At 44.3% G+C, this 41961-nt stretch carries 31 protein-coding genes (1 of these 31 only partly in view); 22 read left to right on the forward strand and 9 right to left on the reverse strand.

All coding sequences use genetic code 11. The features are described 5' to 3' along the window. Window positions 1-1565 carry the 3' portion of a polyribonucleotide nucleotidyltransferase gene (gene pnp, locus QGN29_RS07255; RefSeq protein ID WP_310797186.1) on the forward strand. The gene continues 619 nt to the left of window position 1, outside the view, so only the last 1565 of its 2184 coding nucleotides appear in the window; the start codon falls outside the window, past its left edge; the stop codon is at window positions 1563-1565. 163 nt (window positions 1566-1728) lie between these two features. Next, window positions 1729-3120 carry an NAD(P)H-dependent flavin oxidoreductase gene (locus tag QGN29_RS07260; protein ID WP_310797187.1) on the forward strand — a complete coding sequence of 464 codons (1392 nt, stop codon included), beginning with the start codon at window positions 1729-1731 and terminating at the stop codon, window positions 3118-3120. Between the two features lie 80 nt (window positions 3121-3200). Here the strand turns inward: QGN29_RS07260 and QGN29_RS07265 are convergent, their stop codons facing one another. Genes QGN29_RS07265 through QGN29_RS07275 form a run of 3 tightly spaced genes read right to left on the reverse strand, consistent with a single transcriptional unit; the run spans window position 3201 to window position 4906 of the window. Next, window positions 3201-3428: a hypothetical protein gene (locus QGN29_RS07265; RefSeq protein WP_310797188.1), complete on the reverse strand. Its 228-nt coding sequence runs from the start codon at window positions 3426-3428 to the stop codon at window positions 3201-3203. 10 nt (window positions 3429-3438) lie between these two features. Continuing rightward, window positions 3439-4377 carry a GNAT family N-acetyltransferase gene (locus QGN29_RS07270; protein ID WP_310797189.1) on the reverse strand — a complete coding sequence of 313 codons (939 nt, stop codon included), beginning with the start codon at window positions 4375-4377 and terminating at the stop codon, window positions 3439-3441. Between the two features lie 7 nt (window positions 4378-4384). Further along, window positions 4385-4906, reverse strand: a complete 522-nt coding sequence (locus QGN29_RS07275) for an SH3 domain-containing protein (RefSeq protein WP_310797190.1) — start codon at window positions 4904-4906, stop codon at window positions 4385-4387. Window positions 4907-5106: 200 nt separating this feature from the next. Between QGN29_RS07275 and QGN29_RS07280 the strand changes: the two genes are divergently transcribed. The 3 genes from QGN29_RS07280 (at window position 5107) to QGN29_RS07290 (ending at window position 9310) form a co-directional block, all read left to right on the forward strand. Continuing rightward, complete coding sequence (locus tag QGN29_RS07280; RefSeq protein ID WP_310797191.1) at window positions 5107-6093, forward strand: 2-hydroxyacid dehydrogenase; 987 nt, start codon at window positions 5107-5109, stop codon at window positions 6091-6093. 62 nt (window positions 6094-6155) lie between these two features. Next, entirely contained in the window at window positions 6156-7961 is a 1806-nt protein-coding gene (gene lepA, locus QGN29_RS07285; protein WP_310797192.1) for a translation elongation factor 4, read from the forward strand. 38 nt (window positions 7962-7999) lie between these two features. Next, window positions 8000-9310, forward strand: coding sequence for a hypothetical protein (locus QGN29_RS07290; protein ID WP_310797193.1), 1311 nt, complete (start codon window positions 8000-8002; stop codon window positions 9308-9310). 10 nt (window positions 9311-9320) lie between these two features. Here QGN29_RS07290 and QGN29_RS07295 read toward each other — a convergent pair whose 3' ends face one another. After that, on the reverse strand, window positions 9321-10046 hold the full coding sequence (locus QGN29_RS07295; protein ID WP_310797194.1) for a PAS domain-containing protein: 726 nt from the start codon (window positions 10044-10046) through the stop codon (window positions 9321-9323). 359 nt (window positions 10047-10405) lie between these two features. Between QGN29_RS07295 and QGN29_RS07300 the strand changes: the two genes are divergently transcribed. Next, window positions 10406-11149 (forward strand): hypothetical protein, encoded by a 744-nt coding sequence (locus tag QGN29_RS07300; protein ID WP_310797195.1) that lies wholly within the window; start codon window positions 10406-10408, stop codon window positions 11147-11149. Window positions 11150-11179: 30 nt separating this feature from the next. On the opposite strand, the gene QGN29_RS07305 is transcribed toward QGN29_RS07300, so the two are convergent. Beyond that, the gene (locus tag QGN29_RS07305; protein WP_310797196.1) at window positions 11180-12040 is read right to left on the reverse strand and encodes a methyltransferase domain-containing protein; all 861 of its coding nucleotides are present in this window, start codon (window positions 12038-12040) and stop codon (window positions 11180-11182) included. Window positions 12041-12166: 126 nt separating this feature from the next. On the opposite strand from QGN29_RS07305, the gene QGN29_RS07310 reads away from it, so the two are divergent. From QGN29_RS07310 to QGN29_RS07325, 4 genes are all read left to right on the forward strand, one after another. After that, window positions 12167-12964: a ComF family protein gene (locus QGN29_RS07310; RefSeq protein ID WP_310797197.1), complete on the forward strand. Its 798-nt coding sequence runs from the start codon at window positions 12167-12169 to the stop codon at window positions 12962-12964. Window positions 12965-13131: 167 nt separating this feature from the next. Next, a complete protein-coding gene (grxC, locus tag QGN29_RS07315; RefSeq protein WP_310797198.1) occupies window positions 13132-13395 on the forward strand; it encodes a glutaredoxin 3 in 264 nt (87 codons plus the stop codon). 48 nt (window positions 13396-13443) lie between these two features. After that, complete coding sequence (locus QGN29_RS07320) at window positions 13444-14280, forward strand: carbon-nitrogen hydrolase family protein (protein ID WP_310797199.1); 837 nt, start codon at window positions 13444-13446, stop codon at window positions 14278-14280. 13 nt (window positions 14281-14293) lie between these two features. After that, window positions 14294-14911 (forward strand): DUF1178 family protein, encoded by a 618-nt coding sequence (locus QGN29_RS07325; RefSeq protein WP_310797200.1) that lies wholly within the window; start codon window positions 14294-14296, stop codon window positions 14909-14911. On the opposite strand, the gene ubiG is transcribed toward QGN29_RS07325, so the two are convergent. Further along, window positions 14908-15681, reverse strand: coding sequence for a bifunctional 2-polyprenyl-6-hydroxyphenol methylase/3-demethylubiquinol 3-O-methyltransferase UbiG (gene ubiG / locus QGN29_RS07330; protein ID WP_310797201.1), 774 nt, complete (start codon window positions 15679-15681; stop codon window positions 14908-14910). The two genes, QGN29_RS07325 and ubiG, sit on opposite strands and share 4 nt — an antisense overlap. Before the next feature lie 222 nt (window positions 15682-15903). On the opposite strand from ubiG, the gene QGN29_RS07335 reads away from it, so the two are divergent. The 12 genes from QGN29_RS07335 to QGN29_RS07390 all read left to right on the forward strand — a co-directional run bounded on the left by QGN29_RS07335 (window position 15904) and on the right by QGN29_RS07390 (window position 32657). Next, the gene (locus tag QGN29_RS07335) at window positions 15904-17139 is read left to right on the forward strand and encodes an aspartate kinase (protein WP_310797202.1); all 1236 of its coding nucleotides are present in this window, start codon (window positions 15904-15906) and stop codon (window positions 17137-17139) included. 25 nt (window positions 17140-17164) lie between these two features. Further along, window positions 17165-18169, forward strand: a complete 1005-nt coding sequence (locus QGN29_RS07340) for an NAD(P)H-dependent flavin oxidoreductase (protein ID WP_310797203.1) — start codon at window positions 17165-17167, stop codon at window positions 18167-18169. 141 nt (window positions 18170-18310) lie between these two features. Further along, complete coding sequence (gene ptsP / locus QGN29_RS07345) at window positions 18311-20575, forward strand: phosphoenolpyruvate--protein phosphotransferase (protein ID WP_310797204.1); 2265 nt, start codon at window positions 18311-18313, stop codon at window positions 20573-20575. 242 nt (window positions 20576-20817) lie between these two features. Continuing rightward, on the forward strand, window positions 20818-21672 hold the full coding sequence (locus tag QGN29_RS07350; protein ID WP_310797205.1) for a helix-turn-helix domain-containing protein: 855 nt from the start codon (window positions 20818-20820) through the stop codon (window positions 21670-21672). Window positions 21673-21834: 162 nt separating this feature from the next. Then, the gene (gene ispG, locus QGN29_RS07355; protein WP_310797206.1) at window positions 21835-22944 is read left to right on the forward strand and encodes a flavodoxin-dependent (E)-4-hydroxy-3-methylbut-2-enyl-diphosphate synthase; all 1110 of its coding nucleotides are present in this window, start codon (window positions 21835-21837) and stop codon (window positions 22942-22944) included. Between the two features lie 23 nt (window positions 22945-22967). Further along, window positions 22968-24215, forward strand: a complete 1248-nt coding sequence (gene hisS, locus QGN29_RS07360) for a histidine--tRNA ligase (protein WP_310797207.1) — start codon at window positions 22968-22970, stop codon at window positions 24213-24215. Then, window positions 24212-25294 (forward strand): peptide chain release factor 1, encoded by a 1083-nt coding sequence (gene prfA, locus QGN29_RS07365; protein ID WP_310797208.1) that lies wholly within the window; start codon window positions 24212-24214, stop codon window positions 25292-25294. The genes hisS and prfA overlap by 4 nt, the downstream gene beginning before the upstream one ends. Continuing rightward, complete coding sequence (gene prmC, locus QGN29_RS07370; protein WP_310797209.1) at window positions 25294-26157, forward strand: peptide chain release factor N(5)-glutamine methyltransferase; 864 nt, start codon at window positions 25294-25296, stop codon at window positions 26155-26157. Before prfA ends, prmC begins: the two co-directional genes overlap by 1 nt. A 173-nt stretch (window positions 26158-26330) precedes the next feature. Then, entirely contained in the window at window positions 26331-26993 is a 663-nt protein-coding gene (locus QGN29_RS07375) for a DUF4167 domain-containing protein (RefSeq protein WP_310797210.1), read from the forward strand. 172 nt (window positions 26994-27165) lie between these two features. Further along, window positions 27166-29751: an ATP-dependent chaperone ClpB gene (gene clpB, locus QGN29_RS07380; RefSeq protein WP_310797211.1), complete on the forward strand. Its 2586-nt coding sequence runs from the start codon at window positions 27166-27168 to the stop codon at window positions 29749-29751. A 111-nt stretch (window positions 29752-29862) separates the two neighbouring features. After that, window positions 29863-30891: a hypothetical protein gene (locus QGN29_RS07385; RefSeq protein ID WP_310797212.1), complete on the forward strand. Its 1029-nt coding sequence runs from the start codon at window positions 29863-29865 to the stop codon at window positions 30889-30891. Between the two features lie 53 nt (window positions 30892-30944). Continuing rightward, window positions 30945-32657 (forward strand): tetratricopeptide repeat protein, encoded by a 1713-nt coding sequence (locus QGN29_RS07390; RefSeq protein ID WP_310797213.1) that lies wholly within the window; start codon window positions 30945-30947, stop codon window positions 32655-32657. Window positions 32658-32790: 133 nt separating this feature from the next. On the opposite strand, the gene QGN29_RS07395 is transcribed toward QGN29_RS07390, so the two are convergent. From QGN29_RS07395 to QGN29_RS07405, 3 genes are all read right to left on the reverse strand, one after another. Beyond that, window positions 32791-35775 (reverse strand): TonB-dependent receptor domain-containing protein, encoded by a 2985-nt coding sequence (locus QGN29_RS07395; RefSeq protein ID WP_310797214.1) that lies wholly within the window; start codon window positions 35773-35775, stop codon window positions 32791-32793. Between the two features lie 777 nt (window positions 35776-36552). Next, on the reverse strand, window positions 36553-38442 hold the full coding sequence (locus QGN29_RS07400; protein ID WP_310797215.1) for an alpha/beta hydrolase family protein: 1890 nt from the start codon (window positions 38440-38442) through the stop codon (window positions 36553-36555). A gap of 88 nt (window positions 38443-38530) precedes the next feature. Then, window positions 38531-41722, reverse strand: coding sequence for a TonB-dependent receptor domain-containing protein (locus QGN29_RS07405; RefSeq protein ID WP_310797216.1), 3192 nt, complete (start codon window positions 41720-41722; stop codon window positions 38531-38533). Window positions 41723-41961 lie beyond the last annotated feature (239 nt).

Consider the following 41961-nt stretch of genomic DNA (forward strand, 5'->3'; position numbering starts at 1 on the left):
ATGGCCATGACCAGCAGCAAGCTGTCATCAATGGGATCATTAATCTTGCAGAAAAATGTGCCAAAGAACCTTGGGATCTTGCTGAGGCGCCAGAGTGGAAAGAAGAAAAAGCTGAGATTGCTAAAATCGGTGAAGCTGGCCTTCGTGATGCCTATGCTACTGTTGATAAAGTAGACCGTGTGGCTAAGATTTCTGCTGTTAAAGCCGATGTTGCCGCTGCCTTTGAAGCCCGTATCGCAGATGAGAACAGCCCAATGACAGGCGTGATCATGGGCGACTTGGTTAAGAAGCTTGAGAAAGATATTGTACGCGGTGATATCATTAAAACTGGTAAGCGTATTGATGGTCGTAAACTTGACGATGTGCGTGACATTGAAGCACAAGCTGGTGTCCTTCCTCGTGCCCATGGTTCTGCCTTGTTTACACGGGGTGAAACACAGGGTCTTGTTGTCGCGACACTTGGAACTTCCGATGACGTTCAATATGTTGATAGTTTAGATGGCACTAATAAAAATGGTTTCATGCTTCACTATAACTTCCCTCCTTACTCTGTAGGTGAGTGTGGTCGTCTTGGTGGCGCAGGCCGTCGCGAAATTGGCCATGGTAAATTGGCATGGCGTGCTGTTCATGCAGTAATGCCTGAAGATGATAGCTTCCCTTATACAATTCGCCTTGTTTCTGAAATCACAGAATCTAATGGGTCTTCTTCGATGGCATCTGTATGTGGTGCCTCCCTCGCTATGATGGATGCCGGTGTTCCAATTAAACGCCCTGTCTCTGGTATTGCAATGGGTCTGATCAAAGAAGGCGATGATTTTGCTGTTCTTTCTGATATCCTAGGTGACGAAGATCATCTTGGTGATATGGACTTTAAAGTTGCGGGCACCGAAAAGGGCCTGACAGCACTTCAGATGGATATTAAGATTACAGGTATTACACGAGAAATTATGGAAGTTGCTCTGGAGCAAGCTGGCCGTGGTCGCGGGTATATCCTTGATGAAATGAGCAAGGGCCTTTCCGGTACACGTACTGAAATGTCTGCTCATGCTCCTCGTATCGAAACCATGAAAATTCCTGTGGACAAAATTCGTGAAGTGATTGGTACTGGCGGTAAAGTGATCCGTGAAATCGTTGAGCAAACTGGTGCTAAAGTGAGCATTGAAGACGATGGTACAATCAACATTGCTTCTTCAAATGCTGAAGAAATTGATGCAGCTAAAGCTTGGATTACAGGCATTGTTGCTGAACCAGAAGTGGGCGTTATCTACAAAGGTAAAGTAGTTCGCTTGATGGATTTTGGTGCCTTTGTGAACTTCATGGGGTCTAAAGATGGTCTTGTGCACATCTCTGAGCTTAAAGAAGAGCGCGTAGAGAATGTGACAGACGTTGTCAAAGAAGGCGACGAAGTTTACGTCAAGTGTCTTGAAATTGATCCTCGCGGAAAAGTACGTCTTTCTATGCGTGTGGTTGACCAAGAAACTGGTGAAACTGATCCGAATGCAGCGCCTCCAAAAGAAGCGCCTAAAGGTGGTGGAAAACGCGGTCCGCGTCGTCCACGTGACTAAAAAGTTCGAAGAGCGGGGTGAGGCTTCAGCCCGCTCTTCACTTTAATATGTACTAGTAATTCTTAGGTGTTTTTTCTCTATTGATAACAGGTGAAACTGTTGCAAATCCTAAGAAATCGGGTTTATACATACAATGTATAATGGACCCATAAGGGAAGTGTAAATGTCAATTATTGATCCGATCCGCTTAGGCGGTAAAGAAGTCTATCCTCTTATCGAAGGTGGTAAAGGTGTCTCAATTTCTACTGGAGCGAGTTCTGGTGCTTGGGCTGCAGCCGGCGGCATAGGAACTATTTCTGCCGTTATCGCAGATTGTTATGATGAGAATGGTGAAGTTATACCACACGAATATAAAGGCCGCACACGCAGAGAGCGCCATGATGAGATGGTGCAATATTCGATTGATGGGACCATTGATCAAATTCGTAAAGCTTGGGAAATTTCCAAGGGTGAAGGCCTCATCAATATCAATATGTTATGGGAACTTGGTGGTGCTCAAAGAGCGCTTCATGGCATTTTAGAAAAAACTAAAGACATGGTGCACGGTGTTACATGCGGCGCCGGAATGCCTTTTAAACTTGGCGAGTTAGCGGCAAGTTATGGCGTGCATTATTACCCAATTATTTCTTCGGGTCGGGCATTTAAACTGCTGTGGATGCGTGCCTTTAAAAAATACGGCGACTTGCTTGGCGGCGTTGTGTATGAAGACCCATGGCGCGCTGGCGGTCATAATGGCTTGTCAAATGCAGAAGATCCCGAAGCGCCAGGTGATCCATATCCACGGGTGGTAGAGCTCAGAAAAATTATGGATAAATTTGGCCTACAGAATGTCCCCATTATTATGGCAGGCGGTGTATGGAAGCTTGATGAATGGAAGGATTGGATTAATAATCCTGAAGTTGGCAAGATTTCTTTCCAGTTTGGTACGCGACCTCTTCTAACAAAAGAAAGCCCTATTTCTGATAAATGGAAAGATCTTCTGCGTACCTTAAAAGAGGGCGATGTGTTGTTGCAAAATTTCTCTCCTACAGGCTTTTTCTCAAGTGCTGTGAAAAACAGTTTCCTTGGGGAACTTGTGGAGCGTGCTCAGCGTCAAATTTCTTTCGCGAAATCACAGTGTGAAGAACATAATTCTTTGCTTGAAGTCGCGCGCAAGAAATTCTGGGTTAAAGGCGATGATAAAGCCGATGCCGAAAAATGGATTGCTGCTGGACACGATACAGCGATGAAAACACCTGATGACACACTCATTTTTGTAGGTGATGAGAAATCTGCTGAAATTCGAAAAGATCAAGCGGATTGTGTTGGATGTCTCAGTCAGTGCCGCTTTTCAAGCTGGGCAGATAACGAGAAGAATTCCACAGGACGTCTTGCTGATCCTCGCTCTTTCTGTATTCAGAAAACGCTTGACGATATTGCCCACGATGGCTCGGTTGATCATAACCTTGCCTTTGCCGGACATAATGCTTTCCGCTTTGCAACGGATCCTTTTTATTCGAACGGGTATACACCGTCAGTGAAGGAATTGTTCGATCGCATTAAAGAAGGCTTATAGGATTAAACCTATCAATGATTTGAGCGGCCCGATTTTGAGGCCGCTCTTTTTTTGTCCTCTATCTTTTTGCTAAGATCTATTTACCTACGTCTCTTTTTTTTGCCTTTTGTCTTTTTTTCACCGCCCAGATCAATGCGGTTTAAAGGATATGTCACAAGCATGAGCAAAAGCCATACTCCAATAATCACAGAAAGCAATTCTCTTTGAGTGAGAGTGAAGACAAAAGCATGAATACCAACAGCTGTGGCAAATGCGATAACAAAGGATAGAATATATCTTAAAAAGCGTCTTTTTTGACCATTTGCCATAGTTACTTTCCTACAATTTTTTGCTCATATAGGTTACATCATCTTCCGGGTTTTCATTATAGGGATCACATTCCTTAAAGCCGAGAGACTGATAGAGCCTTACGGCAGGAGCAAGGCGCTTGAGACTGTCCAGGCGCATTGTATGATACCCGTAATTTTTTGCCCTGTTCATAATACAAATACTTAAAGCTTTTCCAATACCCGATTTTTGTACATTTGGTTTAACCCACAATCTCTTCATCTCACAAATGGTAGGATCATGATCAAGGAGGGCCACAGCCCCGACCGGTTTTTTGTTTTGATAAGCAAGCAGTAAACAGCGGTATTTTGATGGAAAGGTTGCCATTTCCTCTGAAAAGCCCTGAAATTCTAGAGAAAGACCCGTTTGACTTTCAAGCCAGAGAGCATAATCCCTGAAAAACCCTTTCACGAGTGCAATTTCTCCAGCTGTTTCTACAGGGCTAATGTTAACAGGCGTTGGTGAATCGTTTTCATATTCCATATACACATTTGCTCGTTCGAAGTGGCTGTCGAACGGGAAGGGTTTATGATGAAACCCATGCTTTTCATAAAGATAGATTGCTGCCCGTAAAATGTCATTGCTCTCAAGATAGAGAGTGCGGCCTTTTAATTCATGAAAGCGTTTTATCACATGCTTGATCATAAGAGCACCAGCCCCTAATCCTTGTGCGGCAGGTGTAACGCCCATCTTAGAGAGCTCATAGAGGCCATTTCCTTGGTGCTTAAGAGAGATTGCGCCAACGATAGACTGCTGATCGAGTTGGGCAAAATAAATCTCTCCACCCTTATCGAGAATATGCTGTTCAGGATCATTTAAGACAGTTTCATCAACTTCTTCAACACGAAAAAATTGAGTGAGCCATTCTAAATTGATCTGGGCAAAATCATTTCTATAGTCTGATGTGTAAGGGATAATTTCTATACGCATAACAAACCTAATCAATGACTTCGTTTGGATAGACGCCGTACAAAGTCGAAGTTTTGGCCCATGCTTTTACATTGTCAATCTCAAGACGGCACCAAGAAGTGGCACATGAGAGGATGCGACCGATAACGCCCTTATCGGCAATTATAGCTTTTTCGCTGCCTAGTATGGGTTCTTTGGTCAAGCTATGCCCATCTTTAGTGATCAATACTGTTCTTCTCCCTGACAAGACCTGTGTATGCATCCACCCAACGGTTCCGTCTAAGTCGCGAACTTTTCTCCATGGTCCATACTCGTCAATCACTTCGAGCGGGTAATATTTACGATGATAGACCCATTTGATTGGATAGTCCGTGCTAGGGCCCGTTCTCATATTGGCCACATTATGGGCTATGGAGACGAATCGAGGAAGAGGGTATCCAGAAGCGCCTCTTTCTTGTGCGTGACTTGGATTAGAAGCAATAAACAGACTGAAAAATGTAAAAATGACAGCGATATTTATTTGGAAGCAATTTTTTAAAGAAAAATCCATTTTATCCTCTTTATCCAGGGCTTGGGCGTGCAACAATGTTTGCACCATCAAGCACGATCTGCTAGAGACATCTAAACCAGTGGCTTAGAATGATCTTCTGTGAATAAGCATGTTATCATTGCGAATAAGGAAGAGAACATCAAGCCTTTTAATAGGATAATCGATAGGAATTTTTTCGGAATTCCTGAGGGTATGAGTAGATGAATTCTTCACTTCAAAGACCAAAAGTTATTGTAACAAGAAGACTGCCTGATGTTGTTGAAACGCGCATGGCGGAACTTTTTGATGTGACTTTGAATTTAACGGATACACCCTATACTCGAGAGCAGTTGATTGAGGCCGTTCAGACTGCGGATGTTCTAGTTCCGACAGTTACGGATAAAATCGATAGGCAGGTTATTGAGGCGGCAGGGCCGCAGCTTAAACTCATTGCTAATTTTGGGGCTGGTACCAATCATATTGATATGAAAGCAATTGGCGAAAAGAAAATTCCTGTGACGAATACTCCAGGGGTTTTGACAAATGATACGGCTGACTTGGCCCTATCGCTGCTGCTTGCTGTCCCGCGACGCATTCTTGAGGGTGAAAAAATCCTCCGTGAAGGCAAGTGGACAGGCTGGACTCCAACCTTTTTGATGGGCCAAAGATTACAAGGCAAGCGCCTGGGTATTGTGGGCATGGGGCGCATCGGGCAGGCAGTCGCGAAACGTGCCAAGGCATTTGATATCGCTGTTCATTATCATAATAGAAGCCGCCTCCCTCAGGAAATTGAAGCAGATTTAGAGGCTACATTCTGGGCAGATCTAGATCAAATGATTGGACGTATGGATTTCATCTCCATTAACTGTCCTCTCACGGAAGAGACACATCACCTTTTCAATCGTGAACGTCTCAAGAAGCTACAATCTCATGCGATTTTGATTAATACGGCACGCGGAGAGATTATTGATGAAGAAGCTCTTGCAGACATGCTTGAAATGAAGCGTATCGCAGGGGCAGGCCTTGATGTTTTTGAGCAAGAACCTGAGATCAACCCTAAGCTTTTGGAATTAGATAATGTTGTGCTCTTGCCGCATATGGGTAGTGCTACGATAGAAGGACGACAGGCAATGGGCGACAAAGTCTTGATCAACATCCAGAGCTTTATGGATGGGCATCGTTCTCCTGATCGTGTGATCCCTGAATAAATTGATTAAATAACCAATAAGAAAGTCAGGCGCGACACGTGCCTGTGACCGAGTATAAAAGAATGACAGAGTTAAAGAACATTCGTAACTTTTCGATCGTGGCTCATATTGACCATGGTAAATCCACCCTTGCGGATCGGTTGATTCAGTTTACAGGGGCACTTTCAGATCGCGAAATGACAAACCAAGTGCTTGATAATATGGATATTGAGCGCGAGCGTGGAATTACAATTAAAGCTCAGACTGTTCGCCTTGAATATAAAGGAAAAGACGGTGAAAACTACGTGATGAACCTGATGGACACCCCAGGCCACGTTGATTTTGCATATGAAGTTTCCCGCTGTCTCTCTGCTTGCGAAGGCTCTTTGCTAGTGGTTGATGCATCGCAAGGAGTTGAGGCTCAGACCTTGGCAAACGTCTATCAAGCGATTGAAAATGATCATGATATTGTTCCTGTCTTGAATAAGATTGACCTGCCCGCAGCAGAACCTGATCGCGTGCGTCAGCAAATCGAAGATGTCATTGGTATTGACGCAACAGAAGCCGTTGAAGCGTCTGCTAAATCTGGTATTGGTATTGAAGATGTGCTGGATGCAATTGTAGAGCGCTTGCCGGCGCCGGCACTTGGTGATCCTGATGCGCCGCTCAAAGCGATGTTGGTGGATAGCTGGTATGATAGTTATTTGGGCGTCATGGTTCTAGTTCGTGTGATTGATGGAAAGATCAAAAAGGGACAAACCGTCAAAATGATGGCTGCAGGCTCTGAACACAAAGTGGATCGTGTGGGCGTTTTCACACCTAATACTGAGACTGTTAAAGAGCTTGGTCCTGGTGAAGTCGGCTTTATCACAGCATCCATTAAAGAAGTTGCAGATACCCATGTAGGGGATACCATTACGGAATCAAAACGAGAATGCGATCAGGCTCTACCAGGTTTCCAACCAAGTCGTTCTGTTGTCTTTTGCGGCCTCTTTCCTGCGGATAGTAGCGAGTTTGAACGCCTTCGGGATGCCCTTGCAAAGTTACGGTTGAATGATGCTTCCTTTGAATTTGAGGCTGAAAGTTCGATGGCACTTGGCTATGGGTATCGTTGCGGCTTTCTCGGCATGCTCCATTTGGAAATCATTCAAGAGCGTCTATACCGTGAATTTGATCTAGAGTTGATCACGACAAGCCCTAGCGTTATCTATAGAATGCATATGAAGAATGGAGATGTCCTAGAACTTCATAACCCTGCTGATATGCCGGATGTTGTGAAAATTGACCTCATTGAGGAGCCATGGATTGAAGCAACAATTCTTGTGCCAGATGATTATTTAGGGGCAGTTCTCAAGCTCTGTGAAGACAAAAGGGGTATTCAGCAAGACCTATCTTATGCCGGATCACGTGCAATGCTAAAGTATAAATTGCCTTTGAATGAAGTTGTTTATGACTTTTATGATAAGTTAAAGTCTGTGTCGCGCGGTTATGCCTCTTTTGATTACGAGATGGCTGGCTATGACCAGTCAGATCTGGTGAAAATGTCAATTCTAGTAAATGCAGAACCGGTTGACGCGCTTTCAATGTTGGTTCACCGAAGTGCTGCTGAGAGCCGGGGACGTGCTCTGTGTGATCGTCTGAAAGATTTAATTCCCCGTCAGCTCTTTAAAATTCCAATTCAAGCAGCTATTGGCGGTAAAGTTATTGCCCGAGAAACAATCTCTGCTATGCGAAAAGATGTTACAGCTAAATGTTACGGCGGGGATATCACGCGGAAGAAGAAACTGCTAGAAAAACAGAAAAAAGGGAAAGCAAAAATGCGGACATACGGCAAAGTTGAAATTCCGCATTCAGCCTTTATTGATGCCTTGAAAATGAAAGATACATAATATCTTTGTGAGCTGTCTCTGACGAAGGAGAATTCCCCATGACTGATCAACAGGCTTTGAGCCCAGAGCAGCTTGTGCAGGCCGCCAAAGCAGGTGATGTTGATGCCATGTATCAAGTTGCTTCAATTCTTGGTGCCGAAGGGCATAAGGAACAATCTGTAACATGGTTAAAAAAGGCTGCAGGAAATGGGCATGGTGATGCGCGGTTTACACTGGCAAATTTTTACTTAAAAGGGATTAACCTCGAGCGCAATGTTGCCCAAGCCATTACGATCTTAGAAGCTGGCGTCAAGAGTTGGCACATGCCTTCTGTACAGCTATATACAGCCTTGGTTGCTCAAGGAGCTGGAACCGAGCGAAGTTGGACCAAAGCAGTTGATCTCTTGTTGTTGAGTGCTGTGCGAGGCCATAGTCCGGCTATGGTTGAGTTGGCTTTCTTATTGATTCTAGCTCAGGCCCAAACAGATCTAGCCACAGAATTAATGAGAGCCGCCGCTTGCCGGAAAAACCTTCATGCGGGGCTGTATATTGCCTCAACGCTCTCTGAAGATTCAGAAAAGGATGATCACGATATTGCTGCCTACTGGGTCGGGCGTGCTCTGGAGTTGGGTCACCCAAATGCCGAGAAATATAAGACACTCGCTGGTGCTGTAAAAGAACCAACAATGGACCAAGCGCCGCTACCAGCGTTTGACCCTGATATTGTCAAGACAAGCCTGCATAAGTTAACGGTCTGGACTCCAAAAGATGCCAAAACAATTATGGATCGACCGAACGTTAAAAAAATTGAGGCAGCAATCCCTCTTTCTATCTGTGCGTATATCAAAGCGTTGAGTGCACCAAGGCTTCAAGCAGCTACAGAATATGATATGGATAGCGGCGAATGGGTCGCCCATAGTCAGTGCAAAGGCTTCGTTGCATCCTATTGGCAAGAAGATCATAATATGGTGACTTTTGCCGTGGCAGATCGATTGGCCAAAGCAGCCGGAGCAGACCATCAGTTTGCTGAACAGTTTAATGTGTTGGCTTTCGAGGAAGAGGGTCAATATCTCCCCCGGATTGATTTTGTGGACCCTGATTTACCCGGTAGCAGCGAAAACCTTACACGGGCGGGACAATGTTCCCATACTGTAGAACTAATTCTACAAACGGCTGATGAAGGTGGGGAGCCAATCTATGGCCCTACAGCAGATTCTATTGACACAGCAGATGGTGATATTTTAATTTTAAGAAACCTTCTGTCTGATCAGGAGCCCGATGATCAAGCGATGAGTGCAATTCTCCCCGTTAAAAAAGGCCAGAAATGGTCAGCTCTCAGACTAATAAGAGAGAAAAAGCAAGACTTTTAAAGTGTTGTAATTATGCAAAGAGATGGGTGTCTTCAAAAGCTACAGCTGCGGGGGTTGATGTTGGGAGTTCTTCCGATATTTCTTCGGCTAGATCAGTGAAGTGATCAAAATTGATGGTCTCCACATTTAAATTCTTTGCTTCAAATGTAAGCTTGCTTCTTCGGGACATCATAGATGTCTTGAAATTGTCATAAAAATTCAAGTAACTCAAATTCAGCCATTTATCATTTGCGAGTTTTGTCGTGTTCTGCATTTCTAATCCAGAGGAGGAGGGTCTTGGATAGACGGAAAGACAAAGAAGTAAATTGCCGCCCAAAGAACGTGGATGCGACATCGGCAAACAGAGTTTCAACATGGGATAGCTTGAAGTATTTCCTATGAAGTGTTTTACAGAAATTTTGATCAGCCCGCAGCCCTGAATAATGGCCTGTGCGTAAATTTCATTCAAACATTCAGCTTCGCTCAGATCGTCATACAGGTCTGACATATAGGTGTTCGTTAAAGATCGCCCATATATTTTTTCGATCTCAGAACCGCAAAGTCTGAAGAAGATCCCACCAGCTTTATCCATCTCAAGAATTGAAGTGTGAGCTAATAGCTCTTTTAAAGACATAGGTGAAAAATTCAGATAGGGGGGGATAATATAGTGATCAGGATTGCTGTTCCATCCACGGATGAAATTCAGGAGATGTTGAGCAATATGTTGATTGCCCAAAAATACTTCAGATACTTGCATTGATTATCCCTAAATAATCACTTTTATTTCAACACTAGCTTATTCTATCACGAATACTTATAATCACTAACTTTTTGTAATGATAAGTTCGTGAATATTTATATGGATTCGATCCCTTTTTTATTCATCAATAATATTACATATGATTACTTTGCCAAAGTTTTTTTGACTTGAATTTCGCTTTTATTCTAAATTGCAGAGAAACTTGCAACTTTTAGGGCTTTACGATTATGATAAAGAGCGGCATTGTATTATTTGCGTTTGCTTAATTTGAATGGAAAAATGTTAGTGTTATGAAGCTACGTATAACGATGAGTCTCTTGGTGTTTCTATCTTTCTTTTTCATAAAGAAGGATGTTGTGGCACAAAATTCAGAACCAACAGCTCAAGAGATTGCTCTGAGTGTTTATACTTCGATCAGACAGGATGATCGTCCAGAGACAATCGCCATACAACTTGTCCAAGCAATTAAGCATTTTCGTTATAATTGCCCGCGGATCAATGAGTATCAGCTCTATCATCAACAGCCGAATATGGCTGTCTTGAAAGTGAGCTGTCTTGCGGCTCCTGTTTATGGAATTTCAGTTGCCTCAAATGGGTATATTTCTGTTTACGGCGGAAATGGAATGCTAGCCCCCGTCAAACGTGAAGATGGTCGCATCTACGCTTTCAAAGCAGATGGTTCTTTAGAGCCAGAAGTAACACCTGCCTTGCGTCATTATTTAGATCAGGGACTCGAGAAGGTTAGAATGGGGGATGACAACAATACTTTTTATATGTCAGTGGCCATCAGTATTCTAGGTTTTGTAGCCCTGGCTAGCAGCTTTATGTGGATCAGAAGTTGGCGTCGCATGAGTCAGGCTAAGGCTTATAATTCAACGATACCTTCTGCCATTAAAGATGAGTTACTTGAAGAAAGTACGATGATTAGAGAAAAGATCTTTAAACATCCAACGGGCATCTATATTGCTCAAGGTCGTCGCGGGAAAAGACGTCTCTTCCACTCTTTCCTCCCAGCCTGGCTCTATAAGAAATTCTCGATAAAGTTTCGAGAGATGGCAAATTTACCTAGACCGGATGATTTGGAAGAAGAAGACTATTAGCGGATTGATCTTGTAGTCTTTGGCGATCCCTTAAAATTTCTTCTCTTGGCTATTTAAAGCGTCAGCCAAACTCATTTTAGCACTGCCCGGCTTTAAGGGTTGCTGTTGACTTTCATGGGGTGCCCATCCAGTGAGATAGATGATTTGGAAAGTAGCTGGAATACGGCCATTAGGTAAACGATATCTTTCAAGGTATATTTCTGCAGCACGCATCAATATTCTTGGCGGTGTCGCGCCTTTTCTACGCTCTAGAATGGCATTACTTTCCCCCATGCCTTTCAAGTCTTGCATTAATTTTAAGGGGTTTTCATATTCAATAGTTATTGTATCTAGATCTGTGACAGGAAGAGCAAAGCCTGCTCGTTGTAATAAACTGCCCGCATCACGTACATCCACAAAAGGAGAAACCCGCGGGCTCACCCCTCCTGAAATTTCAGTTTCAGCCCGCAAAAGGCAATCCCTTAATTCTTTTAAACTTTCACCTCCAATAAGACTGGCGAGAAAGAGGCCATCTGGTTTTAATACTCTATTCATTTGAACAAGAGCGCCAGGCAAGTCATTAACCCAGTGGAGCAGCATATGGCTAACAAATAAATCATATCCCTTTTCATCAAGGTCTAAGAATTCTTCGTCCAGTGAAAGGACTAAGTCAGTGTCGATGGCTACTCGATCTGCGCGGGTCAGATTGGAATGGTTTCGAAGGCAAGGAAGAAGGCCCCCGAGAAGGCCCATTTGTAGGGGCGTTTCAAAGTCACGTTTGACTTCTTCAACGCGCTCAGAAAGTCTGTCGGCCACTTCACGGTGTAGAAAATCGAATTGATCCTGTTGCTGAAGTGCTTTCACACGCCGAGCTTTCAAGAGATCGCGGTCAAAAATAGTCATTTTATTCATGGATATTTGTCTATCCACATGAAGGCTTTATGGCAAGAAAAACATACAGACAATAGAAGGATTTCTTATGTTCAGTGTTTTGGGGTACGAGGGAAAAGCACTTTATAGTCCGAGTAAAGGACATGAATGCGAAACTTGATACAGACATTCCAGACAATATCAAAAGACTTTTTGGTCATGGTAGTTGATTATCTTCTACCGCCGCGATGTGGTCTCTGTTCGCAAAAGGTCATGACAGCAGGAAATATTTGTGGGGCGTGTTTTCAACAACTCTCTATGATCTCTAAGCCCTGCTGCTATTCTTGTTCCTTGCCCTTTGATGTACCAACGCCTGAAAGGTCGTCATGTGGGCAATGCCTTCAGACCCAGCCAGAATATGACCGCGCTTTTTCAGCTGTCGTTTATGGAGGCGCTGCCAAAAGATTAGTGCTTCAATTAAAACATGGTCAACAATATGCAGCCTCAAGCGTCATGATCAAACAGATGGTCTCTGTTGTTTTAAGTTCAGGCCTCTGTCTTCAATGCCACGAGACCACATTCGTCGTGCCTGTTCCTTTACATTGGAGTCGATTGGCGAAAAGAAAGTTTAACCAATCGGCCTTGTTGGCGCAAGGCATCGCGAAGGCATTAAAGTATCACTATCGCCCGGCCCTACTGCAAAGAAAAAAGGCGACGCAATCTCAGGGTGGCTTAGGGAAAGAGGATCGAAATAAGAATGTGAGAGGGGCTTTTACAGTCAATAAAAATTGGTCCTTTGATTCGGTTGCGAATGCGAGGGTTTTCCTAATAGATGATGTTTATACCACGGGGGCAACGGTTCAAGAATGTGCACGAGAATTAAAAAAATATGGGGTAAAAAAAGTTTATGTGGTGACTTATGCCCGGGTGGTTAAAGGGTGGATGTTTTCAGAATTATCCTTTTGAACATAATAAGTTACACGAAAGGTTTTGCTTGTGAAAAGTGTTTGAGACGTTAAATTGTGGGTAATACAATTAATTTAGGTACAAAATTTAAGTGTAAGTTTACACTCTGTTAAGCTGTAGCCAGTATAAAAATACATGGGTATCGAGTTAAGAGTAAGGGTAATAAAATGAAAGATGTTCTTATATATAGTTCAAGCCTCTGTCCGTATTGCTATCGCGCAAAGGCATTATTGAACTCGAAAAATGTCCCGTATAAAGAAATTAATGTGGATATGAATCCGACTGCGCGAGCAGAAATGCGATCAAAAGCAAGTGGTCGTAATACGGTCCCTCAGATATTTATTGGGGGTGAGCATATTGGTGGGTGTGACGATTTATATTCCCTTGAGAGTCAAGGTGATCTGACACCCATGTTGGCGATTGCAAGTTAATAGATTACTTTCTTATCTTTTCATTCACAGAGCAGTGAGTTTCAGGTAATGTCAGTTATGACTAAAATCGGTGTCGTACAATTTAATTCATCAATTGTGCCGGAAGATAATCTTTCGGCACTTTTTTCGTATGCACAAGAAGGTGTAAATCAAGGTGCAGATTTAATCGTCACTCCCGAGTGTACCAATATTCTTGATATGAATCGTCAGCGCATCTTGTCTAACACGACCTATGAAGAGCAGGATTTTTTTCTGAAGGCCTGTCAAGAATTTTGCAACACAAACAGTGTAAGTCTTTTGTTGGGGTCTCTGATTGTGAAAGTTCAAGAAGATCGGCTTGCAAATCGATCAATTTTGATAAACAAGCAGGGGCAGATTGTAGGACGCTACGATAAAATTCATTTATTCGATGTTGATTTGCCCGATGGAGAAAGTTACCGAGAAAGTGCTCTGTATGAAGCAGGGAATAGGGTTGTTTCTGCACGCCTGGATGGCCTTCATCTAGGTATGACAATTTGCTATGACTTGCGGTTTCCTTATCTTTACCGGGCTTTGGCTGATGAAGGTGTCGCGGTTATTTTTGTGCCTGCGGCTTTCACTGTGCCTACCGGCAAAGCACATTGGCATAGTTTGCTTCGGGCTCGAGCCATCGAAAATGGCTGTTATATCATAGCTCCAGCTCAAAGTGGGATGCACCAAACTGGCCGAGCAACATACGGTCATTCTCTTGTTGTTGATCCTTGGGGAGAGGTCCTCCTTGATGCAGGAGGAACGATAGATGAGGAGGCTACGGGAGTTTATATGGTTGATGTTGATTCATATCTTGTTGATAAAATACGGTCAAAAATTCCCTCCCTTCAGCACACTCGCTCCCTAGAAATTTAAAGAAGTTTAACTGATGATCGTCTTTGATTTAAAATGTAAAAACTCCCATCAATTCGAAGTTTGGTTTCGATCTTCTCAAGATTTTGATGGTCAAAGGCACTCTGGCTTTTTAGAATGCCCTTATTGCGGTGATAAAGACATATCAAAAGCAATTATGGCACCAAATATTGCAGTTAAATCTAATCAAAAAGATGATGCATATTCTGAAAAGTATTCGGAAGTTTCTAGCGCAAATGAGGTGAGCAGCGGGATTGGAAAGTCCGAGACTTTGACTGAAAGATCTCAGAAAAGGTCTTCTGCTGCAGGCAATGATACAGCCCGTGATAAGGCTCGGGATGCAACTGAGTCTAAGATATCGACTGAGGGTCGCTCAGCTGGTTTATTGGGCAAGGATATGCCTCAAGAAATGCAAGAGGCTTTTCAAGAGGCAGTCAAGGCTGTCAGCGACCATGTTGAAAAAACATTCGATCATGTTGGGAAAGAGTTTGCTGAGGAAGCTCGAAAGATACATTACGGGGAAAGCCAGAAACGACCAATTTACGGCGAAGCGACCCCTCAAGAGGCGGAAGATTTATTAGAAGAAGGTGTTGATATTCTTCCTCTACCTCTCTCGCCAAAACAGGATAGTTAAGGAATTGTTACAGAGACGGCATAATTAACGGCTGTATCTGTCTCGTCCAAGCGCCATTTGCCTTTCAGCATGTTATAACAGAATCCTGTGGCTCGGCTTGATAAAAAACCAGCGTCAGATAAATAATGTTGAAGCTCGTCTGGCGTGATGAATTTATTCCAATCATGGGCACCCACTGGCAGCCACCGCATAATATATTCTGCTCCAATCTTTGCAAAAAGCATGGACTTAGCTGTTCGACTAATGGTTGACACAAGCATAATACCTTCGGGTTTGAGTAGTTTTTTGCATGAAGTGAGATAAGCCTGCACATCAGCAACATGTTCTATGACTTCCATATTGATGATAATATCGAATTTTTCTCCGGCTTCTGCGAGGGCTTCGGAGGTTGTGTTGACATAGGTGATATCAAGGTCTGTCTGATGTGCATGTGCGAGAGCAGTTTTCACATTCTTTTCTGAGGCATCAACACCTGTGACAGTTGCACCAAGTCGGCACATGGGTTCTGAAATTAGCCCGCCGCCGCAGCCAATATCGAGAACAGTAAGCCCCTTAAGTGGTTGTAAGCCCTGGGGATCGAGGGAGAAATGGGCTTCACATTGTTGCCTGATATAGGTTAGCCGGGTCGGATTTAGTTGATGCAAAGGCTTAAAGGGACCTTTCGGATCCCACCAGGTATCGGCAATTTTTGCAAAAAAGGCGACTTCATCTGGATCAACGGTCTGTCCAGTGGCGATGCTATTGTCAGTGTGCTGTGTTGTATCTTTCATAAAATACCCTTTATTCCATCATACAATCTTCATGATCATCAACGAAACATAATTTCAATTTAAGTTTATCATTACGTTTAAGTCTTGCTTAAAGCAGTAGTTTTCCTTATGGAGTAGCCTGATCTGCTTCAGATATCATATGACATCTATATGTGCTGTGGAGAGTTCTGGGTCAAGTCCAAGTTTTAAGTGACCCAAGTAGAAATAGAAGGACCCTGATTTATGGCTAGGATAGTCAAAAAATTTGGCGGAACGTCAGTCGGCGATGTGGATAGAATTCGCAACGTCGCGAAACGTGTTAAAAAAGCAGTGGATGAAGGTCACGAAGTCGCGGTTGTCGTTTCCGCAATGAGCGGTACAACTAACAATCTTGTAGGCTTTTGTCGTGAAGCTGCCCCTCTTCATGATGCAAGGGAATATGATACGGTTGTCGCTGCAGGTGAACAGATTACAATTGGATTGCTATCGATTTGCCTTCAGGAAATGGGAGTGCCCGCGCGTTCCTTCCTTGGCTGGCAAGTGCCAATTAAAACGAATGACACGCACGGTGCCGCACGGATTGAAGAGATTGAACCAGAAAATATTGAGGCATGTTTTAAGGAAGGGCGGGTCGCTGTACTGGCTGGATTCCAAGGGGTCAGCTCTGATGGGCGCATCACGACACTTGGACGCGGAGGAAGTGACACATCGGCTGTGGCCGTGGCTGCGGCATTAAAGGCTGATCGCTGCGATATTTATACGGATGTTGACGGTGTCTATACGACAGATCCGCGCATTGTGCCTCGGGCGCGCAAATTAGACAAAGTGACTTACGAAGAAATGCTGGAAATGGCTTCGCAGGGCGCTAAGGTATTGCAAACACGCTCCGTTGCGCTTGCAATGAAACATGGAGTGAGAACACAAGTCCTATCGTCGTTTGAAGACAAGCCAGGGACTTTGATTGTTGGTGAGGATGAGATTGTGGAACAAGAAATAGTGAGTGGCATCGCGTTTACAGACGGTGAAGCTAAAATTGATTTACGTGGCATGAAAGACGTGCCAGGTATGGTATCGAGACTGTTTAGGCCTTTGGCAGATGCGCATGTGAATATCGATATGATTGTCCAAACGGCAGCTTCAAGAAAAGGTGAAACTGACATTACATTCACCATTCATGAAGATGACCTGCCCCGCTCTCAAAAGATGTTGGATGACTTGGAACTTGGAGTGCGTCGTATTGATTACGACACAAATGTTGTGAAAATCTCCTTGATCGGTGTAGGGATTAGAACACATTCTGGTGTGGCGCAGCGCATGTTTGATATCCTGTCGGAAAAGGGTATTAATATTCAGGTAATCTCAACTTCTGAGATTAAGATTAGTGTCCTTATTGACGCAGCCTATAAAGAACTTGCTTTGCGGTCACTCCATACTGAATTTGGACTAGACGCTTTTGAAGATAAAGTTTTTGACGTATAAGGTCGAAAGATAAAGGGGAAGCGGTATGACTTCTAATGTAGATAAATTGAACAGCCTCTGGGCACGTGGCACAGAATTACTCGGAACAGAATACGCAATTCTTGGCGGGGCAATGTCATGGGTTTCTGACAGACATTTGGTCTCAGCAATTTCCAATGCTGGTGGCTTTGGCGTGATCGCCTGTGGCGGTATGACACCTGACCTGTTAAAGGCCGAAATCGAAGCAACTGCTGAGATGACAGATAAGCCATTTGGGGTCAATCTTATTACTCTTCATCCTGACCTAGACGCTTTGATTGACATCTGTAAAGAGTTGAAGGTCACCCATGTTGTCCTTGCAGGGGGATTGCCAACAGGGCCTTCAATCGAGAAAATCAAATCCTTTGGAGCGAAACTCATGTGTTTTGCGCCAACAGCTGTAATTGCAAAAAAACTTGTTCGCAGCGGCGTTGATGCAATTATCATTGAGGGCAGCGAAGCTGGCGGTCACATTGGACCTGTTTCAACATCGGTGCTTGCTCAAGAAATTTTACCTGTAGTGGATAAAGTGCCTGTCTTTATTGCGGGCGGGATAGGCCGCGGTGAAGCGATTTCCTCTTATCTTGAGATGGGTGCTAGTGGCGCTCAACTGGGCACACGGTTTGTTGTTGCAGAAGAATGTCAAGCTCATGAGAATTTCAAGAAAGCTTTTATTCGAGCTTCAGCAAGGGATAGTGTTGCTTCAGTCCAAATTGATCAGCGTTTCCCTGTGATTCCAGTTCGTGCCCTAAAGAATGCTGCCACAGAAGATTTCATGAAAACGCAGCAAGAAGTGATTAATCGTTACCACGACGGAGGTATAGCGTTGGATGACGGTCAGATGGAAATTGAAAAATACTGGGCAGGGGCTTTAAAGCAAGCTGTTATTGATGGCGATGTCGAGCATGGATCTGTCATGGCGGGCCAAAGTGTTGGTATGGTCAAAAAGGTTCAGCCAATGCAAGAAATCATGGATGAGCTCGTCGAGCAAGCCCGAGACTATCTCGCATAATCAAATATTTTTTGCGTTGAAGGCATTTATTCCTTATTAAGGGAGGAATGATATATTTCTTTAATATAGCGAAAATATAAATAGATGATTGTTAGAGACAGCGACTTTGCTCTATAAGAGGGCAGCAATAGGGATAATCTTGTGAGTCAATTTATCAGTAAACCTAGAATTTTACTGCGCCGTCTGCATGGCATAATGGCAGGTGGCGGCTCAGCTGATACGCGCCTGAAAATGCTCGTAAAGGTTATTGCCCAGAATATGGTCGCTGAGGTTTGCTCCCTTTATTTGGTGCGTGCAGGCTCTGTCCTCGAATTATTTGCCACAGAAGGTTTGAAAGAAGAAGCGGTCCATGTGACACGGTTGAATATCGGCCAGGGTCTTGTTGGTCATGTTGCTGAACGCGGTATGCCTCTGAACCTCTCAGACGCGCCGTCTCATCCAAGGTTTGCTTATCGGCCGGAGACGGGAGAGGATTTGTTTCACAGCTTCCTTGGTGTGCCGGTTATTCACAAGGGCGCGGTTCGCGGGGTTTTGACAATTCAGAACGTTGCGACGCGACGCTACCTTCAAGAAGAAATAGAAGTTTTACAAACTATCTCTATGGTAATAGCAGAGCTTGTCAGTTCAGAGGCGTTGATTTCTGCCGATGAGTTAGCAGAAGATTCGGCTGAACTAGGAACGAATGTTACCATGGGTGGCATGCGCTTGGTTGACGGGGTCGCTGCAGGGGTTGCCGTCTTTCATAATCCTAAGGTTGAGATTACATCTACGGTTGCTTTTAGTGCGGCTGAAGAACATCAGAAATTAGAAAAGGCGCTGGCAACGCTCCGCCTGCAATTAAGTGACATGATGGACCGAACAGAGTCTCTGGTCGCAGAAACACGAGATGTACTTGAGGCTTTCTCGATGTTTGCTCATGATCGGGGCTGGCACAATAAATTGAAAGAAGCTGTTGAATCAGGGTTGACGGCTGAAGCAGCTGTTGTTCGTGTGCATCAGCAGAATCAAGAAAGAATGAAGGGCATTCGTGATCCCTATATCAAGGAGCGCTTACAAGATTTGGAAGACCTAAGCAATCGCTTGATCAGAATTATTCAAGGGGTTGAAGACGATATTCATGAGACCCTTTCTGAAGATTCTATTTTGATAGCTCGGACGTTAAGTGCGACTGATTTGCTAGATTATGATGTCCAATATCTAAAAGGCATCTTACTTGAAGAGGGCTCACCCACGTCGCATACGACAATTATTGCTCGAGCTATGGATATCCCTGTCTTGGGGCGCATCCGAAACCTTGAGGATCATGTTCAACCCAGGGATGTGGTCGTTTTAGATAGTCAGTCTTCTCACGCTTATGTGCGACCAACAGAAGATATTTTTGAGAGTTATCAGCAGGCCATTATTACACATGACCGTCAAGTTGCTGAGTATGCTTCTGAAAAAGATTTGCCTGTTGTTACGAAAGATGGACAGGATATTGCCTTGTTAATGAATGCGGGGCTGTTAGTAGATTTGCCCACATTGCATAAAATGGGTGCTCAGGGCATTGGCCTGTATCGTACTGAGTTTCATTTTATGGTCAAAGACGAATTGCCGCGCGTGACGGAGCAAACATCAATTTATAAGCAAGTTCTGGCTGAAGCAGCTGGCAAACCGGTGGTCTTTAGAACCCTAGACGTAGGCGGTGATAAAGAAGTCCCTTTCTTGCCAAAAGTAAAAGAAGAAAATCCTGCGATGGGATGGCGTGCAATCAGGATTGCCCTAGACAGGCCTGCACTCCTTCGCTATCAACTTCGGGCTTTATTAACGGCGTCAGCCGGACATCCTCTGAATGTAATGTTTCCTATGATTGCTGAAATTGTCGAGCTTAGACGGTGCAAATCTATTCTGAGGAAAGAAATAGATCGTCTTGAGAAACTGGGGAAGGAAGGACCAACAGTGGTAAATGTTGGTTGTATGCTTGAGGTGCCGTCTTTAGCTTGGCAGATGGACTTGCTTGTGCAAGAAGTTGACTTTGTTTCGATTGGATCAAATGATCTGATGCAATTCTTCTTTGCTTGTGATCGAGGCAACCCACAACTTGCAAATCGATATGACTTATTGGCCCCCCCTGTGTTGAACTTTCTCAAGTCGGTTGTTGAGAAATGTCATAGCGCTAATGTCCCCGTGACTCTTTGCGGTGAAATGGGCGGGCGTCCCATTGAAGCGATGGCGCTTGTTGCGCTCGGCATGCGTCGATTGTCTGTGTCACCGAACGCTGTTGGACCTGTGCGAAGGATGCTGCGGACTGTAGACCTAAAGCATTTGGAAAAATATGTTGCTGATTTGATGGATACAGGACTTCACTCGATTCGCGATTCGCTGATAAATTATGCAAAAGATCATGATATTTCCCTCACAAAATAGATAAAATTTTAATAAAACCTAAGTATAATCAGGGTTTAGACGCCTTTTTTGAATAAAATTAGGGGGTCAATCTTAAAAAAAGCTGAAAATTTAGCCTCGAGTCGCATTTTTCATTGACTATTTTTATTAAATATTTCTTCATGTCTGGATTATAGCTATTTTCGTGGACTACACTGTTTGGCGAACTTACATGAAAATGATCATGTATAGAACACATCCATGAAGAAAATTTGGTGAGATAAATGACCCTTGAAAGTGCTCATATTGGATCTATTCTGAAAGACTTGCGTCAAAAGCGCGGCCTTGAGGTGTCTGATATTGCGCACTTAACCTGTGTCTCTCGTGGCTATCTTGCCGCTATAGAAGATGCTAATTTTGACGCTTTACCGGCGCCGGCTTTTACCACAGGTTTTATCAAGGCCTATGCCAAAGCTGTTGATTATGATAGCGCTCAGGCCGTCTCTCTCTATCGAGAAGAAATTTGTACAGCCAAAACTCAAGAAGATCATCTTTGCCAAGGCCATATGAATTCGGCTCCGAAACAAAAGCTTTCTTCAAGGATGTACCTTGCAGCGTCAGTGCTTGGCGTGATTATCGCAGGGGGCTTGATGGTACAGAACTTTAATGCGGTTCAGGATGCGTCGCCCTTTTCTGTTGCTCAGTATACAACACTTGAACAAGAGACCTCTCTTCCCGCAGAGAAAGATAAGCCTGTCAAGGCGGACACGTCTTCTCAGACGAGAGAAAAAGCGAACCCTTTAAATGCTTCTATGAGTGAGCCGTCTAAGCCGGCCCTGTTCCCTGCAGCACAAGCTTCAGAAAAGCCAAAAGAGATTGTCACTCAGTCAACCATTATGTTGCTTGCGATTGAAGATGGCTGGATCAATCTGAAGGATGATTTAGGAAACACTATCTTTGAAGGCATTATGGTTGAAGGCCAGATGAGAAAGCTAGATCTCGCTTCCTCTGTGATTACCACAGGGAATGCAGGTGGTTTTAAACTGATGCGCGGTTCAGAAGATCTTGGAATTTTAGGTGCGAGAGGGAAGGTTACAAGTGCCCTGCATTTATCAGAAATTGTGGATCAAGCTCTCTAGAGGCTGAAATTGTAAAAAAAACGTCTTCGAGCTGCTTTTTGGCAGCTTTTTCCTTGCCATTTTGGCTGACATTCTCCATTTAAAGCATAAGAGTATCGATAAAAGTCCGACACCCTAATTCTAGGAGGGTATTTTGATCGACTTTATTAAAGGTATAGCTGAATGAGCATTCGTCCATGGAGAGATATTAGCCGTCGTAAATCCCGCCAGATTATGGTTGGGAATGTGCCAGTGGGTGGAGACGCGCCCATCAGTGTTCAGACCATGACAAATACGCTGACTTCAGACGCAGGTGCGACAATCGATCAAATACGCCGAGCAGAGGATGCGGGTGTTGATATCGTGCGTGTCTCATGCCCTGATACTGAGAGCACAGCCGCCATGCCTGAAATTGTACGAGCAGCTAATGTTCCTATTGTTGCGGATATTCATTTTCATTATAAACGGGCTCTAGAAGCGGCAGATGCCGGGGCAGCATGCTTGCGCATTAACCCTGGAAATATAGGATCAGAAGAGCGTGTACGTGAAGTGATTAGAGCAGCGAAAGCCAATGGATGCTCTATGCGTATTGGGGTGAATGCTGGCTCACTTGAAAAACATCTGTTGGATAAATACGGTGAACCTTGTCCAGATGCCTTAGTCGAAAGTGCCCTTGAACATGCGCGTATACTTGAAGACAATGATTTTCATGATTTTAAGATCAGTGTGAAGGCTTCAGATGTCTTTCTTGCCGTGGCTGCGTATCAGGGCCTTGCAGACTCAACAGATTATCCTCTTCATCTTGGGATTACTGAAGCAGGTGGATTGCGCGGTGGTACAGTTAAATCCTCAATTGGAATGGGGTCACTCCTCTGGGCAGGAATTGGTGATACCATTCGTGTGTCTCTCTCTGCAGAACCAGAAGAAGAGGTGAAAGTAGGTTATGAAATGCTGAAATCACTTGGCCTTAGGCACCGGGGTGTTCAGATCATCAGTTGCCCAAGTTGCGCACGTCAGGCCTTTCCTGTGATTAAAACCGTTGAACTCTTAGAACAAAGATTACAGCATATTCATACTCCAATGTCTCTCTCGATCATTGGCTGTGTAGTGAATGGCCCAGGCGAAGCCCGTGAGACTGATATCGGGGTGACCGGCGGTGGAAACGGCAATCATATGGTCTACCTCTCAGGAGTGACTGATCATAAAATCAAAGATGATAATTTTGTTGATCATGTTGTTGGTCTTGTTGAAGCCAAAGCAGCTGAAATTGAAGCTGCTTCAAATCAGTCTTAGCTAGTCTTATAAAGGAAATTGTTGTGTCCAAGCTGCAACCAGCGCGGGGAACGCGTGATATCTATGGAGAAGATGCCCGACGCTTTCAAAAAGTGATTGATACCTTTACGGCTGTCGGAACTTCCTATGGATTTGAATCGATCTCTACGCCGATATTCGAATTCACAGAAGTTTTTAAGCGCCCGCTAGGTGAGACGAGTGATGTCGTTTCAAAGGAAATGTATACTTTTGAAGATCGGGGCGGCGAAGAGGTGACTCTTCGTCCAGAGTTAACGGCTTCGATCTGTCGTTCATTCATATCCAATGGAATGATGCAAAATTTACCATGTCGATTTATGTCATGGGGGCCTGCGTTTCGGTATGAGCGGCCGCAGAAGGGTCGGTATCGTCAATTCCATCAAATTGATGCTGAGCTTATCGGGCCAGCAGAGCCTGAAGCTGATGTTGATGTTATTGCTATGGCCTATAGAATTTTGGTCACCCTGGGTTTTGCTGATCGTGTGAAACTAAACCTCAATACTTTAGGGGATAGCGAAAGCAGGGAAGCATACCGGCAAGAACTTGTGACCTATTTCACAGCATATAAGGATCAACTTTCAGAAGATAGTCAACGCCGTTTAGAGACCAATCCTCTTCGTATTTTAGATAGCAAGGATGAAGCAGATCAAAAGTTGGTTGTCGACGCCCCTAGATTCTCAGACAGTTTGAATGAGGCTTCTGTTGATTTCTTTAACCGTGTGCAGGCAGGCCTGACTGCTGCTGGGGTTCCTTTTGATGTGAACGAACGGCTCGTAAGAGGGCTGGACTATTATTGTCATACTGCCTTTGAGTTTATAACAGAAAGCCTTGGTGCGCAGGGAACAGTTCTTGCCGGAGGACGCTATGATGGCCTTATCGCTCAACTTGGAGGGCAGCCGACGGCTGGGATAGGCTGGGCAGGAGGGATTGAACGCCTTGCTATGATGCTTGATGAGACACCACATGCACCGCGTCCTGTTGTGATGGTTCCGATGGGAGAGGCAGCAACTGTCAAAGCTATTTCAGTTGCAGAAAAATTGCGGGATGCTGGATTCACTGTCACAAGTGATCGGAGTGGAAATATGAAAAAACGTATGAATAGAGCTAACAAGGCTCATGCGTCTTTTGGAATAATCATTGGTGATAATGAACTTGAAAACCATGTAGCTATGGTGAAAAATCTTGATGAGGGTACACAAGAGGAAGTTGCCTTTGATCAGATCGCAGATTTTATTAAAAGGGCAAACTCATGATTAGTGAAGAACGCATCATCCAACTGCTAGATCGCTACGATTATCTAGCGCATGCCTTGGGCACCCCGGATGAATTTTCAAATGAAGAATTTGTGAAACTCTCGAAAGAATATTCTGATTTAGGCCCCGTGGTCGACATCGCTAATGAAGTTCAATCCAATAAGCAGGAAGTCTTAGACCTTCAGGAAATGATTGAGAGCGGCGATGATGCTGAAATGGCCGAACTCGCATCGCTTGAATTGGAAGACTTAAAAGATAAGCTACCAGATCTTGAAAAGCGATTGTCCATTGAACTTCTTCCTAAAGATGCTGCCGACGAGCGTTCTGCTATTATCGAAGTTCGGGCTGGAACTGGTGGGGATGAGGCAGCACTCTTTGCTGGGGATTTACTTCGGATGTATGAGAAATATGCTTCTTCGCAGGGGTGGAAGTTCGAAATTATGGAAGCCAGTGCAGCAGATGTTGGTGGCTTCAAAGAAGTTTCCGCTTCAGTCTCGGGAAAAGGCGTTTTTGCTAAACTGAAATTTGAAAGCGGTGTTCACCGTGTTCAACGGGTGCCTGAAACCGAATCTGGAGGGCGTATTCATACGTCTGCTGCAACAGTCGCGGTGATGCCAGAAGCAGAAGATGTGGATATCGATATTCGTCAAGAAGATATACGAATTGATACAATGCGGGCTTCTGGCGCTGGGGGGCAGCACGTAAACACCACTGACTCTGCCGTGCGTATCACGCACCTTCCTACAGGAATTGTGGTGACCTCTTCTGAAAAGTCACAGCACCAAAACCGCGATAGAGCGATGAAAGTGTTGCGGGCCCGCCTCTATGAAGCAGAACGTGAGCGCATCGTGAACGAGAGGGCCGAAGACCGGAAATCACAAGTGGGATCTGGAGATAGATCTGAACGCATTCGGACTTATAATTTCCCGCAGGGGCGTGTCACAGATCATAGAATAAATCTCACCCTTCATAAGTTGGATCAAATACTTGCAGGTGAGGGCTTGATAGAGATGATTGGGGCACTGATTACCGAAGATCAAGCCTTGAAATTGTCACAGATGGAATCCGGTGGCCTTTAATGCCAAGTGTTAGAGGGCTTCTATCTTCTGGGGTGCAGACTCTAGAAAATTCTGGCAGTCATACAGCTCAGTTGGATGCAGAATATTTGCTGGCTCATGTCCTGGATCTTAAAAAGAGAGCATCGCTCTATCTATATGAGGAAGCTCTGACTGAAAAAGAGACTGCACTCTTTCAGCAGTTGATTGATCGGCGCGTCACCCATGAGCCTGTTGCCTATATTATCGGGACAGCTGAATTTTGGTCGTTAACCTTTCATGTAAATGAAGATACTCTAATTCCTCGTGCTGATAGTGAAACTGTTGTGGATCACGTTCTATCTGAATTGAAAAAAGATACAGCCCCGCGTATTCTTGATCTTGGAACGGGCAGCGGATGTTTATTGCTCTCGATTCTTTCTGAAATTCCGATGGCTTATGGAGTTGGTCTTGATATCCATAGGGGAGCGTTAGAATTTGCCAGGAAAAATGCAGTTCTGCTCCAATTGGAGCAACGGACATTTTTTCAAGAGAGTGATTGGTTCAATGCGCTTGATGAAACTATAGAAGCCTTTGATTGTATAATCTCTAACCCCCCTTATATCCCTAGTCAGGATTGCATGCAGTTGATGCCTGACGTAAAAGACTTTGAACCTCTCAGGGCCTTAGACGGGGGCAAAGACGGACTTCGCGATTACCGAGTTGTCATAGATAAAGCGCCAAGTTGGCTCAAGTATGGTGGTATATTGGTATTTGAATGTGGAATTGGTCAGGCTGAAGAGATACAGCGTTTGATGACATCTGCTGGGTATGTAGATGTCAGATGTGTGAAGGATTTACCTGGTGTAGACCGTGTTATCAGCGGAAAATATTTCAACAATTCATAATATTTTATTTTTTACTTGGATTCACAGAAGTCAGAGGCTAATGTGAGTTATCCATTAAAAAGATCACCTAAGGGTGAAAAGATCTAAGATACAATTTAATTACGATGCGGGTATGAACTGCAACACTGTCTTAGAATGGACTTTTATCATAAAATTACTGTTGGTATTCACATATGAAACAGAACCAAGGTGGGCGCAACAAAGGGCGTTCAAGATCAACAGGTCGTAATAACAGACCTGTTAATAAATCTAAAAATCACTCAGCAGGAAATCGCCGTGACAACAAAGTCAAAGGTAATCCTAAGCAATTGCTGGAAAAGTATAAAACTCAGGCTCGCGAAGCTGCTCAAACTGGTGACCGCGTGCAGGAAGAATATTACTATCAGTTTGCAGAGCATTATCAGCGCGTGATCAATGAGCATTTCCCTAATCAACGTCAGAATAATCGACAGGAAGAAAATCCTGAAGCGGATGAGGATGTGTCTGGCGAAACTCAGAATTCTGAACAGTCTGATGATCAATCAGATCGTCAAGAGTCGCGTAATCCACGCTCTAAGGGACGGGGACGCGGACAGCAAAGGGGGCGGCGCAAACCTTCAGAAGACACAACGAAAGAGACTGTTGACCCTGCAGAGCAAAGTCAACCTTCTCTAGAATATCCTGAAGAAATGTTGTCAGACATTCCTCAGGCTCAGAGAGTTGATGATACAGCTGAGCTGGTTGGCGAAGAAGTCAAAAAGCCTACGAGACGAGGACGCCCCAAAAAGAAAAGTCCTCCCGTAGAGGAAAATTTAACGCTCTCTCTTGATCAATCCGACGGAGATGAAGCAGCTTAAAGAAGAAAGCGATCAGGTAGTCTGGTCGCTTTTTTGTTTTATTCTCCCCTTGTAAGTTTCTCTGGAATGACCAAATAAGAGATATACAGAATGCCAAAATATGGGTTCTGTCCTATGACATAGTGGATCTATCGCTTCAAAGAAGGGTGGAACAGAATTAGGGGTAATATTGATGAACATGGAAAATTATACTGACCGCGCTCGTGGTTTTATTCAGGCTGCTCAAACGATTGCTATTCGCGAAGGGCACCAGAAATTCTTACCTGAGCATATCTTAAAAGCTTTGATGGATGATAAAGAAGGTTTTGCCTCCAATCTTGTAAAAAAGGCAGGTGGAGATGCCACTGCGTTATCAGGCTTGGTTACGAATGAATTAAATAAATTGCCTAAAGTCGAAGGGGGTGGGGCTGGTCAACTCTATATGGATAGTATGACGGCCAAGTTTTTCGCCAAAGCAGAGGAAGTTGCTGAAAAGGCGGGCGATAGTTTTGTGACAACGGAACGATTGTTGCTGGCGCTGATTTTAACACCGAAGTGTGATTCAGGAAAATTTATGATGCAATCAGGGGTACAGCCTGATGCTCTCAATCAAGCGATTAACGATTTACGTGGAGGCCGAACAGCACAAAGTGCGAGCAGCGAAGATACATATGATGCCTTAAATAAATATGCTCAAAATCTGACAGAGCGAGCTGAAGCAGGCAAGCTAGATCCAGTGATCGGGCGAGATGAAGAAATTCGCCGCACTGTACAAGTTTTATCACGCCGTACTAAGAATAATCCTGTTTTGATTGGTGAGCCTGGTGTGGGGAAAACAGCTATAGCTGAAGGCCTTGCGCTGCGGATTGCGAATGGAGATGTGCCAGACAGCTTACGGGACCGTCGCATCATGGCACTCGATATGGGGCAGCTTATTGCCGGAGCAAAGTTTCGCGGCGAATTCGAGGAAAGACTAAAGGCTGTCCTGAATGAAGTTTCACATGCGGACGGAGATGTGATTTTATTCATTGATGAGATGCATACTTTGGTTGGCGCAGGAAAGTCGGATGGCGCTATGGATGCCTCTAATTTGCTTAAACCTGCGTTAGCGCGAGGCGAATTGCATTGTATCGGGGCTACCACTTTGGACGAATATCGAAAATATGTTGAAAAGGACGCAGCATTAGAACGCCGTTTTCAACCTGTTCAGATCGACGAACCAAATGTGGAAGATACAATTTCCATTCTTCGTGGATTAAAAGAAAAATACGAATTACACCACGGTGTGCGAATTACCGACGGTGCTCTTGTTTCTTCCGCAATGCTTTCAAATCGCTATATTACGGATCGATTTTTGCCAGACAAGGCGATCGACCTGATGGACGAAGCGGCCTCGCGCCTCCGAATGGAAACAGAAAGTAAACCAGAAGCCATTGACGAGTTAGACAGGAAAATCGTTCAATTGAAAATAGAGCGAGAAGCCTTGAAAAAAGAAACAGATGACGGCTCAAGAGACCGGCTCGAGGAATTACAAAGTGAGTTGTCTACTCTTGAAAGCGAGTCATCTGAACTGACGGGACGCTGGCAAGCTGAGAAAGATAAAATTCTCGGTGAGAAAGACTTGAAAGCAGAACTTGAGGCAGCGCGAATTACCCTAGAACAAGCCCAGCGTTCTGGCGACTATGCCAAAGCGGGTGAGCTACAACACGGGGTCATTCCAATCCTGGAAGAGAAAATTTCGCAGGCCAGTGATACAACTGTTCAATCCATGCTTCGTGAAGAAGTGACAAGTGATGATATAGCTGCTGTTGTATCTAGGTGGACGGGTGTGCCTGTGGACAGGATGCTTGAAGGAGAACGAGATAAGCTTCTTCGTATGGAACAGTCCTTAGCGGGGCGTGTGATCGGTCAACAAGAGGCTGTCGAAGCGGTTTCAAAAAGTGTTCGCCGCTCTCGAGCCGGCCTTCAAGACCCCAATCGTCCGCTGGGGAGTTTCCTCTTTCTTGGGCCCACAGGCGTTGGAAAAACAGAATTAACTAAGGCCCTTGCGACTTTTCTGTTCGACGACGATACAGCAATGCTAAGGCTTGATATGTCTGAGTATATGGAGAAGCATTCTGTTGCGAGATTGATAGGAGCACCGCCAGGCTATGTGGGGTATGATGAAGGCGGTGTTCTAACAGAATCCATTCGCAGAAAGCCCTATCAAGTCATTCTTTTTGATGAAGTCGAAAAGGCGCATGGGGATGTCTTTAATATTCTGCTTCAGGTTCTAGACGATGGCCGATTAACAGATGGACAAGGGCGCACAGTAGATTTTACGAATAGCTTGATTATTTTAACGTCAAATCTGGGATCTCAGCGTATTGCAGCTTTGCCTGATGGTGCTGAAGTTGAAGGGGTGCGAGATGACGTTATGGAAGTGGTGCGGGCTCATTTTAGACCCGAGTTTCTTAATCGGTTAGATGAGACGATCCTTTTTCACCGGCTCGACAAAAGTCATATGAGCGGCATTGTAGAGATACAGTTGCAGATTTTGAATGCTCGATTAAAGGACAGGAAAATATCTATGAATTTGGATGAGCCATCTAAAATATGGCTTGCAGAAAATGGATATGACCCGGTCTACGGTGCGCGCCCATTGAAGCGAGCCATTCAGCGCTATGTGCAAGACCCCTTGGCTGAAATGATTCTAAAGGGAGAGGCGAAGAGCGGAGATCATATAGAGATCTCTGTCTCTAAAGATGCACTATCTTTTAGGGTGAATGTCCTAGATTAAGGTAAAAAAACTGTATGAGCGCCTAATTTTGGGAAAATTGCACTTATGTATTATTGACACCCCTGCCACATATCCTTTCTTATACGGAAGATTGGCGGGGAGTGTGTTTTAATGAAGCACGAGTTAACAATAAAATTCTTTGAAATGTGGTCTGGTAAGAGAGGAGATCTAGGGTTTCCTCAGCTTGATGAGTTCACAGAAGATGATCTTGCATTGTATGACGGGCAAGATTGCCTTCTTGTTTTAAGAGATGAAGGTCTTTACTACGAGCGCGTTGCCCCGAAAGTGCAAGATGTCTTAGAGACTGATATTTCAGAGATTGAGATCTTTGATGTTTTTCCCGCAGCGGTTCAAAATATTCAACGCGACATGCTTCGATTTGCCTTTCAAGAGCAAATCGGGGTGCACCGTATTTCTCGCGTCTGGTATGGCCATCGTCATAAGGATGTGGAATGGATCTTTTTACCAATCCTCGATAAGGAGGAATTAAAATATCTTGGCCTTTCAGTTGCTTTTACGGCCTATCATGAACGAGATATAGCGGTTGTCGATCATCAATCTTTAGAACGTATTATTTTTCAAAATTATTTATCCCTTGGGAAACGAGTCTCTCTCAAGGCTCTTTCCGCAGAGGCTCGATCCTACCTGGCTACTATGAGAACGACTGTCTGTATTGATAACCAAGAACAGGTGGTTAGAAATGAAGTCGCCCTTGGGAAAGCTGCAGAAATTGCGGCTCAAGCCTCTCGGCCGAATGTTGTGATAGTTGGATCCATGTATGATGTGCTCCCTTTTATCGGTCGATTGGGGCGGCGGTATAATTTAAAAGTTGTTGAATCAGCCCTGGAGGCTGCTGAAATCATAGCACTCGACAGTATTGATGTGCTGTTGATCAGCGAATTGATTCCAGATGGCAGCTCTGGGCTTGATCTCTTATCTAAAGCACAAGAGGAGAAGCCTAACAGCGGCTACGTTATGATTTTGGAGAACCGTGAGGGAGCCTTGGATCAGGTCCTTACAATCGAAGGGCACGAAGTACATTGTTTAGTAAAGCCTTTGGGGGAATTTGCTCTACGAAAAGCAATCGACGACTCTTATAAGAAAATGAATATCATAGAGCGTAGGAAATTACTGGGCTAATACACTATTTCCTTATATGGTTTTGAAAAAACAATCATATAAAGAAAGCGGTCATGGATACTATTGAGACAAGAGTACAACAAGCCTATCAATCCTTGCAGGCAGGTCGGTTTTCAGAAGCTGAGCAAAGGGCCAGATCTGCCCTTTCTCAAGCGCCGCGTGATGTGAATGCTTTGCATCTCTGTGCTCTAGCTTGTCAGGCAACAGGCAAAGCTCAGGAAGCAATTGACCTCTTTGAACAGACATTGGACGTTCAGTTTACTCAATTGCAAGTGGTCCAAAATTACCTGAATTATTTAATGCAGTTAGGCCTTTATGGGCAAATTCAATCGCTTATGAAGCGTGCTGTGGCCGTTTGGAGTAATAATTATCAATTCCATGTGTATCACGGCATCAGTTTGAAGGAGCTGAAACGGTTTGAAGAATCTGTTGAGGCTTATGATCAAGCACTTAAGATAAAGCCCAACGATAAAGTTGCTCTGCATAATAAAGGAGTATCGCTAAGGCTACATCAAAAACCTAAAGAAGCCCTTGCTTGTTATCAAAAAATACCAGGGGGCGATAAAATTGCAGAACTGCGACTGAACAGAGGCTGTGCTCTGATGGACCTACAAGACTATGAGAAGGCAGAGTGTGAATTTGATGCCGCTCTAGCCCTTAATCCTGCTTTGACCGATGCCCATGAAAACCTCAATAAACTATATTGGGAATATGAAAAAACTGACAAAGTCATGTCTACCTATACTTTGGGGCTACAAAAAGCAGACAGTGAAACTATGCGGCTATCGTATATTTCACAATTGCTCAACATTGGTCAGGATGATAAAGCAGAAGAGTCGATAAAGAAGGCGATATCTAAATTTGGGGAGGTGCCTGGCCTCAATCATATACATGGACGGTTGTTTGCAAAGAAGGGCGATCATGAGGCTGCTGTTCGCTTGACAGAGAAGGCGTTAGACCAAATTCCAAATGTCCCTAGATATCGACTGGACATGGCGAGCAACCTAATTTGTCTGGGGCGCTATGAAGAAGCTCTTACTCATTTGGATTATGCAGAGCAAATGACGCCAGATGATCAGGAATTATGGGCCTATAAAGGGACGTGTTGGCGCCTGTTAGGGGATGCTAAGCATAAATGGCTCAATGATTATGACCAACTGGTACGAGGGGTTCAGCTACCTGTTCCGGAAGGCTATGAGACCTTAGAGCATTTCATGAAAACAATGTCCGAACAGATCAAGCTTTTCCATGAAACTAAGACACATCCTCTTGACCAGAGTCTTCGGAATGGGACTCAGTCGTCTTTTTTCCTTCTGGGGCATGAGAGTAAAATCATACAAGACTTTAGAAGATCACTGAGTGAAGCGGTTAGCACCTATTTAGCGTCAATGCCGAGAGATGCAACACATCCTTTCCTACGGCGGATATCTGAAGCAACGAATTTCACATTTTCGGGCAGCTGGTCAGTGAGACTAAAAAGTGAAGGCTTTCATGTTAATCATATGCATCCCGAAGGGTGGCTTTCAGGGCCCAGTTATATTGATGTGCCTGAAGCAATCTATAAAGAGGATCCAAAGCGGGCAGGGTGGGTGAAGTTTGGAGAGACAGGCCTTAACCTGGACCCCAGTCTTGAAGTTGTCGAGAAGGCAGTTTGTCCAGAAGTTGGATTGGTTGTTTTCTTTCCTAGCTACATTTGGCACGGAACATATCCTTTTGAAAGCAATCAGTATCGTACTACAGCGCCTATGGATGTTATGCCAGCGTGATGTGATGCCAGCGTGATGTGATGCCAGCGTGATGTGATGCCAGCGTGATTCCTTTTTATTTATAAAGTCTTAAGCATAGAAAAAGGCGGGCCGCAGGGCCCGCCTTCTTAATGTTTCCATCTTCGCTTAAAGATTAGAATGTAATCTTAGCAGCGATGTTGAAACGACGACCAAGTGTGTCGTATGTAGATGGGTATGTGTTACCAGAGTTGAAGCCTGTTGCACCAATAAACGCACCAGTTAGTGGTGGGTGTTTGTCGAACAGGTTAGAGATTGTACCAGTAAGAGTTACATTCTCCATCGCATAGTAACGAAGTGTTAGATCAAAGATGTTGTAGTTAGGAGTCTCGTTAAAGTCCCACTCACCTCTGTAATCTTCAGGTGTACCAACAAACGCTGTGTCTGAGTCTCTGTTTTCATATTCAGCACCGCTGATGAAACGCCACAATAGAGAAGCTTGGAACTTGTCATATGTGAATGTGTTACGCCAGTTGAATGAGAATTCAGGCTGGATCGAAGCACAGTTACCAGAGTAAAGACCTACACACTCACGGTTTACAGAAACGCCTGTTACCGCTTGGAATGTAGAAGAGTTTGTCCAGTTACCAGAAAGGTTAGAAGACCACTCAACATCACCGAAGTTCTGACCGTATGCAACTGTGAAGTCAATACCGTCTGTAGCAATGTTACCGTTGTTCGATAGGAACAATGGAAGACCTTTAACGATGTTCTCATCACCAGATAGACCACCATCAATAGGAGAACGAGAGATCGCCTGACATGCTGGGTTAGATGTGCTTAGGTCGTTGAAACAAGCATCAAGCGCATCTTGTGGAGCTGGTGAGTTGATAGAACCATCAACAGTAATGTTGTAGTAATCAACTGTAACAGTCAGATCAGGAATTGATTCTGGACGTAAGATGAAACCAATTGTCCAAGAGTCAGATTCCTCTGGAAGAAGGTTCAAGTTACCACCACTTGTAGAGTTTGACTGACCAGCAGCAGGAGCCGGAATAAATCCGATTGCTGTAGCAGGAGCACCCTGTGCAAGACAAACGTCACGAAGAACGCCTGTTGGTGTACCGTTACCGTTTGGTAGACCATCATCACCCACAGATGAACAAGGATCTGTGTTCAATGTTGTAAGGCCTGTGATTACTGGGTTAAATAGCTCAGCAATGTTTGGTGCACGTACAGCACGAGAGAATGTCGCACGGAATGTGATGTCATCAACTGGAGCCCAAGAAAGACCTGTTTTCCATGTTGTTGTGTTAAAGCCATCAGCGCCGTCAGCGTCGATAGAGTAGTCAGAGTAACGAATACCAGCTTCAAGGCTCAACTCTTTCGCAAATTCAGCATCCTGAATAAGAGGAAGGTTGATCTCAGCGAGTGCTTCGTAAACTTCGTAGCCACCGTCACGGTTTGGAGCAGGAGCACCAGCACCACCAAGGTCACCAGACTGTGAAAGAAGGTCAGCTTCTTGTGAACCAGAGTAAGAACGGTATTCCGCGCCCACAGCAAAGTTCAAGCCATCTTCAGCCCAAGGTGTTGAGTAGTCTAGCTCACCAGTGATGTTACCAACAACCTGACCCATGTCAAATTTAGTAGTAATTGTAGACTCACCACCCTGAAGGTAGGCGTTCATGTCATCAGTGATAGAACCTGTGTAACCGAAGTAATCAGCAGGTACACAACCGTTTGATAGGTCATTGTAACAACCATTAGGGCCAGCAAGAAGTGCGTTACGGAAACGTGACTTCATCCAGTAGCCTTTTTGTGTCTGAATTTGGTCAGACTGGCCGTAAGAACCCATGATGTCCCAGCTGATTGTATCGCTGATGTCACCGCGGAAACCAAGTGAATAGTTGAAGTAAGAAGCCTGGTAATCAGAGATACGTGGGCCACCCTCAACGTTACGACGACGAAGCTGTGTATCAACTTCACGGTAGTTAGGATCTGTATTATCTACAGCAGCACCCGCAGCATCACACTCAGCTTGAGTGAATGTTGGTGTGTAAACACCTACTGTTGGATCTGTATCGAATGCACAGAACGCGTTACGCTGAGCATCAGATAGGAATGGGTGGTTTAGAGAGATAGTTACAGAATCACCGAATGAACCAGAAGGCGCAATGATTGTGTTTACATTGTTCTTAGAGAACATTGCTTGAGTATAAACTTCAACGTGATCATTGAGCTCATAGTTCGCAGCAGCATAAATGTTGTAACGCTCAAATGGTGTTTGGAATAGGTTAAACGGACCATAGTTAAATGGTGTAAACGCTGAACCAAATGTTGTTCCATCTTCTTGAACAGCACCAAGTGAAAGGTTAGCATTGTCTTCACCAGTTGGGTTAACGTTACCAAAACGTGTGTTGAATGGGCCAAGACCAGAACCACCAACAGCACCATTCCAGTAGAAGTTCACGTTTCTAGAGAAATCGCGTTGTCCCTGGTAGATTGCTTCTGAAGTTTGGTAGCCAATGCTCAATACAGCATTACCACGACCATCATCAAGGTCAGCACCAACAGTTACTTCAAAACGCTTTGTATCGCCGTCACCTTGCTCGGTAACACCGTAAGAAGCATTTGCTTCAAAGCCTGTGAAGTTTTTCTTTGTGATAAAGTTTACAACACCACCAAGAGCATCAGCACCGTATGTTGTAGACGCACCACCTGTAAGAACGTCAACGCGGCTTACAAGAGCGAGTGGAATGTTGTTCAAGTCAAAACGACCGTTTAGCTCAGAAGGTGACATACGACGACCATCAACCAAAACGATGTTACGGTTAGAACCAAGACCACGAAGGTTTACATATGAGAAACCACCGTTACCGTTGTTAACCTGTTGACCGATAGATGGTACCATGCCTGGAATTTCACGAAGAATTTCCTCAGCTGTAAGTGTACCTTGAAGTTCCATTTCATCTGAAGAGACGATCGCAACTGGAGCTGAACGAGTCAGGTTCGGGTTACGAATCAATGAACCAGTAACAATTACTTCTTCAATTGACTCTTCATCTTCATCGTCTTGTGCAATTGCAGCGTTTGACAATGAAGCAGCTAGAACTGCTGTGCTACCCATTAGGGCTACACGGCGCATAGATTTGATATCCATATTCTGCATTTCCTCTTTTATTATTGAACTTTCTCCCCTGAGAAAGCTTTCCCAATCGAGCTGCTAAAGTTGATAGTTACACACCCAACTATTAGCACGCACTTAAGGTCTAAACTGTTTTTGATAAACTGCCACAAAAAAACAGTCGAAACTTTAGCCACTCATACACAAAGCTAGGATGTGTGACTTCCGTGCCACAAAACTTTTGATATATTACAAATCATGCCGATTTTAGGATTAAAAATAACCTTATTGGCAGAGGTTATCCAACTTCAATGCCTTGGTTTCCTTAGGATTGATGGATATTCTTAGAATTTCAGTGAAGAGGAGTGCGAGTCTCGTTGATCCGGTCATAACCTTGTAAAATTGCGGTAAATTATTGAAATTACTGACCAATGGGTCAAATAATGATACTTCTATTATACTATAGTTTAGAGTTTTCTTGATCTGGGCGGAATTTTGGATCGATTCAGTCGGTGTGAGGTATCTATGTTTATAAAAAATACCGTTGATCTGATTTTATTTTCAGAGAGTCTTCCTGAGGCCTTTCCAGAGCGTCTTCTTCTGTCCCCTGTATAGGTGCTTATACAGGGGTATATATATAAAGAGTGAAATTTGGTATATTCTTAAGACGGCAGACCTCTTGAGGTGATCGCTTTATCTCAAAAATGGCGGCGTGAGGCGCGGGGAGTATACAGCCCCAAGGATTTAGAAATGAAAAACGGCAGCAAGAGTGTTCTTTTGCTGCCGTTTACTGTTAACTAATGTGTTGGATGCTTATTTGAAACACTCATTGTTGAACCAATTAATCAGCTCTTTATAGAGGATTTCTTTCTGTTCAAAATCAAATCCACCGTGGCGCATGCCAGGAACCTCAAGATATGTGTGAGGCACATTATGCTTCTTCAACTTAGCGACAAAGTCACGGCTGTGCTTGGTATTCACTTGACGATCATCTTCTCCGTGAAGGACCATCAGTGGAATATTCACATTTTTTGCAACATCAACTGGGTTAACACCCCTCACAGTTGGTCTTTGGAAAATTCGAAGGAACCGTTGCCGGTAAATTACGGCGAGCCATTGATCCAGATCTGCAACACTGGCACCAGCAAAAGAACATTTATAGATGTTGTTCTCACGCGTTGCTGCAACAAGGGCTGAATAGCCGCCAAATGACCAGCCATAAATGGCGAGGCGATCTTTATCGGCCCAGCCGCGGCGGACCATCTCTAGGGCTGCGTCATCAACATCGTCCTGCATGGTTAAGCCCCACTGAGCATCGCCGGCAAGCCAGTGATCAAGGCCAAAGCCTGGTGTCCCTCTGTATTGAGGACGGACAACCATGAAGCCTTCATTGGCAAGTAGAGCAGCCCATGGATCATAGCGGCCTTCATCTCTGACCCACGGCCCACCGTGGGGCATTACGATTGTTGGGTGAGGACCATCTCCTAGAGGCATTGTTACGTAGGCTCTGACTTTGCGACCATCACGGGCTTTGTAGCTAATGAATTTTACAGGTCCAAGCTTATCTTCTGTCTGCAGAGGATAAGTCCCGCCGATATACTGAAGATCTTTCTTGTCTTTTAGCATATAGAAAGTGCCTGGATCTTTAGCGCCAGTTGTTCTGATGATGATTGTATTATCGTCTTGCGACCGGTCAAGTGTGACAGTTCTCTTGGGGAAAAGAGCTTCAATTGACTTTCGGAATGCCGCCTCACCTTCGTCTATATAATAGCGTTTAAAATCTCCTGCATAATATGTGAACCCTTGCAGTGATCCTAAGGTCTCTAATTTCCCTGACGCGATAATACCGCGTGCATCGTATGACTTCGTGCCAAACATCCGTTCTGAATATTCAAGTGTTTCCAGATTAACAGCATAGATACCGGCAGTGTTATGACCTCTGTTTTCAATGGTATACATAATATTAGGATTATCACCATCAATCCCAGCTAGTTGGAATGTTTCACGGCTGTCAGGGGAGATGACTTTCAATTTTTTCCAATCAGTATTACCTTTAACACGCACTTTAAAGGTCTGGGTATCTGCTCCAAAGTTATATTCAATAGCACCGCGAACTTCACCGTCGTTATCTAGGATAATACCACTTGATGTAGCATCACTGCCCATAAAGACGCCAGATTTACGCTTGTTGTTGACATTAAACTTAACCACATCAGGGAACCGATTGCCGTCCATATCATAGTTTAGGAGAATATGATCAGGATCTTTGGGCAGGATAGATAAGAGGCCCGGAGAGCCTGTTTTTAGCATTTGTTCCCAGCGGCCTGTACCATCAGCATTCACAATGGCTGTTTGACTAACAAATACTTTCCGGCCCCCGCGCTTTTCTTGTTTGCGGAAATTGACCATGATTTTTTTATTATTCACCCAAGTGGCCTGCGTGATCTTTAAGGTTTCAGATCCTAGGGTTATTGGTTTTTTTGCAAGATTTTTTGCGTCTCTAATTTCGATAACATAAAAGCCATCTTTGGTGAGAGTACGGATGATTAGGATTTTTGCCCCATTGGGTGAAACTTGAACGTCTCTGATGACCGGCATCATTGAGAAGGCTTCAAGCGGTAGCTTTTCTGTGGCTGAGATTCTGTTTGCCATCGCTGGAACGGCGAGCGACACGGCAATCAGTAACACTAAGATATTTTTCATAATTCTCTTCCCCCGAGATTTATTTTTCACTTCCATTAAAAAAGGCTGGGATCGAAATCCCAGCCCCCTTATTAAATTTTACCAACTCTTAGAAGGTAACACCAGCACGAACGAAGAATGAACGTCCGTATAGGTCATAACCAACACCTAGTGGAATGTTGCTCAAGCTGAATACGCCAGCTGGATCAACAAGCGGTGGTGCTGTGTTAAAGATGTTACGAACACCGCCAGAGATTGAGTACTGACCATTAGACCAAGAAAGAGACACATTGTGAATGTCATAGTCTTCTGTGTACCAAATCGCACGACAAGAAACGCCTGGGAGATCCGCACAACCATTGTTTAGGTTGTCAAAGTCTCCTGGATCGTCCGCTTGACCACCACCGATGAAGAGTGTGCTCCATCTTAGGCTGAAGTCGTTGTAACGGAGAGCTAGATCAGCATTGAAACGCCACTCAGGTGTTGTCACTTCGCCGACGTTATCATCGCCGCCGTTGTTAGACACGTCAGTGATTTGCTCTTTCATCTGAGTCGCTCTTAGGTCAAAAGTAAGATCGATTGGCTTACCAGCAACTTCAAAGTCAGTACCGAAGAAGATGTTGTAGTCAATACCTTTAGCAGTTTCGCGACCAATGTTGATGAATGATGCATCAACAAGACCAAGTGTACCATCAGCATCACGTGGAATACGTGCACAGAATGGGCTGCTTCCAGTTGGCTCGTTCGGATTAGAGTAACACTGTGATACAAGATAAGCCGCAGTTGGCTCAGCAATCGCATCTGTCACTTCAATTTCAAACCAGTTTACAGAAAGTTTAAGGTCAAACTTGTCTGTGAAAGGCTGGTCAATAACGAAACCATAACTCTTCGATGTTGATTCTTCTTCACGTACATCAAGAGAACCACCAGAGTTGATCTCTGTAGAGAAGTTACCAGTACCAGTGCTGTCTAAACCAAAGGATGTTGGATCAACACCATTGGCACGACAGCTGTCTAGTGTGTACTGCTCGCGAGATTCACCGTCAGCATTATATGTTGCTGGCGCTGCTGGATCCAGTGGATCAGAATCTCTTGCTGCTTCTGGAACGAAACAAGGATCAAACACGTTACCAAAACCAGACTGACCGTTTAAGAAACGCTCACGAACGTTCGGTGCACGGTATGATGTGCTGTATGCACCACGGAACGTCATCCAATCTACAGGCTTGTAGATACCTTTTACCGCATAAATAGATGCTGCTTCATAGAAGCTTTCATCTGTATAACGCGCTGATAGGTCAAGACGAAGTTCTTCAGCAATCGGGCTGTCGTATACAAGAGGGAGTGATGTCTCTACGAAAATCTCTTTAAAGCTTCGTGAACCATCAGCACCTTCATCGTTAAAGTAACCCCAAAGAAGACCTTGAGCTGATACATCATTCGGATCAGAGGCAATTGTATCTTTACGATATTCAACACCAACAATGATCGGAACTTCAGCGTCATTCCATGGAAGACGGAAAAGGTCACCTGTTACAGAGGCACCAAACATTGTCTGTTTGATCACTGTAGAGATTGTCCGGTCCGAAATCAGGAAAGCTTCCTCTTCAGCAGTGAGAACACCGCCGCCGATCCCTAGGATACGATCAGAGAAAAGGTTTAGAGGCACACAACCATTAGAAGGATCACGACACACAACGTTTCCGTTGTCATCGAGAACAGCATCGAGGGATTGAACGAAGTTTGCATCATTCATACCGCGGCGAAGTTCGTCACCTTTTGAATAGCTGTAGCTACCATAGACTTCATAGTCCCAACCTGCACCGTAGTTCAATGTACCTGTCACGCCTGCAAGGAAGCGGAACTGATAAATATCAGCTTGAACATTGTCACGATCACCGCGGATATTCACGATAGGTAGGACATCCAAATCACCAAAGTTCACACCGTAAATTGACAAACAGTTCACACCGTCTGGGTTTACAGATTGGTTACATGGGTTGTATGGGCTTGATGCCGGCACATTTTCAAAGAGCTGAGCGCCAGGAGAGAATGTAGACGATTCACGCTTTGTATAGAATGATTCGAAGAAAACTTTAGTGTTACTATCTTCATCAATCACATACTCACCAGTCGCCATAATGTTAAAGCGTTTGGTTGGCGATACAAAATCACCGCTAGCGTAATAATCTGTCGCTTCCATAGCATAAAGTGGATCTTGTAGATCAATATCCATTACGCCGTCCCCGTCACCGTCAAAGTAGACGCGGTCGCCAGTAGCAAGATCTACAACGCCGTCACCGTTACTGTCGTATGGAACAGCACCAGGGACACCGAAGAATCCGCCACTCTGTGTTGTTTCTAACCAGTTTGGAATGCCAACGTTTGAGGCGCCAGGTTTGTAGTAAATACTACCGAGACCTAGGATCGACATACGGTTAGTCAGTGGGAAGATATCACAGCCATAGCGGTCTGTGCCTTCAGATGGGCGCGGACCACCAAGACCACCGTAAGCAGCGGGAAGGCGGTTGCCATTTTCATCTTCATAAAGGCGGAGTGTACAATCACTAGCAAATTCACTATCAGCGCGAGTCATGACTTTACGCTCATAGTATTCACCACCAACTGTGATATAACCGTTATCGAAAGTTTTACCCCACATAGCAGAGACAGTCATCTCTTCACCACCACCTGATTCAGGTGTGCGGTAACTACCTTGGATGTCAAAACCTTCAACATTCTTTTTAAGAATAATGTTTGCAACACCAGCAACAGCGTCAGAACCGTAAATTGTAGAAGCACCTTCAGTGATCTGCTCAATACGGTCTACCATAACACCAGGAATAAGTGAAAAGTCAGGTGCAGCTGGAGCACCACCGATACCGGCGGGAGCCAAACGACGACCATTCATCATGATCAGCGTCCGAGCAGAACCAAGACCACGGAAACCAATTTCTACAGAACCAGGACCGCCATCAAGAACGAAGCCAGTGAATGAGTTATCAATCTGTGAGCCCGTTGTTTGTGGAGACTGTTGTAGAATGTCACCTGTATTAAAGAGACCAAGCTCACGAGAAGTTTCACCGCTGATCACTTGAATTGGTGTTGTTGTTGAAAATGGATTTCTACGAAGTTTCGAACCGGTTACAACAACCTCTTCAATTCCGTCATCATCTTCATCATCATCGTCATCGTCCTGAGCATAAGCACCCCCAGCAAAAGCAGCGGATGTTACGGCAGCAATAGACATTGCAGCTGTACCCAGGCGTAAATATTTTTTGAGTTCGTCAAACCTTGACATATTTTTCCTCCCAGAATGTTAAGGTTCATAGGTAGGCATTAAACAATACCCAGTACTATGCAGTTAAACGTGCATACACTAAAGTTATGTATATATATTACTAAGGTTGGCAAGGTGTTAAAATTCTATTGCGAATCTCTGTTGCAAAAGTACAACATAATTGCACAGCGATAAGGGAATTAATTGACGGTATATTGTGGATTTATAGAAAATAATATTCTAAATTTCCAAAAAATGGA

The sequence above is a fragment of the Temperatibacter marinus genome (assembly GCF_031598375.1).
GTDB classification, from domain to species: domain Bacteria; phylum Pseudomonadota; class Alphaproteobacteria; order Sphingomonadales; family Kordiimonadaceae; genus Temperatibacter; species Temperatibacter marinus.

What these genes read in the sequence shown, in the direction of transcription:
- ubiG (WP_310797201.1), bottom strand. Translation starts at nt 15,681, where the DNA reads ATGAAAGATACAACACAGCACACTGACAATAGCATCGCCACTGGACAG.
- prfA (WP_310797208.1), top strand. Translation starts at nt 24,212, where the DNA reads ATGATTAGTGAAGAACGCATCATCCAACTGCTAGATCGCTACGATTAT.
- QGN29_RS07405 (WP_310797216.1), bottom strand. Translation starts at nt 41,722, where the DNA reads ATGTCAAGGTTTGACGAACTCAAAAAATATTTACGCCTGGGTACAGCT.
- QGN29_RS07385 (WP_310797212.1), top strand. Translation starts at nt 29,863, where the DNA reads ATGAAGCACGAGTTAACAATAAAATTCTTTGAAATGTGGTCTGGTAAG.
- QGN29_RS07395 (WP_310797214.1), bottom strand. Translation starts at nt 35,775, where the DNA reads ATGGATATCAAATCTATGCGCCGTGTAGCCCTAATGGGTAGCACAGCA.
- QGN29_RS07310 (WP_310797197.1), top strand. Translation starts at nt 12,167, where the DNA reads ATGCGAAACTTGATACAGACATTCCAGACAATATCAAAAGACTTTTTG.
- QGN29_RS07390 (WP_310797213.1), top strand. Translation starts at nt 30,945, where the DNA reads ATGGATACTATTGAGACAAGAGTACAACAAGCCTATCAATCCTTGCAG.
- QGN29_RS07340 (WP_310797203.1), top strand. Translation starts at nt 17,165, where the DNA reads ATGACTTCTAATGTAGATAAATTGAACAGCCTCTGGGCACGTGGCACA.
- QGN29_RS07260 (WP_310797187.1), top strand. Translation starts at nt 1,729, where the DNA reads ATGTCAATTATTGATCCGATCCGCTTAGGCGGTAAAGAAGTCTATCCT.
- QGN29_RS07400 (WP_310797215.1), bottom strand. Translation starts at nt 38,442, where the DNA reads ATGAAAAATATCTTAGTGTTACTGATTGCCGTGTCGCTCGCCGTTCCA.
- QGN29_RS07275 (WP_310797190.1), bottom strand. Translation starts at nt 4,906, where the DNA reads ATGGATTTTTCTTTAAAAAATTGCTTCCAAATAAATATCGCTGTCATT.
- QGN29_RS07325 (WP_310797200.1), top strand. Translation starts at nt 14,294, where the DNA reads ATGATCGTCTTTGATTTAAAATGTAAAAACTCCCATCAATTCGAAGTT.
- prmC (WP_310797209.1), top strand. Translation starts at nt 25,294, where the DNA reads ATGCCAAGTGTTAGAGGGCTTCTATCTTCTGGGGTGCAGACTCTAGAA.
- QGN29_RS07375 (WP_310797210.1), top strand. Translation starts at nt 26,331, where the DNA reads ATGAAACAGAACCAAGGTGGGCGCAACAAAGGGCGTTCAAGATCAACA.
- QGN29_RS07290 (WP_310797193.1), top strand. Translation starts at nt 8,000, where the DNA reads ATGACTGATCAACAGGCTTTGAGCCCAGAGCAGCTTGTGCAGGCCGCC.
- QGN29_RS07265 (WP_310797188.1), bottom strand. Translation starts at nt 3,428, where the DNA reads ATGGCAAATGGTCAAAAAAGACGCTTTTTAAGATATATTCTATCCTTT.
- grxC (WP_310797198.1), top strand. Translation starts at nt 13,132, where the DNA reads ATGAAAGATGTTCTTATATATAGTTCAAGCCTCTGTCCGTATTGCTAT.
- QGN29_RS07320 (WP_310797199.1), top strand. Translation starts at nt 13,444, where the DNA reads ATGTCAGTTATGACTAAAATCGGTGTCGTACAATTTAATTCATCAATT.
- lepA (WP_310797192.1), top strand. Translation starts at nt 6,156, where the DNA reads ATGACAGAGTTAAAGAACATTCGTAACTTTTCGATCGTGGCTCATATT.
- QGN29_RS07305 (WP_310797196.1), bottom strand. Translation starts at nt 12,040, where the DNA reads ATGAATAAAATGACTATTTTTGACCGCGATCTCTTGAAAGCTCGGCGT.
- QGN29_RS07295 (WP_310797194.1), bottom strand. Translation starts at nt 10,046, where the DNA reads ATGCAAGTATCTGAAGTATTTTTGGGCAATCAACATATTGCTCAACAT.
- clpB (WP_310797211.1), top strand. Translation starts at nt 27,166, where the DNA reads ATGAACATGGAAAATTATACTGACCGCGCTCGTGGTTTTATTCAGGCT.
- ispG (WP_310797206.1), top strand. Translation starts at nt 21,835, where the DNA reads ATGAGCATTCGTCCATGGAGAGATATTAGCCGTCGTAAATCCCGCCAG.
- QGN29_RS07270 (WP_310797189.1), bottom strand. Translation starts at nt 4,377, where the DNA reads ATGCGTATAGAAATTATCCCTTACACATCAGACTATAGAAATGATTTT.
- QGN29_RS07335 (WP_310797202.1), top strand. Translation starts at nt 15,904, where the DNA reads ATGGCTAGGATAGTCAAAAAATTTGGCGGAACGTCAGTCGGCGATGTG.
- QGN29_RS07280 (WP_310797191.1), top strand. Translation starts at nt 5,107, where the DNA reads ATGAATTCTTCACTTCAAAGACCAAAAGTTATTGTAACAAGAAGACTG.
- QGN29_RS07350 (WP_310797205.1), top strand. Translation starts at nt 20,818, where the DNA reads ATGACCCTTGAAAGTGCTCATATTGGATCTATTCTGAAAGACTTGCGT.